Consider the following 42,205-nt stretch of genomic DNA (forward strand, 5'->3'; position numbering starts at 1 on the left):
ATTTCTTGAATTTATTTTTAAACGCATTGTAATACAGCCATTTACGGATGAATGATTTTTAATGAAAGGACTTAGGTGCACTGAACCGTACACATTATTATATTATATATGCAATAAACAATCCGATTTTAACAGACAAAAATACATACGGCTCTATCCAACGATAAAGCCGTATGCATCAACCAATGCAGCCTGCTTCATTAGCCTTCCAAGCAGGCTGTGTTCAAAAAGGCATATAAATACCAATTATAGCTTACTCATAAACCGTTCGCGGTCTACGATGTAGCGGATGTGGGTGGCTTCGCCTACGGTGCCTTTGGTGTCGGATGCCGTGATGCGGAAGGTGAGTTTCCGTCCTTCCTCTTTTTCTAATACAGCTGTAGCCGACACTTCTTCGCCCAGTGGCGAAGGCTTTACGTGGGTAGTCTCAATAAACGCCCCTACGGTAGTGGAGCCTTCGGGGAGTTGGTCTTTCGCCGCATTCATCGCGGCGTTCTCCATAAGCGCTACCAGTGCGGGGGTAGCGAATACTTCCATATCGCCCGAGCCTAAGGCTATAGCGGTGTTGGCGGAAGTTACTTTTGTCTTGCTGGTGTAAGTTGGTTTTTCCATTGCTATTGTTTTTTTTATCCATATTTCACTCAATTACCTGTAGGGGCAGGGTTCGCCTGCCCGAATGCGCCCACGGATGTATCGGTTGATGTACTCAGGCGGGCAGACCCCGCCCCTACAGGTAATCTGACAATCATACATTTTTATTATCAGCAGCCCAAAATCTCGCCAAATCGCTTCCCGACGGGTGCTGGTAAATGCACAAGCCGAAGCGGGGGAGGACGGCTATGAAGTGATTGAACAAATCGTTCTGTATGGCTTCATACTTCAGCCACTCGATGGTGTCGGCGAAGCAATAGACCTCTAAGGGCAAGCCTTCTGGGGTGGGCTGCAACTGGCGCACCATAATCATCATGTCGTGGTTCACCTTTGGATTTTTCTGCAAATAAGCTAACAGATACATTCGGTATGCCTGCAGGTTGACCATCGGTTCCCCTCCTTCTTCAGGGGCTTCTATCCAGCCCTTTTCTACGTAGTTCCGCACTTCTTCACCGGTGCAGAAACGAACGGTGGTCATGTCGATGTAGAGCGAACGCTTGATGCGGCGCGAACCGTTCTCCCACATCCCGCGCCAGTTTTGGAACGAATCGCTCACCAAGGCGTAGGGAGGGATGGTGGTGATGGTCTTGTCGAAGTTCTGCACCTTGACCGTGGTGAGCGACACTTCCAGCACATACCCGTCGGCACCGTATTTCGCCATCGTCACCCAGTCGCCCGGACGGAGCATATCGTTCGCCGAGAGCTGCACTCCAGCCACCAAACCCAAGATGCTATCTTTGAATATCAACATCAGCACCGCCGCCGACGCACCCAGCCCGGCAAGTATCGTCGCCGCGTTTTGGTCGATAAGGATGCTGATGATGAGGATGATGCCCACCGCTATCGCCAGCAAAAGCACCATCTGGTAAATGCCTTTCAAGGGACGGTAACGCAACGCCTCGTGCTCGCTCGATATCTCATAAATCGATTTCAAGAACGAGCGAATAAGCATCAGCGTCACGACAATCAGATAAATAAGGCACGCCTTCAGGAGAATGGCGAGCACGTGGGGATAACCGTCGAACACGAAAGGCAGCAGCAGGTAAAAGATGATAGGCGGAATCATCCGCGAAAAGCTGTGCAGCATATCATCGTTGAACAAATAATCGTCCCACGTGGCTTTGGTCTTCGCCGTTATCTTCCGCACCGCCGGAATCAGCGCATGACGGAAGAGCTTGGTCACGATGTAGGAGACCAGCAGGATGGCGAGAATCATCGTCACCCGCGTGGTCCAGTTCAGATTCGCCTTATCGATGCCCAAATCTAACAGGAGGCGGGCTATTTCTTCGTCTATATGTTCCATAACAAGAATTATTTGGTTTAGCGAGGCAAATATACGAAGCTTTTTTCATATATTTAGCCACGAAAAGATGTATAACCTGTTAAGATTCGCTTATGGCACGCATTTATTCTTCCTTTTTCATCGGAATCTGCCTCATCCTGACCGCTCATCCGCGATAACGTAGCCTACGAAAAACAAGTATCCTGCCCGAAAATTCTTTATCCGAATTTCATATCAAACTGAACGACGGATCCATACTTTCCACTTCCGCATCAAAACAACTCATCGAAGACACTGAAAAATGAATAATGAATAGTTAATAATGAATAGTTAATAGTGAAAAAACAAATGCTTTCATTAACTTTGCAGGCAATAAAATAATATTACTAATACCAAAATAAATAATCATGAGTTTGAAAATTGTAGTTTTGGCAAAACAAGTACCAGACACACGCAGTGTAGGGAAAGACGCCATGAATGCCGACGGCACCATCAACCGCTCGGCTCTTCCGGCAATATTCAACCCGGAAGACCTGAACGCCTTGGAACAGGCACTCAGACTGAAAGACACACATCCCGGCTCTACGGTCACCATGCTGACTATGGGTCCCGGACGTGCCGCTGAAATCATTCGTGAAGGACTTTACAGAGGCGCCGACAACGGCTATCTGCTGACCGACCGCGCTTTTGCCGGAGCCGATACGCTGGCTACATCGTATGCCCTCGCCACGGCCATCCGCAAGATAGGCGATTATGACATCATCATCGGCGGACGCCAAGCCATCGACGGTGATACAGCTCAGGTAGGCCCGCAAGTAGCAGAGAAATTAGGCTTGCCCCAAGTGACTTACGTAGAGGAAATCGAAGAAGTGAACGGCAAGTCTATCCGCGTGAAACGCCACATCGACGGAGGTGTGGAAACCGTAGAAGGCCCGCTCCCCATCGTATTGACCGTGAACGGAAGCGCAGCCCCTTGCCGCCCGCGCAACGCCAAATTAGTGATGAAATACAAACGTGCCTTGGGAGGACAAGAAAAAGCAGCCCTCACCAAAGACGGAGCCGCACTGCCCTACGCGGACTTGTACGAGAAACATCCGTACCTGAACATCACCGAATGGAGCGTAGCCGACGTAAACGGCGACACGAAACAATGCGGTCTGTCGGGCTCGCCCACCAAAGTGAAGAAAATCGAGAACATCATTTTCCAAGCAAAGGAAAGCAAGACCCTGACGGGAAGCGACGCGGATGTAGAAAACCTGATTGTAGAACTGTTGGCTAACCACACTATCGGATAAGACTATGAATAATGTATTTGTATATTGTGAGATGGACGGCACACACGTTGCCGATGTCAGTCTCGAACTGTTAACGAAAGGACGCAAATTAGCGAATGAATTAGGATGCCAACTGGAAGCCATCTGTGCCGGAAGCGGACTTGCCGATGTAGAGAAACAAGTGCTTCCTTACGGCACAGACCGTGTGCATGTGTTCGATGCTCCGGGGCTGTTCCCCTACACTTCCCTGCCCCATACTTCTATCTTGGTGAACCTCTTCAAGGAAGAAAAGCCTCAAATCTGCCTAATGGGCGCAACGGTCATCGGACGCGACTTGGGTCCGCGCGTATCTTCCGCCCTGACCAGTGGACTTACCGCCGACTGCACCCAATTAGAGATAGGCGACCACGAAGACAAGAAAGCGGGCGTTACGTATAAGAACCTCCTCTATCAAATCCGTCCGGCATTCGGAGGAAACATCGTGGCTACGATCGTCAATCCCGAACACCGCCCGCAAATGGCTACGGTGCGCGAGGGCGTGATGAAGAAAGAAATCCTCAACGAGAACTATCAAGGCGAAGTCATCCGCCACGATGTAGCGAAGTATGTGCCCGAAACCGATTATGTGGTGAAGGTCATCGACCGCCACGTGGAAAAGGCGAAACACAACCTGAAAGGCTCGCCCATCGTAGTAGCCGGAGGTTACGGTATGGGAAGCAAAGAGGGCTTCGACATGCTCTTCGAATTAGCTAAAGAACTTCACGCCGAAGTAGGCGCGAGCCGTGCCGCCGTAGATGCCGGCTTCTGTGACCACGACCGCCAAATCGGCCAAACCGGTGTAACCGTTCATCCGAAACTCTACATCGCTTGCGGCATCAGCGGGCAAATCCAGCACATCGCCGGAATGCAAGACGCAGGCATCATCATTTCGGTGAATAGCGACCCGAATGCGCCGATTAACGCGATAGCGGATTACGTGATTAATGGAACGGTGGAAGAGGTAATTCCGAAGATGATTAAATACTACAAGAAGAACAGCAAGTAATCTTTCCTTTGGAGTTAAAAGGAGTTATTTCAAGGAGTTAAAAGGAGTTAGAAGCCAATAGTTTTACTTATGACACAAAGTTTCAAAGACATTTTAGCTTGGAAGAAAGCACATGAATTCGTTTTAAACGTCTATCGGGCAACAAACGATTTTCCTACGCATGAGCGCTTTGGCTTATGTTCACAATTTCAACGGGCTGCAGTGTCTATTCCTGCCAATATCGCCGAAGGTTATAGGAAACTAAGCAAAGCCGATAAACTCCGTTTCTTGAATATCGCACAAGGCAGCTTGGAAGAGTGCCGATATTATATCCTTCTCTCTAAAGATTTAAATTACATAACTGATAGCATTTATTACGAATTAACAAAGAGTATAGAAGATGTAAGTTTTTTGCTTAATGCTTATTGCAAAGGCATTATCAACAAAAGATGGGAAGAATAAAAGGAATTAAAACAACCAAACATTTGGCTTATAACTCCTTCTAACTCCCTATAACTCCTTCTAACTCCTAAAATAAAAAGAACTATGCCAAACTTTTATACTGAACATCCCGAACTCAAGTTCCATCTCAATAATCCGATGATGGAACGCATCTGCGAGCTGAAGGAACGCGGATACAGAGATAAAGAACAGTATGACTATGCGCCGCAAGATTATGCCGACGCACTCGACTCATACGACAAAGTGTTGGAAATTACCGGAGAGATTACCGGTGAAGTAATTGCAGCCAATGCTGAAGGCGTAGACCAAGAAGGTCCGCACCATGCCAACGGACGGGTGGAATACGCTTCGGGAACGAAACAGAACCTCGATGCGATGGTGAAAGCCGGACTGAACGGAATGACGATGCCGCGCCGCTTCGGAGGACTGAACTTCCCGATTACCCCATACACCATGTGCGCCGAAATCGTGGCACAAGCCGATGCAGGATTCGGAAACATCTGGTCATTACAGGATTGTATCGAAACCCTGTATGAATTCGGAGACGAAGACCAGCACAGCCGTTTCATCCCGCGCATCTGTGCCGGAGAAACCATGTCGATGGACTTGACCGAACCCGATGCTGGAAGCGACCTGCAAAGCGTGATGCTGAAAGCCACTTACGATGAAGCCAATAATTGCTGGCGCCTGAACGGCGTGAAGCGTTTCATCACCAATGGAGACGCTAACCTGCACTTGGTATTGGCTCGTTCGGAAGAAGGTACGCACGACGGACGTGGACTTTCGATGTTCATCTACGATAAGAACGACGGAGGTGTGGACGTGCGCCGCATCGAAAACAAATTAGGCATCCACGGCTCGCCCACCTGCGAATTGGTGTATAAGAATGCGAAAGCCGAACTCTGCGGAGACCGCAAATTGGGACTTATCAAGTACGTGATGGCATTGATGAACGGTGCTCGCTTAGGCATCGCCGCCCAATCGGTAGGATTAAGCCAAGCCGCTTACAACGAAGGACTTGCATACGCTAAAGACCGTAAGCAGTTCGGTAAAGCCATCATCGAATTCCCCGCCGTATATGACATGTTGGCTACAATGAAAGCGAAACTCGACGCCGGACGTGCCTTGCTCTACCAAACCTCACGCTATGTGGACATCTATAAGGCATTGGACGACATCGCCCGCGAACGCAAACTGACTCCCGAAGAACGTCAGGAGCAGAAACGGTATGCGAAGTTAGCGGATAGCTTCACCCCGTTAGCTAAGGGCATGAACTCGGAATACGCCAACCAAAACGCATACGATTGCATCCAAATCCACGGAGGTTCGGGCTTCATGATGGAATATGCTTGCCAACGCATCTACCGCGACGCACGCATCACCAGCATCTACGAAGGAACGACCCAACTCCAAACCGTAGCCGCTATCCGGTACGTGACCAACGGCTCGTATGCCGCTACCCTACACGAGTATGAAGCCATTCCTTGCGCACCCGAATACCAAGGCTATATGGACCGCCTGAAAGCGATGACCGGGAAATTGGAAGCTTGTACCGCTAAGATTAAGGAAGCGCAAAACCAAGAGTTGCTCGACTTCACCTCACGCCGGCTTTATGAAATGGCTGCGGTTTGCGTGATGAGCCACTTGCTCTTACAAGACGCTACGAAAGCTCCCGAACTCTTCGCCAAGTCGCTCGACGTATATGTAAACTATGCCGAAGCCGAAGTGGAAAAGCACCATAGCTTTATCCAAAACTTCGATGCGGAATCATTAGCGAATTATCGGAAGGCTTGATGAATGGAATAAGGAGTTAAAAGGAGTTATTGCAAGGAGTAAAAAGGAGTTAAAAGCCAATACTTTCTCTATGCTATTGGCATTTAACTCCTGCCGAAGGCATAACTCCTTCTAACTCCTTTTTACTAACAAGTTACGGATATTCATTCTTCATTTATCCTTGTTTTCCGCTCCAGCCACCAATAAAGCACGCCTAAGCATACGATAGATACAGATATGGGCAAGAAAAACAAGAACGTATCATGCGAAGGCAAACTTTGGCACAGGGCTTGCCACATACGGCTCAGGGCAACGCCATACACCTTTATTATATAATAGAAAAGACCACCCAAGGCACATACGCAAAATATCACTAATGCTAAACGAAGCCTGAACTCTTCACGACGTTCGCAGGCGTATGCCTCTTCACGCACCTGCTGCATCATGCGGTACGTAAAATTGCAGGGCAACCGATAAGCCGGTTGGCTCTTTATCGCTTTCTTTAGTCCTTTGTCTATAGTCATGGCTCACTCCTCCTCACTCATTAATATATACAGTTTCTTGCGTATGCGGTGCAATTTCACTTTAATATTACCCACGCTTTGATTCAAAATATGCGCGATGTCTTCGATGCTTTTCTCCTCTTCATAAAAGAATGCAACGATGGCACGCTCCTCTACCGAAAGCTTTTCCAATGCCTTCTGAAGCCGGGCGATGCGGTCTTCCGACTCATCATCCAACACCTCGTCAATCTCCGTTTCCGAGACCCGTTCCCATTGCTTATCATCTATCACTAACACTTCTTCTTTCTTCTTACGCAAGGCGGAAAGCGCGGTATTATAAGCGATGCGGTAAATCCAAGTAGAGAACGTGCTATCGGCGGAAAACGAACCTAAATGCTGAAACGCTTTCATAAACGTGTCTTGAGTCAGTTCTTCGGCATATTCGGGAGAAGATACCATGCGGTCAATCAGTGCGAATACTTGTTGCCCGTAGGTATCGAGGAAATACGAAAATTCTTCGGTCTTCCCCGCCAAAATATGCGTAATAATATGTGACTCGTTCGGTTTCATTTCGTATCTTTAGACGCAAAACCCGAAAAGAGGTTACAAATATAAAGAAAAAAATTTTTCTGCAACATTTTGTGTAACCTTTCGGCACTTCCTTGCGTCTAAAGGAGCAAAGGAACAAAATCAATCACTTAAAACAGAACAATATGGAAGACATTTTAGTACCGATTGGCGTACTTGCCATTATTTTCGGATGCATCTACAAATTATTCGAATTATTTGTAGGGCGTAAAGAACGAATCATGTTAATTGAAAAACTTCAACCCGAACAATTAAGCCACGGAGTGGCTGGACACTTGAAGTTCTCGACGTATTTTACTACCCTGCGCACAGGGTGCCTCTTGCTCGGCATCGGCTTAGGTCTAATAGCTGGATACTGCCTCGACCCGCACATCAGCTATGAAGATTCCTCCATTATTTATGCCGCCAGCATCCTGATAGGTGGAGGATTAGGCCTCATCGCCTCTTTCTCAGTAGAACTGAAACAAAACAAGAAGCAAAATTAAAATAATAAGAATGTCCGCAAATTGCCTGTAGAAGCTGTCTCAAAATAAAAATCAGCATTTATTTTGAGACAGCTTCAAGTATAGCATTCGGGAATAAGACAGACAAATCATGTCCTACAGCCTTATTGAAGTTAATCGGCTAGAATGATGAGCGGATGATTTTCTGCATCATCGCCGGTGTTCTTTATCCATGTATAGTTCTTGATATTGGCAGTAGCAAGAGCTTGGTTCATAGCAGTGATTGCCGCGTCCCAATTATTATCAGTAACCTTATTTTCAATGTTTTCTTCTTTGAATTTTCCACCTGCACCTACTCCCTCATAAACATTATATCCACAATCAAGTTCATCATTCGCCCAATAACAAGATGTAATGGTGCCATAATTTGCTCCCACAATAACACCTGCATCATTTGACACGGCATTTGGTGTCAATTCTACTACATTTCCTGTTGCATAACAAGCTACAATTGTTCCTCCCTTATGAGCATAATTACCTCCATTGTCTCCTACAATACCTCCACGCCAAGATTTACTCTGTATTTCTGCAGAAGATGAACAAGCATATACTTTCACATTCTCAGATGTAATAAAGCCAATGATACCACCAGCTTGTCCCAAGCCTGTGCTAATCACTTTACCTCCTACCACGTGGCAGTTCATTACAATTGTTGAACCACTTGCTTGCTTTATTATTCCACCTGCAGAATGAGAAGTTGCAATCATTTCCAAATCCTTAAATGTAACATTCTTTATAATGCAATTCTCGCTGGCTTTCTTGATAAAAGCAGCATCTTGTTCGCAAGTGTAAGTCAAGTTGCTGATAGTATGTCCACCACCGTCAAAAGTACCTGCGAACCATTCGCTATTTCCAGTACAAACACCTGCCCATGTTTTATCTTGCATATTTATATCGGCAGTTAAAATACAATTCGTATATCGATATTGACCTTTTTCTACATTGACAGCGTTCCCCCACGCAATTAATCCGTCTGCATTATACACCGTATAAGTCTTGCCATCTTCGGAAACCGTATAACCCAGATTTTCCACTATGCGCGAAGCAGTTACTTCATTGCCATTGGCTTGGATAAGCGTAACACGAAGTAAAGCTTTACCACTGCCTGCTGTAACTACAACTTTTGCTTCCTCCAAATTGCTCGTCACACTCCAACCATTCGCATCAGTAGAACGGGAATCGATATCAGTATATGTGCCATTAGCTCCTTCGGGGGTGATTTGTGCCACAAGAGCAGAATAATCACTTGCTTTTGTTCCGTCAGGATAAGTCAATTTGATTTCAGTTGAGGTACCTGTAAGAGTAAACGTCCCTGTACCCTCACCTATTTTTAAAGATTGGTATTTGGGTACATTGAAAACATTTCCAGAATTAGGTACCTGACCGAAAAACATCCATAGATGCATTCGGGCAAGCGAACCCCGCCCCTACACGAAAATCAGTCATATTCTATCTGAATACAACCTCTTTTTATATCCAATTCTCATCCGAAAAAAGTTTCATTCACTCTCCTTCTTCTCTTTCAGCAAGTCCCTGATTTCGGTCAATAACTGGATATCTGCCGGAGGAGCGGGCGGAGTCTTTGCCTCAGCCTCTTTCTTGCGGGTCAACGCATTGATGCCTTTCACCAAGAAAAATACTGCCAAAGCGATAATCAGAAAATCGAAGACCACCTGAATGAAATTGCCATAGCTGATCGCCACTTCCGGAGAAACCACCTTATCGCCTTCCATTACCGCACGCTTTATCACCCATTTCAAGTCGGAAAAGTTTACCCCTCCTACCAGAACGCCTACGGCTGGCATAATCAAATCACCTACCAACGAGGATACAATCTTTCCGAATGCACCACCGATAATGATACCTACCGCCATATCGACCACATTGCCCCGCATGGCGAACTTCTTAAATTCATTCAATGTCTTCTTCATTGCATACTCCAATTTTATTATCTAATCAAACGCAGAGACGCAAAAACGCAAAGTTTTATTTTTAGAGAAAGCAAAGCACACAGAGAGGAATAGGTTAAGCTCTGTGCTCTTTGCCCTCTCTAAAATGTTTCTCTGCGCCTTTGCGTCTCTGCGTTATAAATAATGTTTGCACATACAAAGGTAACAAAATCAAGCTATAAGACAAGAAATAAAGAAAGAAACTTTGAAATGCAAGAGAATACTCGTAGCTTTGCACCGCTATTTCAAAAAATTATGAACCAGACGCATAAACGACATACCTTATTATATACGTGGCTCGCATGCCTCTGCCTCTTCCTTCCCCTCGCGGCACAAGGAGCAGGCACAAAAACCACATTCCGCATCACCGTACTTAAAACCAACGGAGAGCCTCAGCCTGGAATGATTCTCAAAATATCGAGCCGAAACCAAGAATATACCGGTGATGCCCAAGGAGTTATCACCTTCCAATACGAAATAGAAGACTCCTATACCCGCTCGGCAAACCTGTATTTCCCTACCGATAGAGATAAACCGGTAGCATCGTTTGCCTTGGAACCCGAAAATGCCACGAAGACTTTCTATCTGGATAGTCCTCAAGACATTGTCGCATACAAGCAAAGCCAGCAAACCTTCCCGATAGAAGGGTATGTCACAACGGCTTCAGGAGAACCGATTACGGGTGCCGTGGTCAGCATCCAAGGCACCGGACGAAGAGTCACCACCGATGAAATCGGGCTTTTCCAAATTGATGCGGACTACAATCACCCGATAACAGTACGCGCCGACGGAATGGAGAACCAATCTGTTTCCATTCAGGCATTCCTGCAAAACCCGAACGAGCCTTACACGATTGTAATGCAGCGCAAAAGTTCCAGCCGTATCTATGCCTCTGCAGAGCAGATGCCCCAATATCCGGGCGGTATGAAAGCCTTCCAGAATTACCTGAAGCGCAATTTGAAATACCCTCCCCAAGCCAAACGGGACAGCATCGAAGGGGTAGTGGCAATCCAGTTCGTAGTGGAAAGAAACGGACGGATTAGCTCACCCGTTATTGTCCGGAGTCTGGAACCAAGCATGGATACCGTGGCTCTGAACGTTATCCGGAACATGCCGCGCTGGATTCCAGCTAAAGACCATGGCACTATCGTGCGGTGTAAATATTCCGTGCCCGTCCAATTCAAGATAGAACGCCCGAAACCCGTACAACCCAAGCCTCTTTTGGCAAACAAAGATAGCATCCTGCATAAAGACAGCCTCTTGGCAGATTCACTCCGGACGGATTCCGTTTCGATGGACTCCTTACGCTTGAAAAAGCTGATACCCGACTCGTTGCAGACCGATTCGCTCCGGTTACGACCTGATTCGTTACGCCTTCTGCCCGACTCGTTACGGATGCCCAACGATTCTTTACTCCTGAAGAAAGACAGCTTGCTGGCACCAGCCGACTCGCTTGTCGCACCCAAAGACTCGTTGACACAAACGCCGGACACGAATGCCGAGCCTCAAAAGCCCAAGAAACGGAACATCTTCGTCCGCTTCTTCCGCTGGCTCTTCGGAATCAAGGATAAATAAAAGACCAAGTCCTGCCAAAAAGGCAGGCGGATACTGACATAAATGCATACGGCTTCATCGCTTAACGAAGCAGGCTTCATCAGCCAACACATACGGCTTCGTAGGCAGATGAAGCCGTATGCGTTTGAATCCCCACTTATGTTCGTTATGCCTAAGTTCAAAATATGGTATATAAAAACCAATATTTCCCCCTCTTCCATACGAAAAAGGCGTACTTTTGATACAAAAACAAAAACACCTTTATATGAAGCATACGAAATCCATTTGGCTGGCTATGGCATTTGGCTTTAGCCTATTTACCGCCTGTGCGGATACAGACCCTAAGGCTGAGCAAGAAAAGCCCGGACAAGAAGAACCTGAACCCAATCCGGATCCAGACCCCGAACCCAATCCGGGCGAAGAAGAATTGCCCGACTATCCCGCTCCCGACCGGAGCATAATCCCGGCATTTCCTCACGCATACGGAGCCGGACGTTATACGACCGGAGGAGCAGAAGGGAAAGTCTATGTAGTGACTTCCCTCGCCGACAATGGCGCTATGGGAACCCTGCGCTGGGCATTGAACCAAACGGGCAAACGTACTATCGTCTTTGCCACGGGCGGGCTGATTGAATTAAGCAAAGAACTTGAAATCAAGAACGGGGATGTAACCATTGCTGGACAAACCGCCCCGGGCGACGGCATCTGCCTGAAAGGACATCCGGTATCTATCAAAGCCGATAACGTAATAGTCCGCTTCATCCGTTTCCGCATGGGCTCGGACAAGCTGACGGAAGACGAAGCCGACGGAGCGGATGCCTTTTGGGGAAGAGGATACAAGAACATCCTGATAGACCATTGCTCGATGAGTTGGAGCACGGACGAATGTGCTTCGTTCTATAATAACGAAAACTTTACCATGCAATGGTGCATCATCAGCGAAAGCCTTACCTTCTCCGAACATAGCAAAGGAAGACACGGATACGGAGGCATCTGGGGAGGAGAACCCGCTTCGTATCATCACAACCTTATGGCACACCATAGCAGCCGCACGCCCCGCCTTTCGGGAAGCCGCACCACGGGCAATCCCGATAAAGAGCAAGTCGACTTGCGGAACAATGTGTTCTATAACTGGGGACCGACCAACGGAGGCTATGCGGGCGAAGGAGGCTCGTATAACTTCATCAACAATTATTACAAGCCGGGACCTTCCACGTGTACCAAGGAAGGCATTGTCAACCGTATCTTCCAGCCCAACGGGGATGACGGAAGCCAGCAAAACCCGAAAGGCGTATGGGGAACCTTCTACGTAAACGGAAATTATTTCGACGGCACTTGCCCCAACATGACTTCGGAATACAAAGAACTGATAGCGGAAGTCAACGCAGATAACTGGGCGGGCATACATCCCAATGAAAAAAATTGCCCCTTGCCCGAAGGAGGCATCGAAGCCATCCGGTCGGAACAAGCCTTTCTCATCACACCCGATACGGACGAATATACCCAATCGGCACAAGAATCCTACGAATGGGTATTGGCTCATGCCGGCGCATCGCTCGTCCGGGATGATGTAGACGCCCGTATTGTCGATAACGTGCGCCAAGGGAATTATACCGCCGAGGGAAGCAACGGAAGTTCAGACGGATTGATAGACCGAGCCGAAGACGTTGGAGGCTGGCCCGATTATGCATCAGGCACTGCTCCCGTTGATACAGATAACGACGGTATGCCCGATGCATGGGAAGAGGAACAGGGGCTGAACCCGAACGATGCTTCGGACGGAGCCAAATACAACCTTACCCCCTACTATACCAACCTGGAAGTTTATCTGAATAGCTTAGTAGATAATTTATATCCTAACTCTTAATCATTTATTAATCATGAACTTAAACAAGAAACTTGGAACAGCATTTTGCCTCATTGCACTCTCTTTGTGTTGCATCTTGCCGGTAAAGGCATCTACCGACCGCATACCGGCATTTCCAGGAGCCGACGGTGCCGGAAAATACACCACCGGAGGCAGAGGCGGGAAAGTGTATATCGTCAATTCTTTGAAAGACGACGGTTCGGAAGGCACCTTGCGCTGGGCAATCCGCAAGAAAGGACCTCGCACAATCGTATTTGCCGTAAGCGGCATCATCGAATTGCAAGAACCGCTCTATATCAATAACGGAGACCTGACCATAGCCGGACAGACCGCTCCGGGTGATGGCATCTGCCTGAAGAACTATACCTTGGGAGTGAAAGCCGACAATGTCATCATCCGTTTTATCCGTTCGCGCATGGGAACAGACATCAAGCACAAAGGCGATGATGCCATGAACGGATTCAACAACCACCGGAATATCATCATCGACCATTGCTCAATGAGTTGGAGCACCGATGAATGCGCCACATTCTATGATAACCAGAACTTTACCTTACAATGGTGCCTCATCAGCGAAAGCCTTTTCCGGTCGATACACGAAAAAGGCGCACACGGTTACGGAGGCATTTGGGGAGGTCAAAAGGCGTCTTTCCACCACAATCTGCTGGCTCATCACTCCAATCGCACTCCCCGCTTGTGCGGAAGCCGTTATACGGGCAAACCCGAAGAAGAACGAGTGGAATTGTTCAACAATGTCATCTATAATTACGGAAGTGCCGGAGCCTACGCAGGTGAAGGAGGCTCGTACAACTTCTTGAACAATTACTATAAACCCGGTCCGTACACGGCTACGGTGGCTTCATATAAAAGACTCTTTACCGCTTATCCCGATGACGGGAAAAACAATAACGTCAAAGGCACGCACGGCGTTTTCTACCTGAGCGGAAACTACATGGATGATTCGTGCGCCAAGCTGACCGAAAAGCAACGGAAAGACATGCAAAAGGTCAACAAAGACAACACGAAAGGACTGATATTGAAAGACAAAACCGCCGACAAAGCGGCTTATTTATCCGACAAGCCTTTCCAAATAGCCGAACATACTTCCCTCCAACCGGCACAAGACGCTTACCAATCCGTTTTGCAATATGCCGGCGCTTCCTTAAAGCGGGATGACTACGACCAACGCATCGTGGACGAAACCTGGAACGGAACATACACGTATGAAGGAAGCCACGGAAGCACAAACGGATTGATTGACCAGCCTAGCGATGTAGGCGGATGGCAAACATACCAGTCGGCTCCTGCCCCACTGGATACGGATGCCGACGGTATGCCCGATGCCTGGGAAAAGCAACACGGGCTGAACCCTAATGATGCTTCGGACAGTTCTGCTTACAGTTTAAACACCGATTACACCAACTTAGAAATCTATTTAAACGGGCTGGTAAACCATTTGTATCCTTATTAATCTGCGAAAAGATTTAAAAACTCAAACACTAACAACCATGAAAAAAAACAGACTCGGTCTGCTTGCTTTGGGATTGGGTATAGCAAGTTTTTTAGATGCACAAACAATACCCTCTATTGACAAATTATCTGACGGAATCCACCATTGGAATTTGGGACATCCCGAACGTACATACGCACGCTACGCCCCTGAACAATACAAAGAAATAGCCGATAATTTCATTGCCTATCAAAACAAAGACGGAGGGTGGCCCAAAAATATTGACTGGCTTGCCATTCTTCCAACCGATTCTGTACGCAATACCTTGAAAGTGAGAGAACGGCAAAGTACATTGGATAACCGTAATACCTATTCACAAATCGATTATTTAGCACAAGTATATACCCTCACCAAACAATCAAAATACAAGAATGCCGTTGTCAAAGGTCTGAATTACCTGCTGAAAACCCAAAAGAAAAACGGTGGTTGGAGAGGTTGGGACGTAGATGCCATTACGTATAACGATGAAGTGACAACAGGGGTATTAGCACTTTTCCTACGCATCAATGAAGGTGACATCAACTATACTTGGCTGGATGATTCCATGAAAAAGAAAATCCACCAAAGTTTACAAAAAGGTATCGCCGTCATCTTACGCACCCAATACGTCCAAAACGGGGTAAAGACCGTATGGGGACAACAGCACGACAATGAAACCCTACTCCCCGTAAAAGCCCGGACCTACGAACTTCCTTCACTGGTTTCGGGCGAAAGCTGTGCCATACTACGTCTGCTAATGGAAATTCCTCACCCTACCCCAGCGATTATAGAAGCCGTAAAAGCAGGCGTGACATGGTTAGAGCAATCAGCTATCCAAGGCATCCGGATAGAAAAAATTCCCGTCAGTAAAGACAAAATCACCAATCCGGAATATCCTTACGACCGAAAAGTGGTGAAAGACAAAAAAGCCCCACGCATTTGGGCACGCTTTTACGAATTGGATACGAATCAGCCTTTCATGGCAAACCGAGACGGGAAAAAAGTTTACCGGTTGGAGGATGTAGCCCCGGAACGGCGGGTCGGTTATGCATGGTACACGTATGCCCCCGAAGCCATTCTGCAAGCCTATCCGGCATGGCTAAAGAAAACAGAAGCCGAACAGGCCTATACCGGATATGAAGTCATTGGCAATATGCCGGCTTTTTATCAGCAATTAACGCAAAACCTAACTTACCCGCTGGCGTGGGGCAATGCACCTGAAAAGGATTTTAACCGCTGGCGTACCCAAGCGCGTGAAAAACTCTTGGAATGTATGCAACCGGCTCCACCCAAAGTTGACTTTGACATGAAAGTCATCGAAAGCGAAAAACGGGACGGATATACCACACAAAAAATAGTGTTTAATGTTTCCGGATATTCCCGCGTACCGGCATATTTGCTCGTTCCAGAAAGCAAAGGTCCCTTCCCAGCCATACTTCTCTTGCATGACCACGGCGCACACTTCACTATCGGAAAAGAAAAAATGATTCGTCCGTTCCATGTTTCGGATGTTGTCATGAAAGATGCAGATGACTGGGTAATCCGTTGTTACGACGGACAATATACCGGCGATTTCTTGGCTCAGAACGGCTATGTCGTATTAGCTGTAGATGCTTTATTCTGGGGCGAACGAGGCAGAAAAGAATATGCCAGTTACGATGCGCAACAAGCTTTATCCGCCAATCTTTTGCAGCTGGGGACATCATTCGGAAGCCTTATCGCATGGGACGACATACGCAGCGCCGAATTTCTCCGTTCGCTTCCGAATGTAGACAAAAAAAAAGTCGGCACCATGGGATTTTCCATGGGAGCATATCGGGCATGGATGACTATGGCTGCTACAGATGCAGTCAAAGCCGGAGCCGCAGTGTGCTGGATGAATACCACCGACAGCCTGATGACATTGACCAACAACCAGAATAAAGGAGGCTCGGCATACGCCATGATTATTCCCAACATACGGAGATACATGGACTACCCGCACGTAGCAAGCATCGCCTGCCCCAAGCCAATGCTGTTCATAAACGGGGCTAAGGACAAGCTTTTCCCTATAGAAGGAGTAAAATCGGCATACGAAACCATGCGGCAGGTATGGGAAAGCCAAGAAGCCGAAGCGCATTTCCAAACCCAAATATACGATCTGCCTCATTTTTGCAGCAAAGAAATACAGCAGGCTATATTGGAATTTTTCAACAACGAATTTCACATTAAATAAATTAATAGCATGAAAAAGATTCATTTGTTTTGCATAATGCTAACAGTTCTGTTCCTGTCAGCATTTAAGTCCGACCGGGTTATAACCGTCTATATGATTGGCGACTCTACCATGGCGAACAAAAAACTCGATGCCGGCAATCTTGAAAGAGGTTGGGGGCATGTATTGGGAGGCTTTTTTACAGAAGATGTACGTATAGAGAACCATGCAGTAAATGGCAGAAGTTCGAAAAGCTTTATCGATGAAGGACGTTGGGATGCTGTAGTGAAGAAAATCCGTCCGGGTGACTATGTATTTATCCAATTCGGGCACAATGATGAAAAAGCTGACCCCAAACGGCATACAGAACCCGGAACGACTTTCGATGAAAACCTCCGCAAATTCGTGCGTGAGACCCGTGAAAAAGGAGGTATTCCGGTATTGTTCAATTCCGTAGTACGCCGAAACTTCGGCGAAAACCCCAATGCGATAGCCGCCGATGACTTCCGTTCTGAAAAAGCAGACGCTGTAGAAGAAGGCGACACCCTGATAGATACGCACGGGAAATACCTCGACTCTCCACGCAATATCGCTAAAGAAATGAGTGTTATTTTCATTGATTTGAATAAAGCAACAAAAGAGTTAGTTGAATCGATGGGTGCAGAGAACTCGAAAAAGCTCTTCATGTGGGTTCCCAAAGGAGTTTCGCCTGCATGTCCCAAAGGACGCCAAGACAATACCCACTTTAATGTGTATGGCGCAAGACAAGTGGCAAGACTTGCCGTACAAGCCATCGAAAAGCAAATACCTGAACTGGGCAAGTATGTGCGTTATTATGATTTCGTAGTAGCGAAAGACGGGAGCGGCGACTTCTTTACGGTGCAGGAAGCTATCAATGCCGTACCGGATTTCCGCAAGAACAAACGCACCACCATTTTAGTCCGCAAGGGAGAGTACAAAGAGCGGGTAATCATCCCAGCATGTAAAATCAACGTTTCCCTGATAGGAGAAGAAGGAGCGGTTATCACCGATGACAATTATGCTTCGAAGAAAAACATCTTCGACGAAGAGATGTCTACATCCGGCTCGTCTACCGTCTATATCTATGCCCCTGACTTCTATGCCGAAAATATCACATTCGCCAATACAGCCGGCAGAGTCGGTCAAGCCGTAGCCTGCTTCGTGGACGGCGACCGTACCTATTTCAAGCATTGCCGCTTCTTGGGCAACCAAGACACGCTTTACACGTATGGAAAAGAAAGCCGCCAATATTATGAAGGATGTTACATTGAAGGTACGGTAGACTTTATCTTCGGCTGGAGCACTGCCTTATTCAAAGACTGTGAAATCAGAAGCCTCAGCAACGGATACATAACAGCCCCCTCTACCGACCAAGGCAAATCCTACGGATATGTATTCTGGAATTGCCGCCTGACTGCCAATGAGGAAGCTGCAAAAGTATATCTTTCGCGCCCGTGGCGTCCCTATGCACAAGCCGTTTACATCGAATGTGAAATGGGCAAGCACATCGCTCCCGAAGGCTGGAACAACTGGGGAAAGACATCAAACGAAAAAACCGTATTCTATGCCGAATACCAAAGCAAAGGCGAAGGAGCCAATCCTTCAGCACGTACCACATACAGCCGCCAGCTGACCGACATCAGCAACTACCAACCTGAAAAAGTACTGGCAGGCAACGACGGATGGAACCCCATAAAGAACGGGAATGCGTTGCTGACTAATCTTAAACGATAAAAAATCAGTATTATATAATTCAAAAAGAGGCGATGCGCAATGCACCGCCTCTTTTTATGAGAACAATATTCTAAAGCTTAGCTTTATTCCGTATACCAACGTGGGTCACCGATTCCGTTCAAATCGTCTATCAATAAGGTGAAATCACCATTTTCAGGGTCTGTGAACACTTCTGCAGAAGCTGCTTCTGGCGAAGTTACATCTACATCGAAATCATTACTGCTGAATACACCATCTGTTGTCTTGAACGAATTGGTTACCGTAATCGTACCGTCTGTACGGATACCACGTCCCGGAGTAAGACCGAAGAGAGTGTTTTCTACGTTCACATTCGTATTATTGCCATTAGCATCTACCAAATAACGGCTAGCATTATTCGGCGCATTATAGAAGGTTACTCCACTGATGTTTACTTCTGCCAAGGCACATTTACCTGCCTGTATGAAGTTATGTCCTACATTGCTGAACGTAGAGTTTGTTACGTTGATAGCTCCGATGGTATAAGCAGCATTATCCACACGGAATACGGCATAACCGCCCGAACCGATATTAGTCACAACACAATTGTCAATAGTGATATCATTAAACGTTACAGCATCCGAAGCTTGCAGACGGACAATACTTCTGCTCATGTTGTCTATCATACAGTTGGTTAATGTAAAGTCGCCGATAGTTGCTCCGTTTCCTTCATTGATGAAATATTGGCAACCACCATCCACGATAGTCAAGCCATCGAAGCGGATGTAACCATGTGTACCACCAATTTCCAATGATTTCGGGAAATTCAATGTCGGTCGTTCGCCCGGCAATGCAAAGAATATAACAGACAGACCTTCCGGAATTGCCAGACCAGCTGCTTCACCTGTTTCTTCATCTACACCGTGTACATCAATTGTAGCACCGCCTGGAATACCCAAAGTCAGACTATAATCTGATGCACCTCCAGCAGCAGCTTGTGCCTGTGCGGCAAGGTCATCTATCAAGACTTGGTCAATCAACGTAATACCTTCTTCCAACGAAATCTTCAGGTCGGCATCCGGCATCGGAGCAGTAGTGCTTGCACCAATTTCACCACGTTTGGTTTCACCGTTATAGATAACAAACCAATATTCAGTCTGTGCTTCCAATCCGCTGATGGTACATGCTGCTGCAGCCAAATCATCAGCTGTGATTTCATACGTTTGAAGAACAGCCTCACCAGCTTCAAAAGCTTCTTCAGAAGCATAGATATCAACATGAGTTACTTCAGCTTCAGCCAACCAAGTCAGACGTATGGTATTTTCTGTACGGTCTGCAGACGCCACAGAATAAAAGATTTGTTCACCATCCGTTTCAAATGAACGGAGATCGCCATCTTCAAAATAACTCCACAACGAAGGAGCCGTACCGCTATTAGAGAATGCCTTAATACGAAGGAAATAGGTTGTTTCCCCTGTCAGACCTGTTAATATATAAGGAGATTCACGTACGGTGTCAATACGAGACCCGGCATGAAAATCTTCTTGATAAAGGCTGTCTGTGTTCAATTCCAAAATATAATAGTCCACACTCGGAAGGCGGTCGAAAGTCACTTCGGCAGTAGTAGCCATTGCCGAAACCTGTATATCCTGAGCACCGAACAAACGATTATGGCTGCTATCGGTACCCCAGTCATTGTCATCCACGCAGGCAGTCATTCCTGTTGTAAGAAGACCTGCCATGAATAGGTATTTATAATTAATTTTCATATTTCTGTCGTTTTAAAAGGTTGGGTTAGTTAGAGAATCCGTAAGAGTTCTTCAAGTGCCCGTTAGAATCGTTAATCGTTGTTGTATGAATTGGCCATATATAACGGTTGATTACTTGTCCGGCAGGACCTTGGAAACCGGCATATTTATCGTAGCTGATAAGACCGCTACTAATATAATTAAGGGCATCGTATGTACTATTGTCATCAGGAATAACACCGTCTTTCTTCACGTTGCCCCAAAAGCTCACACTCTTATAGTCGTTGGTACTTTCCGGTTCCTCATACCAGCAAACGCTAGAATAGTCAACTAAATACCAAGGATCTGCCGAAGCATTTTCTTTATAATACAGATTCTTTACGTATTCATCATTTTCGATGGCATGTTTGTAAGAGTCAAGCATTTCTACGGTCTTGTCTATCAACAATCCCCAACGAATAAGGTCATATTTACGTACTGCTTCACCCGCCAATTCCCATGCGCGTTCGTCTACAATCGCATCAAAGAAACTTTCCTTGCTTCCTGCTGCTTGAGCCACATATTGCGAAACCTTTTCGGAATTTCCGTTAAAGGCACGGCTACGTACTTCCGCCAACGCTTCTACAGCCGATTTGCCGCAAGTACCTGCACCATTAGGTCCATAAAGTTCATTTACTACCTCAGCATACATTAACAATACATCTGAATAACGCATTACTACCCAATTGATACCATAACCGGTCTTGGTACTTACTGCAGCATTTTGAGCACGCCATTCTTCAGTCATTTTGCGTACATCCCATTTAGCTACGTAAATACCAAAAGGAGCATTGGTAAAGGTCTGTGTCGCAGTTACATCACGCAATTCATACGGTGCACAAGTAATATCACGGCGTGTATCTTCCGGATCGAATGACATAAAGAACGGAGCAGTCAGCTTCACCTTACCCGATGAATTGCTGAAACCAAACGGACTTCCAGCCGTATTGATACGCACACCTGCCGTGTAGCCCATTTCACCTGAATAGTTCAAGCCGTGTGCCACTTCGAAGATATTTTCATAATAAGTTTGGTCCAAAGTCAGTTGGTTAATGCGATACCATTCATCCTCGTAACTGGGATTTAACTGATGCCGTCCGCTGCTGATAATGGCATCCAAACAGTTCAAAGCCAATTCATAAAGTTGGCGGCGTTTTTCGTTACCCGGACGCATTGTCGGATAAGTAGGATCACTATAACCCAACTGTCCTTCACGTTTTTCGCTTAGATTTACATAACCTTCTTTAGGAGTCTCACGGATTGCATAACCGGCTTCTGCCAAAGCAATACGGGCAGCCAATCCGTATGCAAATCCTTTTGTGCAATGTTCAGAAGTATAGCCTGCCTCACCTACCCATGGCAATAATTCGGCAGCTTCTTGCAAATCCACTAACAACGTATCCATAATAACATCACGATCCGTTTTTTCCAAATAAAGGTTAGAACCGTCGCTTTGAGTGGATTCCAACTTCATAGGCACATCCCCGTAGTGCTTAATCAAGTCAAAGTAAACCATAGCACGCAAGGTAAGCGCTTCACCTAAATAATAGCGCATCTTCTCGTTTTCACGAATTTCAGAACTGCGAATGCCTTCAATTACCAAATTCGCATATTCGATAATTTCAAACATCTCGCTCCAATTGTTAGACAAGCGGTTCCAATTAGGTGCATTATAGTTACACAAGCCACGCTCGGACTCTGCTGTAGTAGTTTCTTGAGTCAATGCATCCACCAATTCAATATCGCTATTGGTAGAGAAGTTTAATGGGATACGGCATCCGTAAGTATGGTCTAGCACCAATCCGGCATATACACGGTTAAGGGCTTGCTGGGTATATCCTTCGCTATTGTAAACCGTTTCGGGAAACATTTCCGAAGGAGAGTTCTGATCCAAGAAATCGGAACAAGAAGTTGTGGCTACTCCCATCACCCCAGCCACAATCAAGGTCTTTACTATATTTTTCATCATTGATTCCTTTCTTTAAAATTAGAATGTTACATTGATACCTCCAACAATAGAGAAGCTCTTCGGATAAGCTGCATAATCCACACCCGGAGTCATAGGGGTGCTAGTACAGCAATCCACTTCAGGATCTACGCCCGAATAGCCTGTGAAGCAGAACAAGTTATAACCGGTAGCATAAATGCGGACATTTTGCATCAGCATCTTTTGAGTCCATGCTTTCGGCAAAGTATAACCGATAGAAATAGTTTGCAAACGCAAGAAAGACGCATCTTCTACATCCCAACTCGTCAAAGGACGTCCCGTTACGGTTGCCGGATTGTAAATAGATTTGCCACTATTCACACCATTAATATAATCATAGTATGCTTGTTCACCATGAGCTGCGATGTAATCGTTTGCAAAATTACGGTTCATCATATTTTCACCAGTCACTGGGTCTACACGTGACCAACGGTTATCCATTGTAAAGTTATTATTCACGTTATAATGCTGACGAGAGCCATCGTAGAAACTTGAAGCAGCTTTCGTACCGTTGATAATTTGTCCGCCCAACTGATAGTTGAAGAAAATATTAAAATCGAAATTCTTCAAGAAACGACCGTTCAATCCGAAACCTCCGATAACAGGTTGAATGGTATTACCCAAACGCACTTTATCTTTAGCATCAATAGTGCCATCATTGTTCACGTCTTTCAACTTCATCGAACCGGGTTCCAACGCTCCAGTTACTGTACCCAATCCATGAGTTACAGGCTTACCTTCTGCATCGGTACGAATAGTCCAACCGGTACCGTTCCATTGCAAATCGTCAGTCGTATATACTCCATCATAAATATAACCGTAAACTTCACCCAATCGTCCGCCTTCTTCCAGATAAAACTCTTCTTGGCTAATGACGCCAGAGCCTGACCATTTACTACTTTCCCAAGTAGCGCCACCAGGATATTTATCAATCTTACCGTGGTTGTATGAAATATTAAAGTTAAAATTCAATCCCCAATCTTCTTTATCGGCAATTACAATATCCGTCATAAATTCGATACCTCTATTGGAAGTCTGTCCCACATTCTGGTATTGATATGCATAACCTGACGAACCGGGAAGCGTCTGACGCATCAACAAATCCTTGGTCGTATTCCAATAAGCATCAATGCTACCTGTGATACGGCTATTGAAGAAACCGAAATCGATACCAATATTACGGGTAATAGTCGTTTCCCACTTTAAGTTCGGATTTGCCAACATCGTACCATGTTCCAGCATAGAAGCGGTAGTTTCATTAAAATAAATGCTTCTAACATCTGTTCCAGCCAATGCGTATGTAGTGTACATATAGCGGGCATCAATCCGGTTATTACCGGCTGTACCATAAGAAAGACGGAGCTTCAAGTTAGAAAGCCAATCGGTTGTCTTTTTCATAAAAGATTCTTCGCTGATACGCCATGCTAAAGCAACAGAAGGGAATACACCCCAACGGTTGCCATCGGTAAACTTACTAGAGCCATCAGCACGTACCGTAGCGGTCAACAAATAGCGGTCGAACAAAGAATAATTAATACGGCCAAAGAAAGAAGACGTATTGTCTTTTATACCAATATAAGTTTCAGTAGGCAAAGCCGTACCATTACCCATAGAAGCCAACACATCATCTACAGAATTGTCTGTAGGGAATCCTACTGATGTCAAATTAGTATCATCATACCAAGAACTGGTCATTTCCTGACCGATCATTACGTTGAACTTATCTTCTTTTGCAATCAGATTCTTATGGTCGTATGTCACAGTATTAGCCAAACGCCATTCTTTCTGAATACGCTTAGTCAAATAAGCCTGAGGCTGTCCTGAATAACCAAACTTAGAGTTTGCGGTAGCCTTAGCCTCCCATACTTGATCAGTGTTATTATAACGCCAACCGTAGCCATATTCTGAACGGAATTTCAACCCTTCGATGGGTTCCCATGTCAAACTGGCATTCGCATTATTCTGTAAACGTGTCTGTTTCTTATAAGTCGCGTTAATGCGTTCCAACGGCGTATAATCGGTATTACCCGTATCTTCGTCTACAAAATCTTCTGACAAACGTGTCACAGGACGATAGATTGTACTACGTGCAACAATAGAATATGCTTTACTGCTTTCTTGTGTATCTGCACCACCGCTCAAACCATCAATTTCAGTATAAGAAAAACGATCATTCACATCAAGTGTCAACCAATCATTCAATTTAGTCTGGACCTTCACAGTAATGTTGTTTCGGGCATATCCAGAACCAATCATGATACTCTTTTCATCATTACGTGAATAACTAACGGCATATTTAGTCTCCTTCGTACCACCGCTTACACTTACGTTATATTGCTGTTGGTTACCTGTACGTCCAAAAAGTTCTTCCTGATAATTGGTACCTTCGATAGATTTCCAAATATCCAAATCTTGGAAAAGACCATAGTTTGTCCCATCCTGATTGAGTTCCTGTTGATACATTACATATTCGTATGGGCTTAATACACCTACTTCGCCTACACGTTTACGTATACCAAAAGAAGCTCCGAAATTAACCTGAGGCTTGCCTTCATGCCCCGATTTAGTAGTAATAATGATTACACCATTTGCACCTTTAGCACCATAGATAGCTGTAGAAGAGGCATCTTTCAGCACATCAATGCTTTCAATGTCAGCCGAAGCGATATCACTGATGCTGGAAACAGGGAATCCATCTACAATATACAAAGGAGAGTTATCTTGAGACAATGACCCTCCACCACGCACACGGATTTTTACTTCCGCATCGGGTGAACCTTCAGTGGTTGTAATAGATACACCCGGCATTTTACCGGTTAAAGCCTCTGATACATTGTTTACGGGCACTGCCGCCAATTCTTCTGCACCGACAGATGCAATAGAACCGGTCAAGTCTCTTTTAGACATCGTACCGTAACCGATTACAACAACTTCGTCCAACATTTCCGTGTCTTCTTCCATAGTCACGTTCAGTTGGGCTTCTCCGTTGTATGTGACTTCCTTGTTTTTATAACCGATGTAGGTAAACGTAATGACATCCGACTTCTTTACCCCCGAAAGGATAAAGTCTCCGTCCAAACCAGTAACAGTACCATTCGTGGTACCTTTTACTACTACGCTGACGCCAATCATCGGTTCTCCTATGGCGTCTTTCACGATGCCCTGCACTTGCCCGTTCTGAGCAAAAGAGACGAGGCATAGCATACTCATTACGAGTAGCGCGACTGCGCTTCTTAGTCTTTGTAGGTAATACATAAATCAAAAGATGTGTTTAAATAGGAACTTTAATATTTTATATGCAAAGTTCTCTCAAAACACATCTTTTTTTGTGCACATTTTGATTTTTTAATGATAAAAATTGTTTTATTCATGCGGATTCCATTCGCTTGACCGCAAATAAACCTTGCTCATCGTTATTCCAGCCGCCTCTTTCTCAGTTAGTTGTTTTACCCATTTCACACGAGCAGACGTATCAGCCCCTTCACCGGAATTACCATACTCTGCATAACGGGCAGTTTGCTCATTGGCTTTATTCCGCCAATTATTCCACCCTGCCGGAACAATCTGTTTGCCCAACTCGCAATTCATAAAAACAGTAGAAGCATAAGGACGCCACGGACGCCCCAAGTAAACCTTGTTCACATTAGCATCTGCCGTCAGTTTACACTTATTGAACACATAACCATAAGCAATGCATTCGGGTGTAGAAGCAGCCGTCACAAACGAATTGGCTTTGCTATGAATGATACACCCTTCGAACCAAGCTGTAGAAGGACCAAAAATAAAGTCGGTTGTACCTTCGATGTAACAATTTTCGAAATAGAGGCGCGTACCTTCCACCCCTGTATAGACAGTATCTTGATTTCCCAACAGACGGCAATTGAAGAACCGCAAGCAATCGCCTTCTGTATGCAAAGCTACCGCCTGTCCTAAACGAGGAGCATTATTTTCAATGGTTATATTCCGAAACGTTATATGATTCCCTTCCACTTTCACCGTATAGGTACGAAATGTCCCCATTTGATTTATATTAGCATGGTCGGCATTGGTAATGACGGTTTCATTTACATCCTCACCGATTATTTCTATATGCTGAAGCCAAGAAGGTATGACTAATTTTTCATGGTATACGCCTTTCTTTACATAAATTTTCACATTGTAATCCATAAAGGCACGAGCAGACTCCAACGCTTCAAAAAGCGTTGCATAATCACCCGTCCCGTCTTGAGCCACAACCAACATCCGCGGTTCCGCAAAACGGCGTTGCTCTTTAGGAAGGCTTTCCCATTCAAGACTTGCCAAGATAAACGGACCTACCGCTTTCGGGTCATTATCCCGGATTTTCTCATTAATATAATAATTATAGTCACCCGAACGGTAATTCTTTCCTCCCAATCCGGCTACGGCACACGCACGAGTTATCGAAACCAATCCTTTTTCATCTACCTGGATGAAATTATTCAGGATGCCTTCATATCCCTTCCGCGCTACATTAAAGTAAGAAGAGGGAATATATCCTTTACGCACTGCCTTAAACAACGAATAGACAAACATCGAAGAACAAGACGACTCCAGATAATTTCCTTCATCACCGCTCCGGTCCATAACTTGATACCATAACCCTTCTGGACTTTGATATTTCTTCAAAGTTTTTGCAATATGATTCAGAATAACCAATACCGAATCGCGTCCCGGTTCGTGTTTCGGGATAAAATCGAGCACATCTACAATCGCCATAGCGTACCAACCCAACGCACGTCCCCACGTATGTTGTGATTGACCGGTCTGTTTATCTGCCCATTTCTCGGTTTTGCTCACATCACACGCATGGCGGAACAAGCCTGTAGCAGGGTCGTAGGTATGTTTTGCCGCTAATTGGATTTGTTTAATAACCTCCTGATAAGCCTGAGGTTCATTATTCCGATAAGCATATTCTGCCAAATAAGGAACTCCCATATAAATACCGTCCAACCACATTTGGTGCGGATATACTTTCTTATGCCAAAAACCTCCGTCCGCATTGCGTGGCTGCCCTTCGAACTGTGTACGGATTAAGTCTAACGCTTTTTTATATTTTGCTTCTTTCGTCTGCTCATAAATACGGAACAAGAATTTACCCGAATTGATACGGTCCAAACTATATTCCTCTACCTTATATTTCTTTATTGTACCGTCTGCATTGACCATTGTATCAGCATACGCCAACGCATAATCAAAAAACTTTGCATCGCCATACCGGTCATACACATCCAGCATTGCGCCTAATTCCAATCCATGGCAATAATCCCACTTCAATGCCGGTTGGAAATCAAGCATCCAAGACTCTGGATTCCGAACCATTTCCGACTCAGCCATTCGGACTGACCAACACTTCTGCCCTTCAGGAAAATCTGTTTTTGCCTGAACTGCATTCGAAATTGAGAACAAAGCCCCCAATCCCAACAATAACCAAACATTGTTTTTCATGACACCTAATTTTATTTTTTACAAAAGTACGAAAAAGCCCTAATCAGCATGTGGATTTTCTGGGCTTAAAAGTCGATTATTTATTCATCTATATGGAATTATCGTGTACGATAACGGGAAAAATCGTTTTTATTTGACCTAAGTTTATAAATTCTTTAAAAATCCATTGCAAATTAAAAGAAAAGAGCGTACATTTGGTGCAATATCATTCATTATTAACCTTAACAACCCTACTTAAGAAAGATAAAATTAACGTATGGAACAAGTTTTTAGCTACATTATCAGCTTAGGAGCATCAGTCATGATGCCCATTATTTTTACAATTATCGGTTTATGTATTGGCATGAAGTTCGGCAAAGCATTGAAGTCCGGACTCTGCGTGGGGGTTGGTTTCGTAGGCTTAGGCGTAGTTACCGCTTTACTAACCACCAACTTCGATAATCCGTTGAAAGCTATCTCCGATCTTTATCATTTGCAACTAAACGTATTCGACATGGGTTGGCCCGCTGCAGCAGCCGTGGCATACAATACTGCCGTAGGTGCTTTGATTATCCCAATTTGCTTGGGTATAAATGTATTGATGCTCATCACGAAGACTACACGCACGGTCAACATCGACCTTTGGAACTATTGGCACTTCGCTTTCATCGGTGCCGTAGCCTATTTCGTAATGGGAGAAAGTCTGGCATGGGGCTATTTTGCAGCCATTGTATGCTACATCATCACCCTCGTATGTGCCGACCTTACGGCTGAAAAGTTCCAGAAATATTATGATTTGGACGGAATCTCTATTCCTCAACCCTTTTGCCAAAGTTTCACTCCTTTCGCTATCCTTATAAATAAAGCACTGGATAAGATTCCCGGCTTCTCCAAGCTGGACATTGATGCAGATGGCATGAAGAAAAAGTTCGGTGTGTTAGGCGAACCTTTGGTATTGGGTGTCATCGTAGGCGTACTCATTGGCGCTGCTGCACAGCTCGACATTAAAAAAGTGCTTTTCTTAGGCATCACGATGGGTGCGGTTATGGAACTTATTCCCCGCATTACCTCGCTCTTTATAGAGGGATTGAAACCTATTTCCGAAAAAACATCCGAATTGGTTAAAACCAAATTCAACGGCAAGAAAGTACATATTGGTATGAGCCCTGCTTTGGTAATCGGCCATCCTGCCACACTGGTAGCATCGGTCATCCTGATACCCGTCATTTTGGCATTAGCCGTATTCCTTCCGGGCAATCAGTTTCTTCCATTGGCATCCTTGGCAGGTATGTTCTACCTTTTCCCCATGGTGCTTCCTTATACGAAAGGCAATGTATTGAAAACTTTGATTATTGGTTTGGTGACTCTCATCATCGGACTCTACTTCGTAACCGATATGGCTCCCGACTTCACATTAGCCGCCAACACAGTATATGACGCAACACACGACCCCACGGCACATATCCCGGAAGGTTTCTCTGGCGGTGCGCTCGACTTTGCCTCCTCTCTCTTTGGGTGGGTCATCTATAGAGGCGTCAAGCTCTCTTACATAGGTGCCGGATTACTCGCCCTGATAGCCATTGGCATGATGCTCATCAACCGCCGCATCATCATCCGTAGTGAAAAAGAAGCAAAACAAGCCACAAAATAATCATTCCACAAAAAGAACTTAATAATTAAACATACAGAACGATGAAAAAATTAGCTATTGCAATGATGCTGGGCTTAGCAGCAACAACAGCATCTGCTCAAATGAACTACAAAGTACAGACAGCTTGCCATCCGCAAGACGTAAAACACTATGATACCGAACGCTTGCGCTCATCCTTCATGATGGAGAAAGTGATGGCTGCTGATGAAATCAACCTGACCTATACACTCTATGACCGCCTCATCTATGGCGGTGTAATGCCCGTTAACAAAGTGCTGAAGCTAGAAACATTCCGCGAATTAGGTCCAGAAATCACCTATTTCTTGGAACGCCGTGAATTGGGTGTAATTAATATAGGCGGAGACGGTGTCGTAACCGTAGACGGCAAAGAATATCCCATGAAATATAAAGAAGCACTTTATGTAGGTTGTGGCAATAAAGAAGTGACTTTCAAGAGCAACGATCCTGCCAAACCCGCTAAATTTTACATCAATTCAGCTCCTGCCTACAAGCAATTTGTCACTCAGCTGATTACTACCGATGTAGAAGCTCAAAAAGCCAATCCGAAGAAATACGCATTAGCTATCTCAGACCACTATGGAAAAATGGAAGACAGCAACGACCGTGTAGTGAACCAGTTGATTGTGAAAGATGTATTGGAGCGTGTGAAAAACGGAGGTACCAACCAGTTGCAGATGGGATTGACCGAATTAGCTCCCGGCTCGGTATGGAACACCATGCCTGCCCACACGCATACGCGCCGTATGGAAGCATATTTCTATTTCAATGTGCCCGAAGGCAATGCCATTTGCCACCTCATGGGCGAACCTCAAGAAGAGCGTCTGATTTGGCTTCATAACGAACAAGCTATCACCTCACCCGAATGGAGCATTCATGCAGCTGCTGGCACCAGCAACTATACTTTCATTTGGGGTATGGCAGGCGAAAATCTGAAATATAGCGACAAGGACGAAATCAAATACCTTGATATGAAATAAATCATCATTAATATATAACTTCTAATAACTGTTTCATACCATGAGCAATTCAAACAAAACGGGGGCAAAAATGACCAATTACCGTTGGGTGATTTGTACGATGTTGTTTTTAGCTACCGCTGCAACTTACATGGACCGTCAGGTTCTTTCTCTTACTTACAAAGACTTTATCGCACCAGAATTGGGTTGGAACGATGACAATTACGGACTTATCACCGGCGTATTCTCATTGGCATACGCTATCAGCATGTTGTTCATCGGCAAATTCATTGACAAGGTTGGAACCCGTCGTGGCTATCTTTGTGCCTTCGGCACATGGGTGGTAGGTGCAACTTTGCATGCATTCACCAGCATCTTGACAAACGGCATCGTGGACGGCACATGGCTGTTCAGCTTTGAAGCCACACGCGAGCACTTGGCTGCCATCCGGACTACAGGCAATGTTGCTTTAGCCGTATCTACCGTCAGTGTATGGTTGTTCTTGTGCATGCGGGTCATTGTGGCAATCGGTGAATCAGGAAACTTCCCTTCTGCCGTAAAAATCACCGCAGAATACTTTCCGAAGAAAGACCGTGGCTTTGCTACCGGCTTATTCAATGCAGGGGCACAGATCGGAGCCTTGGTTGCTCCCTTTATCATCCCAGGCATCGCACGTGCTTTGGGTTGGGAAATGGCTTTCATCGTAATGAGTGGTTTCGGGTTGATTTGGATGATTGCATTCTATAAAGTGTATGACAAGCCAAGAGACAGCAAACATGTAAACAAAGCCGAACTGGAATACATCGAACAAGATGCCATAGCTGAAAATACCGTAAGCAAAGATAACAACGACGGTCCGAAAATCGGACTTTGGAAATGCTTCACCTTCCGTCAGACTTGGGCGGTCATCTTCGGTCGTTTCTTGCCGGACGGTGTATGGTGGTTCTTCTTATTCTGGGCACCTGCCTACGTCAAAGACGTATATGGCTACAGTTCAGACTCCACAATGGGTATCATGTTGATATTCACTTTATACCTTATTTCCATGCTGTCGCTTTACGGAAGCTACCTGCCCACTATCTTTGTAGAAAAGAAAGGCATGGACCCGTATAAAGGACGTATGAAAGCCATGCTGATATTCGCATTCTTTCCGCTAATCGGATTGTTTGCACAATCAGCCGGTTCTATCTCTTGCTGGTATCCTATCATCATGATTGGTATTATCGGTGCTGCACATCAAAGCTGGAGTGCCAATGTATATTCCGTAGTGAGCGATATGTTCCCCAAATCAGCCGTTGCTACGGTTACGGGTATCGGAGGTATGGTCGGAGGTATCGGAAGCTTCCTGTTCAACTATTGTTCAGGCATATTGTTCACTTATTCAGCAGAAAGCAACATGCAATTCTTGGGATTTGAGGGCAAGAATGCAGGCTACATGATTGTGTTTATTGTGGCTTCTTTGGCTTACCTGTTCAGCTGGATTATGATGAAGATTATGGTACCGAAATACAAATTGGTAGAAGTCTAAAATCATCTTTCCTTTTGTCTTTATAAAAATGCCTGCATTCCTTATTGGTGGAACGCAGGCATTTTTTACATGCTACACATACCGGTACTGTGTCAATCCTACTAGGGTAGGACTGCAATTCTACCCTGATAGGATTGCAATACTACCCTAATAAAACAGCAATCTTACCCTAATAGGATTAAGGAACAAACCTTTTGCTCCATAAAAAGCAATCTGATAAACCAAGAAAGACAAAAAAATAAATGAATGTCCGCATTTCGCCAATTTGCTTGTAGGGGCAGGGTTTGCCTGCCCGAGTGCGCCCATAAACATATCCGTTGATGTATCTAGGCGGGCAAACCCCGCCCCTACATTGGATATTTGCGGATATTCATTAAAAATAAAATTATTTCAAGTGCTTCTGAATCCATTTCAAATGTCCATACTCGGTAGCTTCCGAAGTCCAATGTTCGTTTATCGGAGTAATCAGAGCTTCTTTGGGACAATCCAATACATTATATACAATATAGCTGGTAGTGGGAGGACACGTATTATCATTGTAGCCCCATGTCATATATACCGGAACTTTGATTTGCTTGGCGAAATTCACCACATCGTAATAAGCCAACGTATTTATTTTCTCCGGTGTATCCATGCCTTGATAGTTCTTAAACAGATGCGGATAACCTCCGGCACGCCCGGCTTTATAGCCAGCCATATCGCTCAAAGCCGGATGATTTGCCACACAAGCCGTCACTCGCTTGTCCAGTCCGGCGGTAACGAGAGCCAAAGCACCACCTTGGCTTCCCCCTTGTACTATCACATTCTTTCCGTCCCAATCGGGCAATGAAGTCAGGTAATCAACGGCACGCACACAAGCTAAATACACCTTTTTCATATAATAATTGTCACGGTTATCAATGCCGTTTACCAAATAATTGCCGAATGCCGAAGAGATTTCCTTAAACTCTTCTGCCGACATGGTCGGATTCAGTCCGTGTATTTCCATTTCCAAACGGATGCAACCTTCATCCGCATAATAGATATGACGCTTCGGGTCTTTAATGGTCTTCACGCCCGCTCCCGGAGGGCAAAGCACTACCGGATAGTTGCCTGCCGCTTTCGGACGAGTCAGATATCCATAGATATACGACCCCGGACGGAAACATTGCAACTTAATCAGATAACAATCAGACTTTTCCGAACTATATTCCGGTGCTGGTTCTATCGTATATTTCATCGGACACTTGGCAGCCTCAGCCAAGTTCTTTTCCCAAAACGCATTGAAGTCGGCTGGCAATTTCGTATAAGGCTGCAATTTTTCGGGAGAGAACCCGATTTTTACATGATGCTTGTATTTCTTACCGTTTACGGTAGCCGAAAGGCGGCAATCTAAAAAGCCCGGCTGATTCATGGTACCCATTGAGATAACGGCACGCCCATTCTTCAATGTAACCGTTCCGCTCTTATCCGCAGGCATCATGTCCCCGCCTATTTCGTATGCCACTTCAAGCCCGTCTTGCGGAATGCCGTATTTATAGAACTGCACTTCCACCTTGGCTTTCTCGCCCGTCTCATACAACCAATCGGCATGGTCGGGCATCGTCACCCAAAGCACATCACTCCGATAAGGATAGTTTTCTGCCCAAAGAGGCATTGCAGCCAACAAGAACAAGCATACGGCTGCATAGTTCAGTATTTTCTTCATCATCTCTAATCAAGAAGTTAAAAGGAGTTAGAAGGAGTTATCACCCGACAAGCGGGTTCAGGAGTTAGAAGCCTATAGTTCAGCAATGCCTCATTAGCAAAAGTCTTGGCTTTTAACTCCTGCAAGCAAAGCGAAGCATAACTTCTTCTAACTCCTTTAACTCCTTATATTAATTAAACATACGTTTCCAAAAACTTCACCTGTCCTTCAGGCTTTACCGAAAGTCCTTGTGTGGTTGCAGGGAAAAGAACAGATTCACCAGCCTGAAGCTCTACCTGATTCCCTTCATTGTCCGCAATGCTGCAAGCGCCCTCCATACAAATATAAATCACAAATGAATCCAATTCGCTGTAATCCATTTCCATCGGTTCGGTCAAGTCGTACACCGTAGTCGTGAAATACGGGCAGCTTACCAATTCTACCGGCTCGTTCTGTTTCGGAGTGTAATGTGTACGGTAGTCCTCGCTTACTGTATAATCAATCGCATCTTTCGACAATTCGGTATGCAGTTCGCGTGTATTGCCGTTCTTATCTTTCCGGTTGAAATCGTAGATACGATAAGTAATATTCGAAGTCTGCTGGATTTCCGCAATGAAACACCCTGCCCCGATGCTATGGATGCGTCCGGCAGGCAAGAAGAACACATCGCCCGGCTGCACCGCATAATCGGCAAGCGCATCGCAAATGGTATTGTCAGCAATCATTTGCGCATATTCTTCGGGAGTAATCTGCTTACTCAAGCCTGAACGCAAATGTGCCTTGCCTCCGTCATTGCCAATGACATACCACATCTCGGTCTTTCCCATCGAGTTATGACGCTTCATTGCCAATTCATCATCCGGATGCACCTGGATAGACAAGTCCTGTTGCGCATCAATAAACTTGATAAGCAAAGGGAATTTTCCATTGAAACGCTTGTAATTGTTCTCGCCCACCAAAGCGGCTTTGTATTCATCTACTAACTGGGTCAAGTTCTTTCCGGCATCAGCCCCATTGGCTACTACCGATTCGTCTCCCGGCACGTCCGAGATTTCCCAGCTTTCTCCTACTTGTGCCTGTTGGCAATCTAAATGCTTAAAAGGAATAATCTTTTCGCCTCCCCAAATCGTCGATTTCAGAATAGGCTTAAATTTTAAAGGATACATACGATAAAAAATTAAGGTTATGAATACTTATATATTGGTTTAAACGCAGAGACGCAAAGACGCAGAGAATCATTTTTTAAGAGAAGGCAAAGCACACAGAGCAATTATATTCTTCTATAACCTTTGCTTCTCTCAATTAAAAAACTTTGCGTTTTCGCGTCTCTGCGTTTGATAAAATCATTTTCCCCACTCTTGCGCCCCTTCTACTTTCAACTTCGCGGTAAACGCTTTGGCTTTTTCGGCTGCAATGGCTTCCTCTTCGGGAGAAGCGTATGCGTGCTGATAGCCTTTCATCACGTTCCATTCGCCACGGGTGAAATCGGGGAACTCTACCGGTGCACAACCGTTGTCCATCGACAATTCTCCCAATTCGGCAAGGCAACACCATTCAGCCAAATCATAGACATCCATGTCCAAAGGCAAACCGTTCTGCAAGCAATATACCAGACGGCTGTCCATGATAAAGTCCATACCGCCGTGTCCGCCTACTTCTTTTGCCAATTCGCCATACTTTTTCAGAATCGGATGCTGGTATTTAGCCACCAAAGCTTCTTGTTCTGCCTTGGGAAGGAAACCATGTGCACTCAAATCGTCCACTTTCGGTTGTACGCCCGAAGCGGAAAGTTGCTTGCTGTCCAGTGCATAGCCTTCTACAGGATATTTATTAGCAAATCCTTTCGTACCCGTAAGCTGATACAGACGGCTATACGGCTGGGGAGTCATCACATCGTGCTGGATTTCGATTACTTTTCCGTTCACCGTGCGGATTAAAGTCGTAGTATGGTCACCGTTCCGGAAGTTCGTGCAAGCCGAATCCGTGCGTTCTTCTACCAAAGCTTTTCCTACCACCGACTTGGTATCCATAGCAACCAAAGTAGCCATACGGTCTCCACGATGGATGTTCAGAGCCTGTGCTACGGGACCTAAGCCATGCGTAGCATATACATCGCCCCGATGGCGCATGTTGTAATCCAACCTCCAGCCCAATTTATCGTCTTCTCCATTCTTCCAATAATGGTCCCAAAACTCATCCAAGTTGTGGATGTAAGCCCCTTGCGCCCGAATCACCTCACCAAAAACTCCCTGTTGAGCCATGTTCAATGTATTCATTTCGAACCAATCATAGCAACAGTTCTCCAATATCATACAATGCTTGCGGGTCTTTTCGCTCAGGTCGATCAATTCCCAACATTGTTGCAAGTTCATAGCCGAAGGCACTTCGATGGCTACATTCTTGCCGTTCTCCAAAGCACATTTGGCAATGGGGAAATGATGCAACCAGTCGGCTGCAATATACACCAAGTCGATATCCTCCCGCTTGCACAATTCTTCGTAGCCTTTTTCGCCCGAATAGATAGCGGCTTTCGGCATAGAAGCCTTCTCTAACAATTTCTGGCAAGCCTCGGCGCGCTCCTGCTCGTAATCGCATAAAGCCACAATCTGCGTACCGGGAATATACGTAAAACGTTCTACGGCACCGGGTCCGCGCATACCTAACCCGACAAAGCCTACACGCACCACTTCCATCTTAGGCAAAGCCAAGCCCAACACGCTTTTCTGCCCTTCGGGACGTTCGGGCGTCTTCACCACAATAGTTCCTTTTTTCCATTCCCATTGCGTGCCTTTATCATTGGTCTGCACAGCTGATTCCGGCTGTGTAGCACAAGCTCCGAGGGTCAGGCACATCCCCAAAGCCAAAGTCTTGATTATCTTCATATTTATATTCTGTTTATAGTTAATTGCATTTAGTTGAAACGCAGATTTCCGAAGATTAACGCAGATTCTTTATTATAATTAAATGTTATTTGCGGAAATCCGCATTAATCTGCGTTTTTATAAACTCACACATCTCCGGCTCAGCCTTGCATACCTCTTGATACAATCGGTATTGAGCCAACGTGCGGACATAATTATGTTCAGCATATTGAATCTGGTAATACGAATCCCCGTTCAGGTAATCGGTCAGAAAACGCACCGCCTGCATGTAAGGGAAAAGACGCACGGCGTAGGGCAACATCTCGATTTCGAGCGGCGTAAGAAAAGACATAGCCGATTCGAGATAGCCTTTTGCGAAAGCACGGAAGATATCCATATTGAAATGCACCTTCGCCACATCCGGCTCGTCTTCGGGAGCCGTGCAAGCCGCGGTACGCAAGAAGTCTCCGAAATCGGAAAAGACAAACGAAGGCATCACCGTATCTAAGTCGATGATGCAAAGCACCTTTCCCTCGGCATCAAACAACATGTTGCTCACCTTCGTATCGCAATGGCAAATCCGTTTCGGCAATTTACCTTCGCGATACAAGCGTTCGGCACGGCACATCTCGTCGGCATCCCGCTCGATTTCGTCTATCAACGCCTGCACTTTAGCCCTACGTTTTGCCTTATCCAAACTTACCGCTTCCCTCAATTGAGTCATCCGGAACTCCATATTATGAAAGTCGGGAATGGTTTCCCCTAACTTTTCGGGCAAGTCGGCAAGCATCGACTCGAACTCGCCGAACTTCAATCCTACCAAATATGCTGAATCAGGCGTCACCTCGGTTTGTGTATACGAATTGCGGATATACACACAAACACGCCAATAATGGGCACCATCGAAATGATATGTCTTCCCTTCTGGCGTAGGCAAGAAACGCAATACTTTCCGTTCCACGTCTTGCTCTCCACGCTCCAGCAACTTCGCCCGAATATGCTCGGTCACACATTCAATATTGTGCTGAAGCAATTCCACATTCGTAAACACCAAATGATTGATACACTGAAGTATATAGTCGTCCGCCCCCTCGGTCACAATCCCATAAGTCCGGTTTATCAATCCCGATTGGATAGACTCTATCTCCCTGATTTCTTTCACCTGAGGGAAATGAGCAATCACGTTCTGTAATTCAACATCCATAGTCTTTTGAACTTTTAAGGGTATAAAGGTAATAAAGATTTCGGAATTAACCGAACACATTCTACACTTTTGGAAATTTTCCAATAAAAATAAAAACTCCTGACTTCTAAACGAAGATCAGGAGTTCATCATTAATAGTGGTGCCACCAGGAATCGTAATCTAATGATAAGTGGCTGAATATCTTTGATGTATCTTTTAGCTAAAGAAGCAATCTCCCGCTATTGCTCCACCGGAGGCTTGCAATATTTTGCAGTGCCTTGCGGAGTCGATTTCCTATTATATGACAAAGGTAATGCTTTATTTTGAAATACAAGCAGATGACTTGTGTTTTTGCTCCACCGTTCAGTGTGTTTTGTTTTGTGTAAGGCTGTATGGAAGTTTCAAATAGTAATCAAAAAAATTAATGGAGAGACTTTCGTAAAAATGTTCAACATTCTGCTTTAATGCCAATTTTTGTTGAAGAAGATATATACTTGATCTCATATCCACTATTCGTTATGAATATTTCTGCATTATACTTTCTCCTATAGCTATAGTTTCGCGTTTATTTTTTCCTGTTGTTTGAATTACCATTCCATATCCGGCATCTGATCCTACCAATCTTATATGTATTTTACCATCATCAAAACATTTTTCTATAAACTCTTTTCCATTTGGATTAAATTCTAAAGAATTGATGGCAGATATGATAAATTCACAATTACGCAATCGTTCCCATAGTAATTTTAACTTATCACTACCATGGTCTTTTCTAAACTTGCACGATTTCTTTTCTGGCAGAATATTACATCTTTCAAGATTTAACGGCGTTCGTTGCTCTACGAACGATTGGATGATTTCGGTCTCTGATGATTCTGACGTGACTACGTTCAACACTTGCCCTACTTCCCGCTTTTCTTGGGTATTTCTGATCACATAAGAAGGATTTTCCCATTTAGGATGTGTGTAAAGAGATATTACTATCGTGTCAAGTAAATGAGCTGCAGTAAATCCTTGTCCAACGCACCACGTATCATTGACTTTTACTTCAAAATTCTCATTTACAAATCTTTCTTCTGCCTCCGTATCCGAATCTAAATAAGGATTTCTGGCTGTGGCAAGAATAAGATCGAACAAAATTTTACCCTTCGGATTATTCCGAAGATTAAATATATTTCGCAAGTTTTCATTAGTCAAGGATGTAATACCATGTTCGTATCTAATGCCATTAAATCCTTTTGCTTTCAATGCCTTAATAGTCTTGGCAAAGTTTGAAAATATGAGGAATGAGTCTTCATTATCATCCTTATCAAGAAAACTTAATTCATTGAAACATGCTTGTCGATTGAAAGAATCCATAAGGCATACTTTATAATAACTTCATCAATTGATTTTCCCATTCATCAATGAAGTCCTGTGGATAATCGCTTAACTCTCCATTTAGTCCAATCTTTATTGGAGTATTTATCGTGTAACTTTGATCTTTTTCAACTTTCTTGGTAAAATAATTGATACAGACCTGTTTTGAGCATATAATTTTTTCTTTTACAGCTACACGTAATCCATTTACAATATGGTCGCTATGAGTTTCAACAAATAGTTGAGTACCAGATGTTGCACATCTCGCAATTAACTCTCCCATTTTGGCTTGTCCTTTGGGATGAAGATGTGCTTCTGGGTTTTCTATGATTATTAGTTTATGAATACCACTTAAACATGCAACAATGACAGGCAAGATATAGGATATTCCGAACCCGACATTCGTAGGACGAAATTTGTTAGTCGATATAGTGTTCGTTTGAAACTCATAAGATACAACGACTTTATCTATCTGAGACAATTCTTCTGTTGTGATATTGATTCCGGGGCTTATTTCCTTCATCCATTCTTGTACCTGATCTAACAATTTGTTTGAAGAAGCAGTTTTGATACACATTGATTCAGGAACAATAAGGGAATCACCATACATAGACAAAAAATGTGCTGCGAGTTCTCCGTGGATGCCTATGGCGTGATTATTCGTTACCTCATCATATGACATTTTATATGCAGTTGTCGGGGACATTCGTTCGGCATTCAAAAACACAAAATCAGTCGTAAATAATGGCTGGCTGAAAATCTCAGAATCTATGTAACCTTCAATTTGACTGAGGACGTCGCTTTTTGCTGAATATGCATAACTTACATTCAAAGAAAATTCTTTTTCTTCCTCGTCTTGAATAAAGCCGAGGTTAAAGTGAATTTTTTCAGTTTCAGCAAAATTATATAGAGCATCTTTACCACGCCCAATTTCAACCATACTCCCATTAAGACTTAACTGTTTCAAACCAGATTTCATGCTTTGACGGAGGAGCAATAATGATTGTATAACCGTTGATTTCCCCATTCCGTTCAATCCCATAAATAGATTTAAAGAGGTAGGTACAAGAACCAACGACTTAATGGATTTGAAATTGTCTATGTTAATCTTTGTAATCATCAGATATGCATTTATACAAAATTTCGTGAATCTTATTATAACGATAATTTACCCTTCCTTTATCACCTGTAGCCGATGTTATAGCAGCCACAAACGTGTTGTCAGTATTCATAAGTTTGATAAACTCTTGAAAAATGCTTTTTTTACGTGAAATAGCACGTTTTTGCTCTTCCATCGTAAGGTTAGCCAGTTCAACACTCCATACTTCAAAAAGTGCTTTATTTATAGGTTTTCTTCTTTCATTTATCGAATACACCTTTCTAAAAGCCCATTTGCCAAATATAATTTTTGACAATTTCATAGCTTTATCGAAAGCTACTTGTATTTTATCAAGTTCATCATTAGTTTTGGCGTTAAGTTGTGCCATTGATGAAGTCATAAAAGTATCAAGATCCGGTCTATATCCTTTAGCCCCATTCAAATAAAAAGCAAGAAAACGAGTAACAAATTCTCGGTCAAGCATTCGATCTGTTGCAATGACATTTTGCGTAGCATCCTTAAATGATTGTAGTTGTGCCAAGTTGGCAACAAACTTAGATGGAATACCTTGGTTTAATGCATGCCGAATCTCTTGTGGCTCCAATACAAGACCTCCTGTATTTATGCGTTTGAAGATATTAAACTTAACATCAGCAGGCGTTCCTGGATTAATGATGTATGCAACAATCTCTGTTTCTTCAATCATTCTACGATAGTTTCGTGGAAGCTCTGAAAAGGTTTTTCCACTTATATTATCCAAGAATTCTAATCCCTGCAAACGTAATGTTTCATCAACAACAAAATTTTTTATAGCAGAAAGACGTTGCAAACCGTCAACAACAAGCCATTTTTCATCTTCTGTCCCATCAAAATAGAATGCTGGTAACGGGAGTTTAATGAGCATAGATTCTATTAGTCGACTTTGTTTGTCAGGAGTCCATAAATCTCCTTTTCGTTGGAAATCAGGAGCCATGTCTATTTCTGATTCACGTATTCTTTTGATTATGTTATCAAGAGACATTGTCTTGCTTTTTATATTGATTTCCTTGGGATTAAAAGGTCTTTCAATAGGGACTTCAGAGTCGTTTATAGATGTGGGTGACTCGTCTTCAACCTTATATGATTGAAGAAACTCCTCTGCATCATGTCTTTTTTTAAACTCCTCTGTATCAGAAGACGATATGTTTTGAATATCTATAGAATCCATTATACTTATTTTTTTGCAAATATAGGAAAAATCAGTGGATTACAGGCTATAGTTGCCAGAATTTATATTTCTACATGTTTACTGTATAGTGTTGATTTGCTGATATATTTATACAAATTAGCTATTTTGATATAGAAGCTGTTTTGATTTCATTCGATAAATCTGTTAAGCATGATTTGGATGAATGCAATCTGTACCATAGCTTCTGCGGTTTCAGCAAGGAATTCATAATCGATGGTCAGCCTTCTGAAGTTTTCCAGCCATGAGAAAGAGCGTTCCACAATCCAGCGTTTGGGCAGTACCTGAAATTTGGATGGACATTCGTCCGGTCTGAGTACGACCTCCAATATCCATCCGAATTTCTTCTTGACCCAATCAGCCAAATCTCCCCTATAGCCTCCGTCCGCCAGGATTTTCACCAAACGCGGAAATTTATAAGCGAGTTTTTCTATGGCTTGTGGGGCGCCCTTGCTGTCATGCAGGTTGGCTTCATGGATTGCGACGGCTAACGGAAGGCCGAGCGTATCGACTATGATGTGCTCTTTCCGTCCCTTGATTTTCTTGTTCCCGTCTATACCACGGTCAGAATCAACATGATGGGAGGTCTTTACGCTTCTGGAATCCATGA

Annotated in this window: 32 protein-coding genes and 1 pseudogene; 14 read left to right on the forward strand and 19 right to left on the reverse strand. The window is 44.5% G+C overall.

Features of this window, described 5'->3' with window-relative positions; genetic code table 11:
* Window positions 1-246: 246 nt before the first annotated feature.
* Both B5F91_RS12445 and B5F91_RS12450 read right to left on the reverse strand, forming a co-directional pair.
* Window positions 247-612 carry a thioesterase family protein gene (locus B5F91_RS12445; protein WP_087429399.1) on the reverse strand — a complete coding sequence of 122 codons (366 nt, stop codon included), beginning with the start codon at window positions 610-612 and terminating at the stop codon, window positions 247-249.
* A 133-nt stretch (window positions 613-745) separates the two neighbouring features.
* A complete protein-coding gene (locus B5F91_RS12450) occupies window positions 746-1,954 on the reverse strand; it encodes a mechanosensitive ion channel domain-containing protein (RefSeq protein WP_087429400.1) in 1,209 nt (402 codons plus the stop codon).
* Window positions 1,955-2,340: 386 nt separating this feature from the next.
* Between B5F91_RS12450 and B5F91_RS12455 the strand changes: the two genes are divergently transcribed.
* From B5F91_RS12455 to B5F91_RS12470, 4 genes are all read left to right on the forward strand, one after another.
* Complete coding sequence (locus B5F91_RS12455) at window positions 2,341-3,228, forward strand: electron transfer flavoprotein subunit beta/FixA family protein (RefSeq protein ID WP_087429401.1); 888 nt, start codon at window positions 2,341-2,343, stop codon at window positions 3,226-3,228.
* Between the two features lie 4 nt (window positions 3,229-3,232).
* Complete coding sequence (locus B5F91_RS12460) at window positions 3,233-4,252, forward strand: electron transfer flavoprotein subunit alpha/FixB family protein (protein ID WP_087429402.1); 1,020 nt, start codon at window positions 3,233-3,235, stop codon at window positions 4,250-4,252.
* 69 nt (window positions 4,253-4,321) lie between these two features.
* Entirely contained in the window at window positions 4,322-4,693 is a 372-nt protein-coding gene (locus tag B5F91_RS12465; protein WP_087429403.1) for a four helix bundle protein, read from the forward strand.
* Window positions 4,694-4,777: 84 nt separating this feature from the next.
* On the forward strand, window positions 4,778-6,487 hold the full coding sequence (locus tag B5F91_RS12470) for an acyl-CoA dehydrogenase family protein (protein ID WP_087429404.1): 1,710 nt from the start codon (window positions 4,778-4,780) through the stop codon (window positions 6,485-6,487).
* Between the two features lie 143 nt (window positions 6,488-6,630).
* Here B5F91_RS12470 and B5F91_RS12475 read toward each other — a convergent pair whose 3' ends face one another.
* Window positions 6,631-6,990: a hypothetical protein gene (locus B5F91_RS12475; protein WP_087429405.1), complete on the reverse strand. Its 360-nt coding sequence runs from the start codon at window positions 6,988-6,990 to the stop codon at window positions 6,631-6,633.
* 3 nt (window positions 6,991-6,993) lie between these two features.
* Window positions 6,994-7,539, reverse strand: a complete 546-nt coding sequence (locus B5F91_RS12480) for an RNA polymerase sigma factor (protein WP_087429406.1) — start codon at window positions 7,537-7,539, stop codon at window positions 6,994-6,996.
* Window positions 7,540-7,682: 143 nt separating this feature from the next.
* On the opposite strand from B5F91_RS12480, the gene B5F91_RS12485 reads away from it, so the two are divergent.
* Window positions 7,683-8,042, forward strand: coding sequence for a DUF6249 domain-containing protein (locus tag B5F91_RS12485; RefSeq protein WP_087429425.1), 360 nt, complete (start codon window positions 7,683-7,685; stop codon window positions 8,040-8,042).
* 131 nt (window positions 8,043-8,173) lie between these two features.
* Here B5F91_RS12485 and B5F91_RS12490 read toward each other — a convergent pair whose 3' ends face one another.
* Complete coding sequence (locus tag B5F91_RS12490; RefSeq protein ID WP_144025118.1) at window positions 8,174-9,454, reverse strand: hypothetical protein; 1,281 nt, start codon at window positions 9,452-9,454, stop codon at window positions 8,174-8,176.
* Between the two features lie 105 nt (window positions 9,455-9,559).
* Window positions 9,560-9,991, reverse strand: a complete 432-nt coding sequence (gene mscL / locus B5F91_RS12495; RefSeq protein WP_087429408.1) for a large-conductance mechanosensitive channel protein MscL — start codon at window positions 9,989-9,991, stop codon at window positions 9,560-9,562.
* Between the two features lie 273 nt (window positions 9,992-10,264).
* On the opposite strand from mscL, the gene B5F91_RS12500 reads away from it, so the two are divergent.
* The gene (locus tag B5F91_RS12500; RefSeq protein ID WP_239416432.1) at window positions 10,265-11,584 is read left to right on the forward strand and encodes a TonB family protein; all 1,320 of its coding nucleotides are present in this window, start codon (window positions 10,265-10,267) and stop codon (window positions 11,582-11,584) included.
* On the opposite strand, the gene B5F91_RS15005 is transcribed toward B5F91_RS12500, so the two are convergent.
* A complete protein-coding gene (locus tag B5F91_RS15005; protein WP_144025119.1) occupies window positions 11,515-11,784 on the reverse strand; it encodes a hypothetical protein in 270 nt (89 codons plus the stop codon). The two genes, B5F91_RS12500 and B5F91_RS15005, sit on opposite strands and share 70 nt — an antisense overlap.
* Window positions 11,785-11,828: 44 nt before the next feature.
* Between B5F91_RS15005 and B5F91_RS12505 the strand changes: the two genes are divergently transcribed.
* The 5 genes and pseudogenes from B5F91_RS12505 to B5F91_RS12520 all read left to right on the forward strand — a co-directional run bounded on the left by B5F91_RS12505 (window position 11,829) and on the right by B5F91_RS12520 (window position 18,868).
* On the forward strand, window positions 11,829-13,430 hold the full coding sequence (locus B5F91_RS12505; RefSeq protein ID WP_087429409.1) for a pectate lyase: 1,602 nt from the start codon (window positions 11,829-11,831) through the stop codon (window positions 13,428-13,430).
* A gap of 13 nt (window positions 13,431-13,443) precedes the next feature.
* The gene (locus tag B5F91_RS12510) at window positions 13,444-14,901 is read left to right on the forward strand and encodes a pectate lyase (protein ID WP_144025120.1); all 1,458 of its coding nucleotides are present in this window, start codon (window positions 13,444-13,446) and stop codon (window positions 14,899-14,901) included.
* Window positions 14,902-14,938: 37 nt separating this feature from the next.
* Window positions 14,939-15,985 (forward strand): annotated as a pseudogene (pelA, locus tag B5F91_RS15445) (pectate lyase); the annotation flags it as partial.
* Between the two features lie 9 nt (window positions 15,986-15,994).
* Window positions 15,995-17,134, forward strand: coding sequence for an alpha/beta hydrolase family protein (locus B5F91_RS15450; RefSeq protein ID WP_239416434.1), 1,140 nt, complete (start codon window positions 15,995-15,997; stop codon window positions 17,132-17,134).
* A 9-nt stretch (window positions 17,135-17,143) separates the two neighbouring features.
* Window positions 17,144-18,868, forward strand: a complete 1,725-nt coding sequence (locus B5F91_RS12520; protein WP_087429411.1) for a pectinesterase family protein — start codon at window positions 17,144-17,146, stop codon at window positions 18,866-18,868.
* Between the two features lie 83 nt (window positions 18,869-18,951).
* Here the strand turns inward: B5F91_RS12520 and B5F91_RS12525 are convergent, their stop codons facing one another.
* The 4 genes from B5F91_RS12525 to B5F91_RS12540 all read right to left on the reverse strand — a co-directional run bounded on the left by B5F91_RS12525 (window position 18,952) and on the right by B5F91_RS12540 (window position 28,066).
* Window positions 18,952-20,595: a DUF5123 domain-containing protein gene (locus B5F91_RS12525; RefSeq protein WP_087429412.1), complete on the reverse strand. Its 1,644-nt coding sequence runs from the start codon at window positions 20,593-20,595 to the stop codon at window positions 18,952-18,954.
* Between the two features lie 25 nt (window positions 20,596-20,620).
* A complete protein-coding gene (locus B5F91_RS12530) occupies window positions 20,621-22,579 on the reverse strand; it encodes a RagB/SusD family nutrient uptake outer membrane protein (protein WP_087429428.1) in 1,959 nt (652 codons plus the stop codon).
* 21 nt (window positions 22,580-22,600) lie between these two features.
* Entirely contained in the window at window positions 22,601-25,810 is a 3,210-nt protein-coding gene (locus B5F91_RS12535; protein ID WP_239416433.1) for a TonB-dependent receptor, read from the reverse strand.
* Between the two features lie 153 nt (window positions 25,811-25,963).
* Window positions 25,964-28,066, reverse strand: coding sequence for a pectinesterase family protein (locus B5F91_RS12540; RefSeq protein ID WP_087429414.1), 2,103 nt, complete (start codon window positions 28,064-28,066; stop codon window positions 25,964-25,966).
* A 256-nt stretch (window positions 28,067-28,322) separates the two neighbouring features.
* Here B5F91_RS12540 and B5F91_RS12545 point away from each other — a divergent pair, with 256 nt between their 5' ends.
* Genes B5F91_RS12545 through B5F91_RS12555 form a run of 3 tightly spaced genes read left to right on the forward strand, consistent with a single transcriptional unit; the run spans window position 28,323 to window position 32,201 of the window.
* The gene (locus B5F91_RS12545; RefSeq protein WP_087429415.1) at window positions 28,323-29,696 is read left to right on the forward strand and encodes a PTS transporter subunit IIC; all 1,374 of its coding nucleotides are present in this window, start codon (window positions 28,323-28,325) and stop codon (window positions 29,694-29,696) included.
* Between the two features lie 41 nt (window positions 29,697-29,737).
* Window positions 29,738-30,694, forward strand: coding sequence for a 5-dehydro-4-deoxy-D-glucuronate isomerase (kduI, locus tag B5F91_RS12550; protein WP_087429416.1), 957 nt, complete (start codon window positions 29,738-29,740; stop codon window positions 30,692-30,694).
* Between the two features lie 40 nt (window positions 30,695-30,734).
* Window positions 30,735-32,201, forward strand: coding sequence for an MFS transporter (locus B5F91_RS12555; protein WP_204244692.1), 1,467 nt, complete (start codon window positions 30,735-30,737; stop codon window positions 32,199-32,201).
* Between the two features lie 385 nt (window positions 32,202-32,586).
* Here B5F91_RS12555 and B5F91_RS12560 read toward each other — a convergent pair whose 3' ends face one another.
* From B5F91_RS12560 to B5F91_RS12595, 8 genes are all read right to left on the reverse strand, one after another.
* On the reverse strand, window positions 32,587-33,888 hold the full coding sequence (locus tag B5F91_RS12560; RefSeq protein WP_204244693.1) for an acetylxylan esterase: 1,302 nt from the start codon (window positions 33,886-33,888) through the stop codon (window positions 32,587-32,589).
* Window positions 33,889-34,061: 173 nt separating this feature from the next.
* Complete coding sequence (locus B5F91_RS12565; protein ID WP_087429419.1) at window positions 34,062-35,033, reverse strand: type I phosphomannose isomerase catalytic subunit; 972 nt, start codon at window positions 35,031-35,033, stop codon at window positions 34,062-34,064.
* A gap of 177 nt (window positions 35,034-35,210) precedes the next feature.
* Entirely contained in the window at window positions 35,211-36,749 is a 1,539-nt protein-coding gene (locus tag B5F91_RS12570) for a Gfo/Idh/MocA family oxidoreductase (RefSeq protein WP_087429420.1), read from the reverse strand.
* Window positions 36,750-36,834: 85 nt separating this feature from the next.
* Window positions 36,835-37,932 (reverse strand): aminoglycoside phosphotransferase family protein, encoded by a 1,098-nt coding sequence (locus B5F91_RS12575; protein WP_087429421.1) that lies wholly within the window; start codon window positions 37,930-37,932, stop codon window positions 36,835-36,837.
* A 496-nt stretch (window positions 37,933-38,428) separates the two neighbouring features.
* Window positions 38,429-39,271 carry a hypothetical protein gene (locus tag B5F91_RS12580; RefSeq protein ID WP_087429422.1) on the reverse strand — a complete coding sequence of 281 codons (843 nt, stop codon included), beginning with the start codon at window positions 39,269-39,271 and terminating at the stop codon, window positions 38,429-38,431.
* Between the two features lie 10 nt (window positions 39,272-39,281).
* On the reverse strand, window positions 39,282-40,391 hold the full coding sequence (locus B5F91_RS12585) for a DUF3696 domain-containing protein (RefSeq protein WP_087429423.1): 1,110 nt from the start codon (window positions 40,389-40,391) through the stop codon (window positions 39,282-39,284).
* A complete protein-coding gene (locus B5F91_RS12590; RefSeq protein WP_087429424.1) occupies window positions 40,375-41,577 on the reverse strand; it encodes a DUF262 domain-containing protein in 1,203 nt (400 codons plus the stop codon). Before B5F91_RS12590 ends, B5F91_RS12585 begins: the two co-directional genes overlap by 17 nt.
* Before the next feature lie 149 nt (window positions 41,578-41,726).
* Window positions 41,727-42,205 (reverse strand): IS5 family transposase (locus B5F91_RS12595; RefSeq protein WP_144025121.1); only part of this gene is annotated, 479 nt, incomplete at its 5' end.

The sequence above is a fragment of the Bacteroides sp. An322 genome, from assembly GCF_002161765.1.
Taxonomy (GTDB): domain Bacteria; phylum Bacteroidota; class Bacteroidia; order Bacteroidales; family Bacteroidaceae; genus Phocaeicola; species Phocaeicola merdavium.

Bases quoted from the DNA above. Each gene is read 5' to 3' on its own strand.
- B5F91_RS12465 (WP_087429403.1), top strand. From the start codon at position 4,322: ATGACACAAAGTTTCAAAGACATTTTAGCTTGGAAGAAAGCACATGAA.
- B5F91_RS12590 (WP_087429424.1), bottom strand. From the start codon at position 41,577: ATGGATTCTATAGATATTCAAAACATATCGTCTTCTGATACAGAGGAG.
- B5F91_RS12535 (WP_239416433.1), bottom strand. From the start codon at position 25,810: ATGAGTATGCTATGCCTCGTCTCTTTTGCTCAGAACGGGCAAGTGCAG.
- B5F91_RS12490 (WP_144025118.1), bottom strand. From the start codon at position 9,454: ATGTTTTTCGGTCAGGTACCTAATTCTGGAAATGTTTTCAATGTACCC.
- B5F91_RS12565 (WP_087429419.1), bottom strand. From the start codon at position 35,033: ATGTATCCTTTAAAATTTAAGCCTATTCTGAAATCGACGATTTGGGGA.
- B5F91_RS12445 (WP_087429399.1), bottom strand. From the start codon at position 612: ATGGAAAAACCAACTTACACCAGCAAGACAAAAGTAACTTCCGCCAAC.
- B5F91_RS12530 (WP_087429428.1), bottom strand. From the start codon at position 22,579: ATGAAAAATATAGTAAAGACCTTGATTGTGGCTGGGGTGATGGGAGTA.
- B5F91_RS12570 (WP_087429420.1), bottom strand. From the start codon at position 36,749: ATGAAGATAATCAAGACTTTGGCTTTGGGGATGTGCCTGACCCTCGGA.
- B5F91_RS12505 (WP_087429409.1), top strand. From the start codon at position 11,829: ATGAAGCATACGAAATCCATTTGGCTGGCTATGGCATTTGGCTTTAGC.
- kduI (WP_087429416.1), top strand. From the start codon at position 29,738: ATGAAAAAATTAGCTATTGCAATGATGCTGGGCTTAGCAGCAACAACA.
- B5F91_RS12580 (WP_087429422.1), bottom strand. From the start codon at position 39,271: ATGGATTCTTTCAATCGACAAGCATGTTTCAATGAATTAAGTTTTCTT.
- B5F91_RS12455 (WP_087429401.1), top strand. From the start codon at position 2,341: ATGAGTTTGAAAATTGTAGTTTTGGCAAAACAAGTACCAGACACACGC.
- B5F91_RS12485 (WP_087429425.1), top strand. From the start codon at position 7,683: ATGGAAGACATTTTAGTACCGATTGGCGTACTTGCCATTATTTTCGGA.
- B5F91_RS12460 (WP_087429402.1), top strand. From the start codon at position 3,233: ATGAATAATGTATTTGTATATTGTGAGATGGACGGCACACACGTTGCC.
- B5F91_RS12525 (WP_087429412.1), bottom strand. From the start codon at position 20,595: ATGAAAATTAATTATAAATACCTATTCATGGCAGGTCTTCTTACAACA.
- B5F91_RS12540 (WP_087429414.1), bottom strand. From the start codon at position 28,066: ATGAAAAACAATGTTTGGTTATTGTTGGGATTGGGGGCTTTGTTCTCA.
- B5F91_RS12470 (WP_087429404.1), top strand. From the start codon at position 4,778: ATGCCAAACTTTTATACTGAACATCCCGAACTCAAGTTCCATCTCAAT.
- mscL (WP_087429408.1), bottom strand. From the start codon at position 9,991: ATGAAGAAGACATTGAATGAATTTAAGAAGTTCGCCATGCGGGGCAAT.
- B5F91_RS12555 (WP_204244692.1), top strand. From the start codon at position 30,735: ATGAGCAATTCAAACAAAACGGGGGCAAAAATGACCAATTACCGTTGG.
- B5F91_RS12450 (WP_087429400.1), bottom strand. From the start codon at position 1,954: ATGGAACATATAGACGAAGAAATAGCCCGCCTCCTGTTAGATTTGGGC.
- B5F91_RS12475 (WP_087429405.1), bottom strand. From the start codon at position 6,990: ATGACTATAGACAAAGGACTAAAGAAAGCGATAAAGAGCCAACCGGCT.
- B5F91_RS12575 (WP_087429421.1), bottom strand. From the start codon at position 37,932: ATGGATGTTGAATTACAGAACGTGATTGCTCATTTCCCTCAGGTGAAA.
- B5F91_RS12510 (WP_144025120.1), top strand. From the start codon at position 13,444: ATGAACTTAAACAAGAAACTTGGAACAGCATTTTGCCTCATTGCACTC.
- B5F91_RS15005 (WP_144025119.1), bottom strand. From the start codon at position 11,784: ATGGAAGAGGGGGAAATATTGGTTTTTATATACCATATTTTGAACTTA.
- B5F91_RS12480 (WP_087429406.1), bottom strand. From the start codon at position 7,539: ATGAAACCGAACGAGTCACATATTATTACGCATATTTTGGCGGGGAAG.
- B5F91_RS12560 (WP_204244693.1), bottom strand. From the start codon at position 33,888: ATGAAGAAAATACTGAACTATGCAGCCGTATGCTTGTTCTTGTTGGCT.
- B5F91_RS12585 (WP_087429423.1), bottom strand. From the start codon at position 40,391: ATGATTACAAAGATTAACATAGACAATTTCAAATCCATTAAGTCGTTG.
- B5F91_RS12520 (WP_087429411.1), top strand. From the start codon at position 17,144: ATGAAAAAGATTCATTTGTTTTGCATAATGCTAACAGTTCTGTTCCTG.
- B5F91_RS12500 (WP_239416432.1), top strand. From the start codon at position 10,265: ATGAACCAGACGCATAAACGACATACCTTATTATATACGTGGCTCGCA.
- B5F91_RS12545 (WP_087429415.1), top strand. From the start codon at position 28,323: ATGGAACAAGTTTTTAGCTACATTATCAGCTTAGGAGCATCAGTCATG.